The organism is Acinetobacter junii, assembly GCF_018336855.1.
GTDB lineage: Bacteria > Pseudomonadota > Gammaproteobacteria > Pseudomonadales > Moraxellaceae > Acinetobacter > Acinetobacter junii.
In genome coordinates this window covers 2,364,526-2,422,196 of the sequence record NZ_CP059558.1, presented here as the reverse complement: position 1 = coordinate 2,422,196, position 57,671 = coordinate 2,364,526, and the positions used below count along the sequence as shown (strand labels likewise).

45 protein-coding genes and 3 tRNA genes (2 of these 48 only partly in view) are annotated in these 57,671 nt (G+C 37.8%); 28 read left to right on the top strand and 20 right to left on the bottom strand.

Features of this window, described 5'->3' with window-relative positions; translation table 11 throughout:
- Together pgaC and pgaD are read left to right on the top strand one after the other, a co-directional pair.
- Positions 1-1,070: the 3' portion of a poly-beta-1,6-N-acetyl-D-glucosamine synthase gene (gene pgaC, locus H2677_RS11265; protein WP_212638569.1), read on the top strand. The gene continues 187 nt to the left of window position 1, outside the view; the window shows 1,070 of its 1,257 coding nt (coding positions 188-1,257); its start codon lies beyond the left edge, outside the window; its stop codon occupies positions 1,068-1,070.
- A gap of 32 nt (positions 1,071-1,102) precedes the next feature.
- Positions 1,103-1,519: a poly-beta-1,6-N-acetyl-D-glucosamine biosynthesis protein PgaD gene (pgaD, locus tag H2677_RS11260; protein WP_144583857.1), complete on the top strand. Its 417-nt coding sequence runs from the start codon at positions 1,103-1,105 to the stop codon at positions 1,517-1,519.
- Positions 1,520-1,651: 132 nt separating this feature from the next.
- Here the strand turns inward: pgaD and H2677_RS11255 are convergent.
- Positions 1,652-1,737, bottom strand: a tRNA-Leu gene (locus H2677_RS11255).
- A gap of 208 nt (positions 1,738-1,945) precedes the next feature.
- Between H2677_RS11255 and H2677_RS11250 the strand changes: the two genes are divergently transcribed.
- The gene (locus tag H2677_RS11250; RefSeq protein WP_212638568.1) at positions 1,946-3,706 is read left to right on the top strand and encodes an alkaline phosphatase D family protein; all 1,761 of its coding nucleotides are present in this window, start codon (positions 1,946-1,948) and stop codon (positions 3,704-3,706) included.
- A gap of 122 nt (positions 3,707-3,828) precedes the next feature.
- Here H2677_RS11250 and H2677_RS11245 read toward each other — a convergent pair.
- A tRNA-Leu gene (locus H2677_RS11245) sits at positions 3,829-3,914 on the bottom strand.
- Between the two features lie 8 nt (positions 3,915-3,922).
- A tRNA-Cys gene (locus H2677_RS11240) sits at positions 3,923-3,996 on the bottom strand.
- A gap of 152 nt (positions 3,997-4,148) precedes the next feature.
- Here H2677_RS11240 and folD point away from each other — a divergent pair.
- From folD to H2677_RS11225, 3 genes are all read left to right on the top strand, one after another.
- Positions 4,149-4,997, top strand: a complete 849-nt coding sequence (folD, locus tag H2677_RS11235) for a bifunctional methylenetetrahydrofolate dehydrogenase/methenyltetrahydrofolate cyclohydrolase FolD (protein ID WP_004956122.1) — start codon at positions 4,149-4,151, stop codon at positions 4,995-4,997.
- Positions 4,998-5,052: 55 nt separating this feature from the next.
- Positions 5,053-5,727, top strand: a complete 675-nt coding sequence (locus tag H2677_RS11230) for a class I SAM-dependent methyltransferase (protein WP_004956126.1) — start codon at positions 5,053-5,055, stop codon at positions 5,725-5,727.
- A 168-nt stretch (positions 5,728-5,895) separates the two neighbouring features.
- Positions 5,896-6,180, top strand: a complete 285-nt coding sequence (locus H2677_RS11225; protein WP_099948992.1) for a GNAT family N-acetyltransferase — start codon at positions 5,896-5,898, stop codon at positions 6,178-6,180.
- A 56-nt stretch (positions 6,181-6,236) separates the two neighbouring features.
- Here H2677_RS11225 and H2677_RS11220 read toward each other — a convergent pair whose 3' ends face one another.
- On the bottom strand, positions 6,237-6,659 hold the full coding sequence (locus H2677_RS11220; RefSeq protein ID WP_099948991.1) for a hypothetical protein: 423 nt from the start codon (positions 6,657-6,659) through the stop codon (positions 6,237-6,239).
- 264 nt (positions 6,660-6,923) lie between these two features.
- Between H2677_RS11220 and glpK the strand changes: the two genes are divergently transcribed.
- The 3 genes from glpK to glpD all read left to right on the top strand — a co-directional run bounded on the left by glpK (position 6,924) and on the right by glpD (position 11,018).
- Positions 6,924-8,438 (top strand): glycerol kinase GlpK, encoded by a 1,515-nt coding sequence (glpK, locus tag H2677_RS11215; protein WP_004912734.1) that lies wholly within the window; start codon positions 6,924-6,926, stop codon positions 8,436-8,438.
- Positions 8,439-8,484: 46 nt separating this feature from the next.
- On the top strand, positions 8,485-9,243 hold the full coding sequence (locus tag H2677_RS11210; RefSeq protein WP_004956133.1) for a DeoR family transcriptional regulator: 759 nt from the start codon (positions 8,485-8,487) through the stop codon (positions 9,241-9,243).
- Between the two features lie 254 nt (positions 9,244-9,497).
- On the top strand, positions 9,498-11,018 hold the full coding sequence (gene glpD / locus H2677_RS11205) for a glycerol-3-phosphate dehydrogenase (protein ID WP_212638567.1): 1,521 nt from the start codon (positions 9,498-9,500) through the stop codon (positions 11,016-11,018).
- An 85-nt stretch (positions 11,019-11,103) separates the two neighbouring features.
- Here glpD and H2677_RS11200 read toward each other — a convergent pair whose 3' ends face one another.
- The gene (locus H2677_RS11200; RefSeq protein WP_199955955.1) at positions 11,104-12,933 is read right to left on the bottom strand and encodes a phosphoenolpyruvate carboxykinase (GTP); all 1,830 of its coding nucleotides are present in this window, start codon (positions 12,931-12,933) and stop codon (positions 11,104-11,106) included.
- A gap of 395 nt (positions 12,934-13,328) precedes the next feature.
- On the opposite strand from H2677_RS11200, the gene H2677_RS11195 reads away from it, so the two are divergent.
- From H2677_RS11195 to H2677_RS11170, 6 genes are all read left to right on the top strand, one after another.
- Positions 13,329-14,267: a diacylglycerol/lipid kinase family protein gene (locus H2677_RS11195; RefSeq protein WP_212638566.1), complete on the top strand. Its 939-nt coding sequence runs from the start codon at positions 13,329-13,331 to the stop codon at positions 14,265-14,267.
- Positions 14,248-15,003, top strand: a complete 756-nt coding sequence (locus H2677_RS11190; RefSeq protein ID WP_212638565.1) for a metallophosphoesterase family protein — start codon at positions 14,248-14,250, stop codon at positions 15,001-15,003. The genes H2677_RS11195 and H2677_RS11190 overlap by 20 nt, the downstream gene beginning before the upstream one ends.
- Positions 15,004-15,293: 290 nt before the next feature.
- Positions 15,294-24,203: an Ig-like domain-containing protein gene (locus tag H2677_RS11185; protein ID WP_212638564.1), complete on the top strand. Its 8,910-nt coding sequence runs from the start codon at positions 15,294-15,296 to the stop codon at positions 24,201-24,203.
- 227 nt (positions 24,204-24,430) lie between these two features.
- Positions 24,431-24,721, top strand: coding sequence for a co-chaperone GroES (locus tag H2677_RS11180; protein WP_000065579.1), 291 nt, complete (start codon positions 24,431-24,433; stop codon positions 24,719-24,721).
- A 57-nt stretch (positions 24,722-24,778) separates the two neighbouring features.
- Positions 24,779-26,413 (top strand): chaperonin GroEL, encoded by a 1,635-nt coding sequence (gene groL / locus H2677_RS11175; RefSeq protein WP_004956155.1) that lies wholly within the window; start codon positions 24,779-24,781, stop codon positions 26,411-26,413.
- Positions 26,414-26,574: 161 nt separating this feature from the next.
- The gene (locus H2677_RS11170; protein WP_212638563.1) at positions 26,575-27,312 is read left to right on the top strand and encodes a porin family protein; all 738 of its coding nucleotides are present in this window, start codon (positions 26,575-26,577) and stop codon (positions 27,310-27,312) included.
- Between the two features lie 67 nt (positions 27,313-27,379).
- Here H2677_RS11170 and H2677_RS11165 read toward each other — a convergent pair whose 3' ends face one another.
- Positions 27,380-27,754 carry a diacylglycerol kinase gene (locus H2677_RS11165; RefSeq protein ID WP_212638562.1) on the bottom strand — a complete coding sequence of 125 codons (375 nt, stop codon included), beginning with the start codon at positions 27,752-27,754 and terminating at the stop codon, positions 27,380-27,382.
- 192 nt (positions 27,755-27,946) lie between these two features.
- Between H2677_RS11165 and H2677_RS11160 the strand changes: the two genes are divergently transcribed.
- Together H2677_RS11160 and epmA are read left to right on the top strand one after the other, a co-directional pair.
- A complete protein-coding gene (locus H2677_RS11160) occupies positions 27,947-29,014 on the top strand; it encodes a 4-phosphoerythronate dehydrogenase (RefSeq protein ID WP_212638561.1) in 1,068 nt (355 codons plus the stop codon).
- Positions 29,011-29,994 carry an EF-P lysine aminoacylase EpmA gene (gene epmA / locus H2677_RS11155; RefSeq protein WP_212638560.1) on the top strand — a complete coding sequence of 328 codons (984 nt, stop codon included), beginning with the start codon at positions 29,011-29,013 and terminating at the stop codon, positions 29,992-29,994. Before H2677_RS11160 ends, epmA begins: the two co-directional genes overlap by 4 nt.
- A gap of 5 nt (positions 29,995-29,999) precedes the next feature.
- On the opposite strand, the gene H2677_RS11150 is transcribed toward epmA, so the two are convergent.
- The 3 genes from H2677_RS11150 to H2677_RS11140 form a co-directional block, all read right to left on the bottom strand.
- Positions 30,000-31,127, bottom strand: coding sequence for a helix-turn-helix transcriptional regulator (locus H2677_RS11150; RefSeq protein WP_212638559.1), 1,128 nt, complete (start codon positions 31,125-31,127; stop codon positions 30,000-30,002).
- Positions 31,128-31,332: 205 nt separating this feature from the next.
- Positions 31,333-31,497: a hypothetical protein gene (locus H2677_RS11145; RefSeq protein ID WP_004912673.1), complete on the bottom strand. Its 165-nt coding sequence runs from the start codon at positions 31,495-31,497 to the stop codon at positions 31,333-31,335.
- 164 nt (positions 31,498-31,661) lie between these two features.
- Complete coding sequence (locus tag H2677_RS11140; RefSeq protein ID WP_125299604.1) at positions 31,662-32,279, bottom strand: rhomboid family intramembrane serine protease; 618 nt, start codon at positions 32,277-32,279, stop codon at positions 31,662-31,664.
- Between the two features lie 153 nt (positions 32,280-32,432).
- On the opposite strand from H2677_RS11140, the gene nfuA reads away from it, so the two are divergent.
- The gene (gene nfuA / locus H2677_RS11135) at positions 32,433-33,071 is read left to right on the top strand and encodes a Fe-S biogenesis protein NfuA (RefSeq protein ID WP_004956172.1); all 639 of its coding nucleotides are present in this window, start codon (positions 32,433-32,435) and stop codon (positions 33,069-33,071) included.
- A gap of 228 nt (positions 33,072-33,299) precedes the next feature.
- Entirely contained in the window at positions 33,300-35,309 is a 2,010-nt protein-coding gene (locus H2677_RS11130) for a ligand-gated channel protein (protein ID WP_212638558.1), read from the top strand.
- Positions 35,310-35,336: 27 nt separating this feature from the next.
- Here the strand turns inward: H2677_RS11130 and H2677_RS11125 are convergent, their stop codons facing one another.
- Positions 35,337-36,350 (bottom strand): hypothetical protein, encoded by a 1,014-nt coding sequence (locus H2677_RS11125; protein ID WP_168154187.1) that lies wholly within the window; start codon positions 36,348-36,350, stop codon positions 35,337-35,339.
- A 19-nt stretch (positions 36,351-36,369) separates the two neighbouring features.
- Complete coding sequence (locus H2677_RS11120) at positions 36,370-37,386, bottom strand: alpha/beta fold hydrolase (protein ID WP_039047393.1); 1,017 nt, start codon at positions 37,384-37,386, stop codon at positions 36,370-36,372.
- 236 nt (positions 37,387-37,622) lie between these two features.
- Here H2677_RS11120 and H2677_RS11115 point away from each other — a divergent pair, with 236 nt between their 5' ends.
- The 3 genes from H2677_RS11115 (at position 37,623) to H2677_RS11105 (ending at position 39,435) form a co-directional block, all read left to right on the top strand.
- Complete coding sequence (locus H2677_RS11115) at positions 37,623-38,237, top strand: carbonic anhydrase (RefSeq protein ID WP_004912657.1); 615 nt, start codon at positions 37,623-37,625, stop codon at positions 38,235-38,237.
- A gap of 467 nt (positions 38,238-38,704) precedes the next feature.
- On the top strand, positions 38,705-39,106 hold the full coding sequence (locus tag H2677_RS11110) for a hypothetical protein (protein WP_035336549.1): 402 nt from the start codon (positions 38,705-38,707) through the stop codon (positions 39,104-39,106).
- Positions 39,106-39,435, top strand: coding sequence for a lysozyme inhibitor LprI family protein (locus H2677_RS11105; protein ID WP_004912656.1), 330 nt, complete (start codon positions 39,106-39,108; stop codon positions 39,433-39,435). The genes H2677_RS11110 and H2677_RS11105 overlap by 1 nt, the downstream gene beginning before the upstream one ends.
- A 367-nt stretch (positions 39,436-39,802) precedes the next feature.
- Here the strand turns inward: H2677_RS11105 and H2677_RS11100 are convergent, their stop codons facing one another.
- Positions 39,803-40,426 (bottom strand): arylesterase, encoded by a 624-nt coding sequence (locus H2677_RS11100; RefSeq protein WP_212639608.1) that lies wholly within the window; start codon positions 40,424-40,426, stop codon positions 39,803-39,805.
- Positions 40,427-40,468: 42 nt separating this feature from the next.
- On the opposite strand from H2677_RS11100, the gene H2677_RS11095 reads away from it, so the two are divergent.
- Positions 40,469-41,173 (top strand): ABC transporter ATP-binding protein, encoded by a 705-nt coding sequence (locus tag H2677_RS11095; protein ID WP_004912651.1) that lies wholly within the window; start codon positions 40,469-40,471, stop codon positions 41,171-41,173.
- The gene (locus tag H2677_RS11090; RefSeq protein ID WP_212638557.1) at positions 41,170-43,656 is read left to right on the top strand and encodes an ABC transporter permease; all 2,487 of its coding nucleotides are present in this window, start codon (positions 41,170-41,172) and stop codon (positions 43,654-43,656) included. Before H2677_RS11095 ends, H2677_RS11090 begins: the two co-directional genes overlap by 4 nt.
- Here the strand turns inward: H2677_RS11090 and H2677_RS11085 are convergent.
- Positions 43,653-44,459 (bottom strand): rhomboid family intramembrane serine protease, encoded by an 807-nt coding sequence (locus H2677_RS11085; RefSeq protein ID WP_212638556.1) that lies wholly within the window; start codon positions 44,457-44,459, stop codon positions 43,653-43,655. The genes H2677_RS11090 and H2677_RS11085 overlap by 4 nt on opposite strands.
- A gap of 73 nt (positions 44,460-44,532) precedes the next feature.
- Between H2677_RS11085 and mtgA the strand changes: the two genes are divergently transcribed.
- Positions 44,533-45,207, top strand: coding sequence for a monofunctional biosynthetic peptidoglycan transglycosylase (gene mtgA, locus H2677_RS11080; RefSeq protein ID WP_004912643.1), 675 nt, complete (start codon positions 44,533-44,535; stop codon positions 45,205-45,207).
- A 110-nt stretch (positions 45,208-45,317) separates the two neighbouring features.
- Positions 45,318-47,396 carry a polyphosphate kinase 1 gene (ppk1, locus tag H2677_RS11075; RefSeq protein ID WP_004912640.1) on the top strand — a complete coding sequence of 693 codons (2,079 nt, stop codon included), beginning with the start codon at positions 45,318-45,320 and terminating at the stop codon, positions 47,394-47,396.
- 56 nt (positions 47,397-47,452) lie between these two features.
- Here the strand turns inward: ppk1 and H2677_RS11070 are convergent, their stop codons facing one another.
- The 5 genes from H2677_RS11070 to H2677_RS11050 form a co-directional block, all read right to left on the bottom strand.
- Positions 47,453-48,496, bottom strand: coding sequence for an NAD(P)H-dependent flavin oxidoreductase (locus tag H2677_RS11070; RefSeq protein WP_212638555.1), 1,044 nt, complete (start codon positions 48,494-48,496; stop codon positions 47,453-47,455).
- A gap of 279 nt (positions 48,497-48,775) precedes the next feature.
- A complete protein-coding gene (cydB, locus tag H2677_RS11065; protein WP_212638554.1) occupies positions 48,776-49,777 on the bottom strand; it encodes a cytochrome d ubiquinol oxidase subunit II in 1,002 nt (333 codons plus the stop codon).
- A 2-nt stretch (positions 49,778-49,779) separates the two neighbouring features.
- Positions 49,780-51,213 carry a cytochrome ubiquinol oxidase subunit I gene (locus tag H2677_RS11060; RefSeq protein WP_212638553.1) on the bottom strand — a complete coding sequence of 478 codons (1,434 nt, stop codon included), beginning with the start codon at positions 51,211-51,213 and terminating at the stop codon, positions 49,780-49,782.
- A gap of 146 nt (positions 51,214-51,359) precedes the next feature.
- Positions 51,360-51,791: a DUF2946 domain-containing protein gene (locus tag H2677_RS11055; RefSeq protein WP_004956199.1), complete on the bottom strand. Its 432-nt coding sequence runs from the start codon at positions 51,789-51,791 to the stop codon at positions 51,360-51,362.
- A 203-nt stretch (positions 51,792-51,994) separates the two neighbouring features.
- A complete protein-coding gene (locus H2677_RS11050) occupies positions 51,995-52,696 on the bottom strand; it encodes a VIT1/CCC1 transporter family protein (RefSeq protein WP_099948972.1) in 702 nt (233 codons plus the stop codon).
- A gap of 230 nt (positions 52,697-52,926) precedes the next feature.
- Between H2677_RS11050 and H2677_RS11045 the strand changes: the two genes are divergently transcribed.
- Together H2677_RS11045 and wecB are read left to right on the top strand one after the other, a co-directional pair.
- Positions 52,927-54,141, top strand: coding sequence for a tetratricopeptide repeat protein (locus tag H2677_RS11045; protein WP_212638552.1), 1,215 nt, complete (start codon positions 52,927-52,929; stop codon positions 54,139-54,141).
- 2 nt (positions 54,142-54,143) lie between these two features.
- Complete coding sequence (gene wecB, locus H2677_RS11040; protein ID WP_168154179.1) at positions 54,144-55,274, top strand: non-hydrolyzing UDP-N-acetylglucosamine 2-epimerase; 1,131 nt, start codon at positions 54,144-54,146, stop codon at positions 55,272-55,274.
- Between the two features lies 1 nt (position 55,275).
- On the opposite strand, the gene H2677_RS11035 is transcribed toward wecB, so the two are convergent.
- Positions 55,276-56,175: a hypothetical protein gene (locus H2677_RS11035; RefSeq protein ID WP_407929287.1), complete on the bottom strand. Its 900-nt coding sequence runs from the start codon at positions 56,173-56,175 to the stop codon at positions 55,276-55,278.
- Positions 56,153-57,671, bottom strand: partial view of a hypothetical protein gene (locus tag H2677_RS11030; protein WP_212638551.1) — the 3' portion only. Its footprint extends 320 nt past the window's final position; the window shows 1,519 of its 1,839 coding nt (coding positions 321-1,839); its start codon lies off the right edge, out of view — the gene reads right to left on this strand; its stop codon occupies positions 56,153-56,155. Before H2677_RS11030 ends, H2677_RS11035 begins: the two co-directional genes overlap by 23 nt.

Here is a 57,671-nt window from a genome sequence, read left to right as displayed (position 1 = left end):
ATGAAGGTGATAATGCTGAAGAAACCATTAGCCATGCTTTACAGCTGGATTATCCGAATTTTGAAGTGATTGCGATTAATGATGGTAGTTCAGACAATACGGGAGAGGTGCTTGATCGTCTCGCAAGTCAATATGAAAAATTACGTGTTGTACATCTAGCTCAAAATCAAGGCAAGGCAATGGGATTGCAAGCGGGTAGCTTGATGACTGATGCTGAGTTTTTGATTGGCATTGATGGTGATGCTTTACTTGATCCTCATGCAGCTAAATGGATGATGCGACATTTTCTAAAGGATGAAACGGTTGCAGCGGTCACAGGAAATCCACGTATAAGAACACGATCAACCTTACTTGGTCGAATTCAAGTGGGTGAATTCTCATCTATCGTTGGAATGATTAAAAGAGCACAGCGCACGTTTGGTCGATTATTTACGGTATCAGGGGTAATTACTGCATTTCGTAAAAGTGCCGTGCATCAAGTCGATTATTGGTCTCCAAATATGTTGACTGAAGATATTGATATTACTTGGAAGCTTCAACGAGCAGGGTGGGATGTACGCTTTGAACCGAATGCTTTGGTGTGGATTTTGATGCCAGAAACCTTTAATGGTTTGTGGAAGCAGCGTTTACGGTGGGCGATGGGCGGGGCACAGGTCTTAATCAAGAATTTGGATGTCTTCTTGAAACCCAAACTTAACTTCTTATGGCCATTAATGCTTGAATTATGCTTGACCTTGGTATGGTCATATTTGATGTTAATCATGGCTGTCATATGGCTATTACATTTTGTTATTACACTCCCAAGTCTCGCTATTGTAAGTTCGCCATTTTTGCCTTACGGAAGTGGGATTTTATTAGGGGCAACCTGTTTAATTCAGTTTGCTTTAAGCAAATGGATGGATAGTCGTTATGAACCAAACTTGGGTAAAAATTATTACTGGATGATTTGGTATCCCTTTGTATTTTGGTTAATTACGATAACTGCTACAATCGTCGCCTTTCCAAAAGTACTGCTTCGTGGACAGGAAAAACGTGCACGTTGGATTAGTCCTGATCGTGGTATTCGTTAAGTTGTAAGTCTAATCTTACAGAGTATAGTGAAATGAAAGTAAATAGCTTGATTATTGATTTACGTCGCCAACTCCCATGGCATAAACGCTATTTTTCGACCACAACAACAGCGATGATGTGGGCAGGCTGGTTATTATTATGGCGTCCATTCGTTTTAGTTTGGGTATTGATTGAAATTCAGAAAACCCATCTAGCACAGCGTTTAATGTCAGGATTTAGTAATGGTATTGAACATGGTGTAATCGCATTAATTTTTTGTGCTGTCATACTCATGTTATGGGGTTTATTGCCTTCTAAATCAGTGAGTGAAAGGCAAACTGTTGAAAAGCGAATCACAGATTATGCTCGCTATTTTGAACTATCAGAACAAGAAATATTTTCTGGTCGTCAGCAAAAGATCACAATCGTTCACCACGATGAGAATGGTAAAATCATCCGAGTGGAATAACCTTCAATTCTAATAGATTTATTAGATACCTTAGTTTCGACTGAGGTATTCTTTGTATTTTATAAATTTCAGGCATAAAAAAACCAGCTTACGCTGGATTTTTTACTGCACCAAACTTCAGTAGTTGAAGGATGGTGCCCGAGGCCAGACTCGAACTGGCACGCTTTGTGGGCGGGGGATTTTAAATCCCCTGTGTCTACCGATTTCACCACTCGGGCATGTGCGCAATAATAGTGGAGGCTTTAAATCTTGGCAAGAGTAAAATCAACTATTTGCTTTATTTTCAATCAAAACATGTTTTTAACCTATAAAAAATAATCATGTGCTATGTATTTTTCATAGTTCTTTCACAAAATTGAGATCATTTGTTCATATTAGCTGATTAGGTTTAAGCATTTAAGGTGATAAAAATAAGGTAGTACTTAAATGACTGTAAATATTTCACGACGGGAACTCATTCAAAAAAGTTTATTCGGTTTGGGTGCATTATCACTGACAGTGGGAATGACAGGTTGTAATGATAGTTCAGATAACGAAACTTCTAGTTTAAAGGTGAGTTTTGAACATGGTGTTGCGAGTGGTGATCCGTTGCAAGATCGCGTTATTTTATGGACGCGTTTAACACCAAATGAAATCAGTGCACGTTTACAAGTGACATGGGAGCTTGCATTAGATAAACAGTTTAAACAAATCATTAAAACAGACAAAGTGACTACATCAGCATCACAAGATTTTACGGTGAAAGTGGATGCAACGGGACTTCGGGCTGATACAAGTTATTATTATCGGTTTATTTTTGGAAATAAGATTTCTCCAATAGGGCAGACTAAAACGTTACCCGTAAGCACATCTAAAGTTAGTTTTGCGGTATGTTCATGCTCAAATTATCCAGCGGGATATTTTTATGTATACCGTGAAATTGCAAAGCAAAATGTAGATGTGGTGATTCATTTAGGTGACTATATTTATGAGTATGGTGCTGATGGATATGCCACTGAAGATGCTGCAAAACTTGGTCGTACTTTAGCGGCAGATAACAATAAAGAAATTATTAAATTAGATGATTACCGAAAGCGATATGCACTATATCGAAAAGATCAGGACTTACAGGCTGCACATCAACGTCATCCATTTATCGTGATTTGGGATGACCATGAGTTGACGAATGATACTTGGAAAAATGGTGCTGAAAATCATCAAGAAAATGAAGGTTCGTTCCTTGAGCGTAAGTTGGCTGCCTTACAGGCATATTTCGAATGGATGCCAATTCGTCCTGTAGATGATCAGCATGTAAAGATTTATCGCCAATTCGATTTTGGTAATCTTGTTCAATTGACTATGTTGGATACCCGTATTATTGCTCGAGATCAACAATTAGATTATGCAAATTATTTAACTGCGACAGGCATAGACGTTGCAAAGTTTCAAGCTGATCTTACTAGTCCAACGCGTACTTTGATGGGGTTTGAACAACGTGATTGGTTATTAGGCAAATTACAGCAATCAAATGCAACTTGGAATGTTTTGGGACAGCAAATTTTAATGTCTAAAATGTTTATTCCTGCTGAGTTGTTACTTTCTTTGGCTGAAATAACTTCAGGCAATCCAACAGCTGAAACACTCACAAAAATGAATACACAAATTACTGAACTGGTAACGCTAAAAGTTCGACTACAAAATAATGATCCAACACTTACTCAACAAGAGAAAGCGCGTGTACTTACGACTGCACCGTATAATTTAGACGCTTGGGATGGTTATTTCACTGAACGCGAGATTTTGTATGGCACATTAGCGCAGTTGAAAAAGAAAATCGTGGTCTTGGCGGGGGATACACACAATGCTTGGTCTTCAAATTTATACAGTAAAGATGGGGTATTCGTTGGAGTAGAGTTGGCTACCAGCTCAGTATCTTCACCAGGATTGGAAAAATACCTCAACATTCCTTTGGCGCAATTGCAACAATTTGAATTTGCATTCAAGACATTAATTGATGAATTGAATTATTGTAATTTGAATCAACGTGGATATTTGGTAGTTGAATTTGATCAGTTACGGGTACAGTCGAAGTGGATTTTTGTTGATTCTATTAAGCAGGTAAACTATTCCGTTGATGAAAGTCGACAGTACCAACTTAATTTAGATGTCAATCTATTGCCCATTCAGACAGCTCAGCAAGTTGCATAATTTTTGAAATCAAAAAAAGCCAAGTATGCAAAGCTTGGCTTTTTATAAATTATCAAATTTCAGGCATAAAAAAACCAGCTTACGCTGGATTTTTACTGCACCAAACTTCAGTAGTTGAAGGATGGTGCCCGAGGCCAGACTCGAACTGGCACGCTTTGTGGGCGGGGGATTTTAAATCCCCTGTGTCTACCGATTTCACCACTCGGGCTTTACCAATGGAGGCGGAGGTCGGAATCGAACCGGCGTACACGGAGTTGCAGTCCGCTGCATGACCACTCTGCCACCCCGCCATCTCTTGGTGATGCACATATTAGCAATCTTTAGAAAAAAAACAATAGTGTTTGCGGTGAATATGCACATAAAAACAACATCTAAAAGAATATTGGCTAAATTATCATGTATTATTTGCATTATTGATTCATACCCACTTTGGAGATGCGCTGTGGCATTGGTTTTAGACGGTCGTGCATTGGCAACACAAATCGAAGCTGATTTGTTGGTACGTGTAGAAGCATTAAAAGCAAAATCGGGTCGTACCCCAATTTTGGCAACAATTTTAGTTGGTGATGATGGTGCATCTGCAACTTATGTGCGTATGAAAGGAAATGCTTGCCGCCGTGTGGGCATGGATTCTCTAAAGGTTGAACTGCCAAAAGAAACGACAACTGAACAATTACTTGCTGAAATTGAAAAATTAAATGCAAATCCAGATGTACACGGTATTTTGCTTCAACATCCAGTACCTGAACAAATTGATGAAAGAGCATGTTTTGATGCGATTTCACTCGAAAAAGATGTGGATGGTGTGACTTGTCTTGGTTTTGGTCGTATGTCAATGGGCGAAGCCGCGTATGGTTCAGCAACTCCAGCGGGTATCATGACGATTTTAAAAGAAAACAAGATTGAAATTGCAGGTAAGCATGCCGTTGTTGTTGGTCGTTCAGCAATTTTAGGTAAACCAATGGCAATGATGCTACTACAAGCCAATGCTACCGTGACGATTTGTCATTCACGTACTCAAAACCTTCCTGAGTTAGTGAAGCAAGCCGATATTATTGTGGGTGCAGTAGGTAAGGCTGAATTAATTCAGAAAGATTGGATTAAACAAGGTGCTGTTGTCGTTGATGCTGGTTTCCATCCACGTGATGGCGGTGGTGTGGGTGATATCCAATTAGTGGGTATTGAAGATGTTGCATCAGCTTATACACCAGTCCCAGGTGGTGTAGGACCTATGACGATCACGACCTTGATTCGTCAAACAGTTGAAGCTGCTGAAAAAGCTTTAGGTTAAATATCCACTTTAAGCCCTTCTAAATAGAGGGGCTTTTTTTAAGAATTTAAGAAATATGAGCTGTACATTTCAATTTGCGAAAGCACCTGATCAATTGCTTAAAGCCTTACATGAAGTTATTCCAAACACTGATTTATTGGCACAGCAGTTACCTGAAACCCCAATTTCATTGTGGCTAATTCCTCCTGTTTTTCCAACTGATCGTTTAGATGATGAGGTAATTCGTCGTATTTGGAATGAAACCCCTTATTGGATTTTTTGCTGGGCTTCAGGGTTGGCGATGGCGCAATGGCTACTCGCTGAACCACATCATGTAAAAGATAAGGTGGTATTGGATTTTGGTGCAGGCTCAGGTGTGGTTGCAATAGCAGCAAAAATGGCTGGTGCAAAACGTGTTATTTGCTGTGATATTGACCAAGTAAGCTTGGAGTCATGTCGTGAAAATGCATTACTCAATAATGTAGAACTTGAATATCTAGATGATTTATACAAATCTGAACAGGTCGATGTTTTACTTGCTGCTGATGTACTTTATGATCAGTGTAATCGTTTCTTTTTAGATGAGTTTTTGAAGTTCGCACCTGAAGTATGGGTGGCGGATAGTCGTGTGAAAAATTTTAGCCATCCGCAATATTTGAAAATAGATGAAAGAAGTGCAACGACTTGGCCCGATTTAGATGAAGCCAAAGAATTTCGAAATGTAAGTTTTTATCGTACACATCCTCAATAGGTTCTAAATCAAGATAGGGCACTTTGTTGTGTTCTCTGTTTATCAAATAGCAACAGAGATTATTTTGAGTGGATGATAAAACAAGTCTCAACGATTCAAGTTTTGAAAGTTAATTCACTTTGATGCTTTCGTACTTGATCGTAATACAATCAAAATGAGGCTTAAATAGTGAATATTAAACAATCAGATGACACTAAACACGGGACTTTTGAGATTTTTGCTGCTGATGTAAAAGCTGGTGAGATGGCTTATACGTGGGCAGGTGATTCAATGTTAATCATTGATCATACAGATGTCGAAGATCAATTTCGTGGACAAGGAATTGGTCGTCAATTGTTGGATGCTTTGGTTGCATTTGCACGTGAACGAGAGATTAAAGTTATTCCTTTGTGTCCTTTCTCTAAATCTGTTTTTGATAAAGATCAGTCAATTCACGATGTGCTAAAAGTATAACGATTGATGAAACGTATCTGAAATTGATTCAGATACGTTTTTATGTCTTTTATGAATTAGTTGCAGTGATAGCGAACAACTTTAAGGGTAGAAGGTCGAGCTTCTAAAGCCTGACGAGTCGCATAACCTTCACTATTGTTCAGATCTGGCGAATTTGTAAGACCAAAAGTGGTACGGCTATTGCCAAGCTTAACACCATATTGTTCTTGTTGAGTTGGGTTCATGATTTCATTCACACTCAACACTGAGATTTTATAATTTTTATCAGCACCTAAAACTTGTTTACAAGCATGTTGTAATTTGCGCTCGTCAACATCACGATTGCTATGTGCTGCTAAGGTGTATGCTAGAGTCGCTGATGTTGCTGTTTTATTTTCAATTTGATAGCCAGTCACGCCATTGTATTGATGCGGACTAGTTTGACATGCTGCAATGAAAAGACTACCGCTTACAATAACGAATAAATTAGTTTTTTTCATATCAATGGTCCTGTTATTTCTGTTTTTAAGTATCGCATAAAATCAGCTTTAAGTTGTTAGGATTCTTTAAAACCTACGCTATTCATCGCATATGGGTTCAAAGTTAAAGAAAGAATTTTCGTTTTCGAACAATTTTGCATATAATCTGCCAAGTTTTTTTATTTAATACAGAAGTCATTGCTTTATTGCAGTATCGAAGCCCGTTTTTTAACGGGCATTTAATTTGTTGCTCAAATAAATAAGGCAAGTCTGGATAGGTATGTCATGATCTCTACAGATAGTCAAAAAAAATATGTGGTTGCATTTGACCAAGGTACCACGAGTTCACGCGCGATTGTGTTGGATCACGATGCAAATGTAATCACGATCGCTCAACGTGAGTTTACCCAAATCTACCCACAACCAGGTTGGGTAGAGCATGATCCGATGGAGATATGGGCAACACAAAGTGCAGTCTGGGTTGAGGCACTTGCACAGGCAAGTATTTCAAGTGATCAAATCGCAGCGATTGGAATCACCAACCAACGTGAAACTACTGTAATTTGGGATAAAAAAACAGGTAAACCTATCTACAATGCGATTGTTTGGCAAAGTCGTCAAAGCAACGAAATTTGTAATCAGCTTCGTCAAGATGGTTGGCAAGACTATATTCGTAAAGTCACAGGGCTTGTGATTGATCCGTATTTTTCTGCAACAAAAATTAAGTGGATCCTAGATCGAGTAGAAGGTAGTCGTGAGCGTGCGGAGCGTGGTGAGCTTCTTTTCGGTACGATTGATACATGGTTGATTTGGAAACTTACCAATGGGCAAGCACATGTAACTGATTATACTAATGCTTCTCGAACTATGCTTTTCAACATTGAAACTTTGGAATGGGATGATAAGTTACTCGAAGCTTTAAATATTCCGAAAGCAATGTTGCCTGAAGTACGTAGTTCTTCGGAAGTGTACGGATATACGCATACAATTAGTGGGCAAGAAGTTGGAATTCCAATTGCAGGTATTGCTGGTGATCAGCAAGCCGCATTGTTTGGACAAATGTGCGTAGAAGTTGGACAAGCTAAAAACACTTATGGTACGGGTTGCTTCCTTTTAATGAACACGGGCAAGCGAATTGTTCAGTCTGAACATGGTTTACTTACAACAATTGCATGTGGTGCAAAAGGTGAAGTGAATTATGCATTAGAAGGTGCTGTGTTTAATGGTGGTTCATGTGTGCAATGGTTGCGTGATGAATTAAAAGCGATTAATGACTCACATGATTCTGAATACTACGCAACTAAAGTAAAAGACAGCAATGGGGTCTATGTTGTACCTGCGTTTACAGGTTTAGGTGCGCCATATTGGGACCCTACAGCACGTGGTGCGATTTTGGGTATTACACGCGGTGTGAGTATTGAGCATATTATTCGAGCAACTTTAGAATCGATTGCATATCAAACACGTGATGTTTTAGATGCAATGCAACAGGATTCGGGTGAAAAATTACGCACATTACGAGTTGATGGTGGTGTAACCGCAAACAATTTCTTGATGCAATTCCAAGCTGATATTTTAGGCACTTCAGTTGAGCGACCTGCAATGAAAGAAACTACAGGTATGGGCGCTGCGTTTTTAGCTGGTTTAGCGGTCGGGTTTTGGTCTGATTTGAATGAATTAAAGAGTAGAATGACGATTGAGCGTAGTTTTACTCCTGAATGTACCCGCGATGAAACCGAAAAACTCTATAAAGGGTGGTTAAAAGCTGTTGGACGTACTCGTGATTGGGCAGAGGATTAGGGTAAAATAGCCGCCGAAGATATACAACAACACAGGATATAAGAGCATGAGCTTGATACTACGCCAACAAAAAACCCTCGAATTAGTGAGAGAACGTGGCTATATAAGTATTGAAGAGCTTGCTCAATATTTTGATGTAACACCTCAAACGATTCGTCGTGATATCAACCAGCTTGCTGATGAAGGTTTGCTGCGTCGCTATCATGGCGGAGCAGCACATGATTCAACGGTGGAAAACACGGAATATACGACTCGTGTTGGCTACATGCTTGAAGAAAAAAGAACGATTGCAGCGGCTGTAGCAGCGGCTGTTCCAGACCATGCATCTTTATTTATTAATATTGGTACAACCACCGAAGCAATCGCCCATGCACTTTTAAATCATACGGGTTTAAAAATCATTACCAACAATCTTAATGTAGCTAAGATTTTGAGTACTAAGGAAGACTTTGAGGTCTTAATTGCCAGTGGTCGTGTTCGTCCTGACGGTGGGGTTATTGGTCAAGCCACGGCTGATTTTTTTAAACAATTCAAAGCTGATTATGCGCTGATTGGTATCAGTGGTATTGAAGAAGATGGAACACTTCTTGATTTTGATTTTCAAGAAGTGTGTGTTTCTCAAGAAATTTTATCTAGTGCTAGGCAAGTGTTTTTAGCAGCCGACAGTAGTAAATTTGGTCGTAATGCCATGATCCGATTGGGATCACTCAAACAAGTTGATTGTATATTTACAGATCAGCAGCCTAATGAAGAATATATGAAAACAATCCGTGAATTGGATGTTGGTTTGATTGTCGCAAAATAAGTATTCATTTTCGAACATTGCTATGTGCTATTTGAGCTAATTGATTTAGCTCAAGATTTCTATTTTTTAGTCTAAAAACTTTCAAAAAATCTTTTTTGTTTAATACTTCAGCATTTTTCCTGTGATTTCTAAATTTACCATTTATCATTAAATGACTACTGATTGGCACTTTTATGTCTATTTTTCATTGTTTATTTTCATTTGATGTGTTTTAATTTTCATTATTGAACAATAATGAAAATTTGCGGTGACATATGCAAACTTCTCCTCTGTCAAAAGACAAAATTTATGATATCGCTGTGATTGGTGGTGGTATCAATGGTGTAGGTATCGCTGCAGATGCAGCAGGACGTGGTTTGTCTGTGTTCTTATGCGAAAAAGATGATTTAGCAAGCCATACATCTTCTGCAAGTAGCAAGCTCATTCATGGTGGATTGCGCTACCTCGAACATAAAGAATTCCGTCTCGTCCGTGAGGCATTGGCTGAGCGTGAAGTGTTATTGGCTAAAGCCCCGCATATCATTCGTCCAATGCGATTTATCATGCCGCATCGCCCACATTTACGTCCAGCATGGTTGATTCGAACAGGCCTATTTTTTTACGACCATTTAGGTAAACGTGAAAAATTATTGGGATCAAATAATGTCTATTTTAAAGATGACAGCCCACTAAATTCAGCAATTACTCGCGGTTTTGAATATTCTGATTGTGCGGTTGATGATTCACGTTTGGTTGTGTTAAATGCCATGCATGCACGTGAAAAAGGGGCAGATGTTGTTACTCGCACACGTTGTTTATCAGCTCAACGTGTAGAGGGTTATTGGGTAGTAGAACTAGAGAATGCACAAGGTTCATTTAAAATTAAAGCTAAAGCTTTAGTTAATGCTGCAGGCCCTTGGGTTGCACAGTTTATCAAACAAGATTTACAGCTTAAATCACCTTATGGCATTCGTTTGATTCAAGGTAGTCATATTGTTGTGCCAAAACTCTATGAAGGTGATAAAGCATTCATAATGCAAAATGATGACCGTCGTATTGTGTTTGCAATTCCGTATTTAGATCAATACACAATGATTGGTACAACTGACCGTGAATATCAGGGTGATCCATCAAAAGTGCAAATTACGCAAGCAGAAACAGATTATTTGCTTGAAGTGAGTAATGCACATTTCAAAAAACAGCTTACTCAAGCTGATATTATTTGGACATTTGCTGGAGTTAGACCATTATGTGACGATGAGTCCGATAATCCTTCAGCCATTACGCGAGACTATACCTTAGCTTTATCTCAAGAAACTCATGATCAGGCACCATTACTTTCTGTTTTTGGCGGTAAATTAACAACGTATCGTAAGCTGGCTGAATCTGCCATGCATCAGTTGAATCCATTTTTCCCTGAAATGAAAGAGAGTTGGACGGCATCAGAAGCTCTACCTGGTGGAGAAAATATGGCATCTGCTGAACAATTAGCAAATGAGATTCGTGCACAAATTACTGATGTTTCTGAGAGCTTAGCAAAACGTTGGGCTACTTCTTATGGTTCACGTATTTGGAATATCTTAGGCGAGTCAGTTTCAATTGATCAGCTTGGACTGAGTTTTGGACATGGTTTATTTGCTAAAGAAGTGGATTACTTGTGTCGATTTGAATGGGTAACAACTAGCGAAGATATTCTTTGGAGACGTTCTAAACTAGGATTGGTTTTTGCGCAAAATGAAATTGATCGCTTAGATTCCTATTTATCAAACAAGCCGAATCATACTGTAGCAGCTTAAATAAACTAATATAAAAAAGATCGCCGAAGCGATCTTTTTTATTATCCCTTGATCCCTCTTTATTAAAGAGAGGAAACTAAGATAATTAAGCAGATTTAACAGCTGCTAATAATTCATTTTGACGATCTTTAAGTGCTTGCGGTAAACGATCACCAAGTTTAGTAAATAACTCAGTGTGGCTTTCAAGCTCTTTGATCCATTGGTCTTTGTCTTGAGCTGTAACAGTTTCGAATTGCTCTTTAGAGAAGTCGATACCTGTCCAGTTCAATTGTTCGTAAGTTGGAACGTAACCAATAGGAGTTTCAGTTGCTTCAGCACGGCCTTCACAACGATCAATGATCCACTCAAGAACACGCATGTTTTGACCGAAACCAGGCCATACGAAGTTGCCTTCAGCATCACGACGGAACCAGTTTACGTTGAAGATTTTTGGTAATTTATTACCAGCAGCTTCTGCTTTAGCACCTACTTCTTGACCAAGTTGTAACCAGTGACCGAAGTAATCAGCCATGTTATAACCTGCGAAAGGAAGCATCGCAAATGGATCACGACGAACAATACCTTGTTGACCAACAGCAGCAGCAGTTGTTTCAGAGCCCATAGTTGCAGCTTTATAAACGCCATCAACCCAGTCAAATGCTTCAGAAACTAAAGGTACTGTGTCTGCACGACGACCACCGAAGATGAATGCAGAGATCGGTACACCTGCTGGATTTTCCCAGTCAGCGTCGATAGAAGGGCATTGACCTGCTGAAACTGTGAAACGTGCATTTGGATGTGCAGCTTTTTCACCTTCAACGTGTGGCTGACCTTTCCAGTTGGTTAAGTTTGCTGGAACTTCTTTAGAAAGACCTTCCCACCAAACTTCACCGTCTTCAGTAACAGCAACGTTGGTATAGATAACATCTTTAGTTAAAGTTGCCATACAGTTCGGGTTGGTCTTGGTATTTGTACCAGGTGCAACACCGAAGAAACCAGCTTCTGGGTTGATTGCATATAAACGACCATCTTCACCTGGTTTAATCCAAGCGATATCGTCACCTACAGTCTCAATCTTCCAACCTTCATAACCCGCTGGTGGAATTAACATTGCAAAGTTAGTTTTACCACAAGCAGAAGGGAATGCCGCTGCGATGTAGTGTTTTTCACCTTGTGGGTTTGTTACGCCCAAAATAAGCATGTGCTCAGCTAACCAGCCTTGTTCACGACCCATTGCAGATGCGATACGTAAAGCTAAGCATTTTTTACCAAGTAAAGCGTTACCACCATAACCAGAACCGTAAGACCAGATTTCACGAGTTTCTGGGTAATGCACGATATATTTTTCACTGTTACAAGGCCAAGCAACATCTTTTTGACCTTCTTTAAGTGGTGCAGCTACTGTATGTACACATGGGATGAATTCACCATCTGTACCTAACACGTCATAGACTGCTTTACCCATACGCGCCATTTTAGTCATGCTAACAGCAACGTAAGGTGAATCTGTTAATTCGATACCGATATGTGCAATGTGGCTACCTAATGGACCCATAGAGAAAGGAACCACATACATGGTACGGCCTTCCATTGAGCCATCAAATAAACCATTTAACTTTTCGCGCATTTCTGCAGGAGCAACCCAGTTATTCGTTGCACCAGCATCTTCTTGGTTTTGAGAGCAGATATAAGTGCGATCTTCAACACGAGCAACGTCAGAAGGGTCAGAATTTGCAAGGTAAGAACCAGGATGTTTTTCTTGGTTAAGTTTTTGCATGGTGCCGTTAGCGATCATCAAGTCGATCAGACGTTGATATTCTTCTTCGCTTCCGTCACACCATTCGATTTTTGCTGGTTTGGTTAGTTTTGCAATTTCTTCCACCCATGCAATAAGCTTAGGGTGACGAACGAATTCTGGTGCGTTCACTTGGGTCATGGTGATGCCTTTTTAAAGTGTGTACGACGTACAGTTCTATTCATTGGGTGACAATGAAAATAGATGAAGTAAAAAAAGTGGCTGTATTAAAGCACAAAATCGTAAAAAAAATAAGACTATCGGATCATATTCCCGATTAGTGAAAGAATATATATTTTTTCATAAGTTATTGTTTTTGATGTTTTTGGTTATGGTTTTTGTTCGCATGTGATTTTTTTATGTGTGTTATTTTTATTATAAATGCCTATTAAAAACAATAGTTTATGATTTTTAATTTTTCTTGAGAATTATTATTGATAAATTGAATAATCATCATCCGAATTTTACATAAACTAGCTTTTAATTGTTGTTTTTATAAACAAATATATTGGATATCGTCGTCAAGGCTGCAGTATATGAATCAAGAGTTACAGCCCTTATCTATTATTTATAATCAAAAGTCTGGATTTCATGCAGCTCAACAAGATGAAGTCTACGAGCGTCTGATGACATTTTGGACTCGATATGGTTTTGAGATTCAGGTGTTTGAGCTAAATGCGAGAAATGATTTTGATGCGATGATGGAAACAGTATTACTAAGACATCAGCAATCTGAAAAAACTGGTGTTATTGTGGCTGCTGGGGGAGATGGTACTCTGAATGCTGTTGCAAAAAAATTAATGCACACTGATATCCCTATGGGAATTATTCCTTTGGGAACATTTAATTATGTTGCTCGTGTTTTAGAAATTCCAATTGATATTTTTAAAGCTGCTGAAGTGATCGCGACAGGTACTTATCGAGAAGTGCATATTGCAACTTTAAATGATCAAATCTATTTAAATAATGCAAGTTTAGGTTTATATCCATTGTTTATTAAAAAAAGAGAAACATTCAATCGACTTTTTGGTCGCTTCCCCTTACATGCTTATACATCCGCTTTAGATGTTTTATTGCGTGAGCATCAATCTTTGAAATTATCGATTAGTATTGATGAAAAAAAATATCCGGTTAAAACACCTTTGATTTTTTTTGGAAATAATCAATTGCAACTCTGTGATATGAAATTAAGAATTGCAGAATGTGCTGCAAATGGAAAACTGGCTGGTGTTTTGGTAGCTAAAAATGATCGATTGAGTTTATTAAGAATGTTATTTCAGTTTGTTCAAGGAAAAATTGATCAAGCATCTGATGTTTATTCATTTTGCGCAGAACATATTCAAGTTGATTCTAAAAAGAAAAAATTAACAGTTGCACTTGATGGTGAAATAGTCGAGTTGGAAACTCCTTTAAATTTCGCAGTAAGAAAATCAGCATTAAAAGTGATGGTTCCACATGTTATTACACCTGTCTGACTTACATTTTGGAACTGAGCGTGAAGTTTGTATTCAGGCAATTCGTGATTTTTGTAAATTACACCATCCAGAAGCTGTGATTGTCAGTGGAGATTTGACGCAAAGAGCGAGATTGAAACAGTTTTTTGATTGTCGACAATTTCTCGATTCTTTAGATTTGCCCTATTTGGTTGTTCCAGGCAACCATGATATTCCTTTGTTCCACGTATGGAATCGCTTTTTTTCACCATTTGTTCGTTATCAGGCATTTTTTGGTCGATTAGAAACGATATTAGAAACATCGAATTTCTATATTGTTGGGGTGAATAGCATACGTCGCCGCTATCATACACGCGGTCATGTATCACTAGAACAAATACATGAAGTAGCTGAAAAGCTAAGAAATGCTCCGAATAATAAAACCAAGCTCGTTGTGTTTCATCAACCTTTTTATACCTTTCCTCATGATCATGGGGATAAAGATTGTCCCGTATTGGCTAAGATAGCGCTTGAACAATGGGGTAAGACAGGACTTTGGGGACTGTTACATGGACATTTGCATAAAGTCGCTATACATGATTTGAATCAGGTGTTTAATTTGGGATTTGATCATTCAATTTATGACATTCATGCTGGAACAGCTATTTCTAATCGATTGCGTTTTGGCTTGTCTAACAGTTTTAATATAATTTCAGCAAGCGGCGAAATCGAACATTATTGGTTTGATGATCAGTCTTTAAGTTTTATAAAAAAGTAAATGCTTTTTTTACGAATGTTTGAATTTTGGATATAGATAAGTTTTTTATTATTGAATAGAATGCCTACATTTATTTCTATATTGTGAGTAAGGGGTTTCTTTATTCAAATCTATTTTTAATTAAAAAAATAATAGCGAATATTTAAATTTGAAATCTATAAGGCTGTTATGGATTTTAAAAATTTAGATGATAGCGAATTATCATTATTTTAATATTTAAGATTTTCTAAAGATTTTAATCTGTAGAAATAAGAAAAAGTTTATAATCAATTCGAATATGTGGTGATAAAATGACACAAGTATCATTAATCGTAAAAGATACTCATGGTAAATTCTCTGAAAATAATAATGTGGCTATTTCACAAGGCGACTCGACTACAATCATCATAAAATCAAATGAAACTGTAAAAATCGCAATTAATCCTTCAGAAATTGCATCAGTAATCCAAGAAGGAAATAATGTTGTATTTCATCTAAAAGATGGCACAAAGGTTATTGTTGAAAATTTTTATCTCGCCGAAAATCCACAAATTATCCTCCAAAATGGTCAAAAATACTGGGAAGCTAAACTCATCTCAGAAGCGGAAGGTAAAATCTTTGTTGAATATGTAGAGCTAACTGAATTACCTCAGATGGTTTCAGATACCACTTCAATCTATTCATGGATTTTAGGTGGTTTAGCTGGGGCTGGATTAATCGCCTTAATAACAGATAAAGACCGTATAGATACTACTCCACCTGAACCTGGTGTATTGCAATTACAGAATTATACTGACACGGGCATTTCAAGCACAGACCAAATCACACAAGATAAAAGCTTTACACTTGCAGTTACAGGTCAAGAAACAGGTACAACGATACGCTACTTAGTTTCAAAAGATGCTGGACAAACTTGGCAGGAAACCACAGCGAGTCAAACGGATTTAGCCGATGGTACATATCAATTTAAAGCAGTCGTAACGGATACTGCTGGAAATAGTTCAGAAACTGCAATACAGCAAATTATCATCGATACAACAGCACCGAGTGCAGGTGTATTAAGCCTTGTTGATTTAAGTGATACCGGTATTTCAAGCACAGACCAAATCACACAAGATAAAAGCTTTGCACTTGCGGTGACAGGTCAAGAAACAGGCACAACGATACGCTACTTGGTTTCAAAAGATGCTGGACAAACTTGGCAAGAAACCATAGCGAGTCAAACTGATTTAGCCGATGGTACATATCAATTTAAAGCAGTCGTAACGGATACTGCTGGAAATAGTTCAGAAACTGTAATACAGCAAATTATCATCGATACAACAGCACCGAGTGCAGGTGTATTAAGCCTTGTTGATTTAAGTGATACCGGTATTTCAAGCACAGACCAAATCACACAAGATAAAGGTTTTACACTTGCAGTTACAGGTCAAGAAATAGGTACAACGATACGCTACTTAGTTTCAAAAGATGCAGGACAAACTTGGCAGGAAACCACAGCTAGTCAAACGGATTTAGCCGATGGTACATATCAATTTAAAGCAGTCGTAACGGATACTGCTGGAAATAGTTCAGAGACTGCAATACAGCAAATTATCATCGATACAACAGCACCGAGTGCAGGCGTTTTAAGCCTTGTGGATTTAAGTGATACTGGTATTTCAAGCACAGACCAAATCACACAAGATAAAAGCTTTACACTTGCAGTTACAGGTCAAGAAACAGGCACAACGATACGCTACTTAGTTTCAAAAGATGCAGGACAAACTTGGCAGGAAACCACAGCGAGTCAAACGGATTTAGCAGATGGTACATATCAATTTAAAGCAGTCGTAACGGATACTGCTGGAAATAGTTCAGAAACTGCACTACAACAAATCATCATCGATACAACAGCACCGAGTGCAGGTGTATTAAGCCTTGTTGATTTAAGTGATACCGGTATTTCAAGCACAGACCAAATTACACAAGATAAAAGCTTTACAGTTGCAGTGATAGGTCAAGAAGCAGGCACAACGATACGCTACTTAGTTTCAAAAGATGCAGGACAAACTTGGCAAGAAACCGCAGCGAGTCAAACTGATTTAGCTGATGGTACATATCAATTTAAAGCAGTGATAACGGATACTGCTGGAAATAGTTCAGAAACTGTAATACAGCAATTGGTGGTAGATAATATAGCTCCACCACAAGCCAATCTGGTTCTAATAAATTTTGATGATACAGGTTCTTCATTAGAAGATAAGATTAGCCTTGATAATAGTTTTAATTTATCTATTGCTAATTCAATTGTCATTGGAGCTGAAGTAGCACTTCTGGACCATTTTGAAGTTTCAATTGATGGTGGGCTGACTTGGAATGAAACTACAGTTAATCAAAATGACTTAGTGGATGGTTCTTATCTATATAAAGCGATTGTGACTGATTTAGCAGGAAATAAAACAGAATCTGCAATACAAAAAGTGATAGTAGATCGTAATTTAGAATTATCAAATGATTCTTTTAAAATTGAATCATTTACAGAAGATAATACAATCAGCTTATTAGAAAAAGAACAATTGATTCCAATCCGAATTAGTCTTAATTCTTTGCCAGAGGATATAGATCAAACTCTGACGAAAGTGATTACGATGCTTGGTGAAACTACCGTTAATTTTGTATTTGATGCTATTCAGCAGGATTGGGTTGCTGAAGTTTCTACCAACAATTTATGGTCTGATCAGCAGCAAAATAGCTTAACGATAGATATTAATATTACTGACATTGCTGGAAATACTACGTCACTCCAAAAAGTTCATACCTACCTAATAAATCACCAACCTTCAGTTCCAATTCTTTTAGAAAGCAAAAATAGTTTACTTGAAGGAGTTGTTATTTCTGGAATGGCATTTAAAGGCAGTACGATTGATTTATATAAGGCAGATGGGACTTGGCTTGCCGATACCGTTGTGGATGAAGATGGATATTTTACTATCCAAACTGAATTATCTGATCTAGATCAAGAGATATATGTGACTTCAAATTATGAAGGGTACGTAAGTGAGCCATCTTCACACAGTAAAATTACTGAAGTTCCATCATTAAATATCATTAGTATTAGCCAAAGTGGCATGATTACAGGATTAGCAACTGCCTCAAGTACTATTTATGTCAAAGATATTAATGGAAATTTAATTCAAGCATTTTCACTGAATGATTCTAATAATATTTTATTAAACTCTTTAGATGGTATCGATTTAGGATCAATACAATCATTTAGTCTGCAATTGGATCAGCAATTACCTGAAGGCACTGAAATTGTTATCACTGCTGAAAAAGATGGAACTTTAGGTTTTTCGCACATGATCACTACAGATTACACTCCAGCAGACTTTTTAGAGACGCCAAAATTTGATCAAAATGGTGACTTTCTTTCTGTTCTAGTGAGTGAACCCAATACATGGATTTTGGTAACCGCTGAATCAGGGCAAGTAATAGGTGCTGGGTATACTGACGAGAATGGATTTATCGAGGTTGAAATCTGGCAGACATTAAAAGAGGGAGAGCTAGTCACAGTTGTGACACGTGACGGCAACCATAATATAAAAGAATTAGTTATCGAAGCACCTAATTTTGCTTATGCCCCTGAAGTTCATCATATCTCACAAAATGGTCTAATGAATGGTTATGCAGAGGCTGGCAGCACAATTTATGTAAAAGATTTAGAAGGTGTGATTATTGGTGAGACCACAGTTTATAGTGAATATGAATGGCTTGATTTTGTTGAATTTAGTTTATCAGTCAATAGAACATTGAATGAGGGAGAGGAACTCTCTGTTTATTTAGTTGATTCTAAGGGTGTGACAAGTGCTGAAACACTTATTCAAGTTGATTTTACAGCACCGTTGGCTCCAGAAAATTTAAGTTTTAATGCAGATGGCGATTGGATATATGGTACGGCTGAACCATATGCAGAAATTACTGTTAAAACCAGTGAGGGATATATTCTAAACCAATGGTCTTGGTCTAATTGGGCTAATCAAGAAGGTAAGTTTGCAATTGAATTAAGTAAATTCCTAACTGATGCGGACATCATATATGTAACAGCAACTGACAGTAATGGAAATGAAAGCTCGATCGCAGAACTAGTCGCACCAGATTATGCTTTTGCTCCAATTATTGAAAATCTCTCTAACAGTGGTGTTTTCAGTGGTTATGCTGAGAATAACAGCACCTTAATTATTAAGGACATAAATGGGCTAACAATTGCTGAAACTGCAATTTTTGATGGGAATGATTGGATTGAGACCACTTATTTCAATTTTACTCTTGACCGACCATTAATTGATGGCGAAGTATTTCATCTTTCGATACAAGATGAACGAGGACAGATTAGCAAGGAAACAGTAGTTGTTGCTGATGTAAGTGCTCCCAATGTGATTGAAAATATAGTATTTAATCAAAATGGTCAGAACTTTACTGGAACTGCAGAAGTACAAAGTTACATTGAAGTATTTGATATTAATGGTAATCAAGTAGGTTGGGGCAATGTTGATGCTTTAGGTAATGTCTCTGGACATTTCTACCAAACCTATTTAAACGGGGAAGAGTTAACCTTTGTTGTAATCGACCGAGCAGGCAATCGTAGTCTTGAATATAAACAAACTGCGTTAGACGATGATGTTGCTCCAAATCCTATAGAGAACTTAATTCTAAATGAAGATGGTCAGGGCTTTACAGCAAGTATTGAGGCAGATAGTCGCGTTGAAGTCTTCGATACAGAGGGTAATCAAGTAGGCTGGGGTTATGCTGATAGTTTGGGTAATGTCTCTGGACATTTCTACCAAACCTATTTAAAGGGAGAAGAGTTAACCTTTGTTGTGATTGACCGAGCAGGTAATCGAAGCACTGAAGTTAAACAAATTGCTTTAATAGATGATATTGCACCAAATGCGATAGAAAACTTAATCCTAAATGAAGATGGTCGAAGCTTTACAGCAAGTGTGGAGGCAGACAGTCACGTTGAAGTCTTCAATACAGAGGGTAATCAAGTGGGCTGGGGCTATGCTGATAGTTTGGGTAATGTTAGCGGGTATTTGAATCAAATATTTCTCAAAGGAGAAGAGCTGACATTTGTGGTGATTGACCGAGCTGGCAATCGAAGTCCTGAAGTTAAACAAATTGCGCTAATAGATGATATTGCACCACATGCGATAGAAAACATAATTTTTAATGAAAATGGTCAGGGCTTTACAGCAAGTGTGGAGGCAGACAGTCGCGTTGAAGTCTTCAATACAGAGGGTAATCAAGTAGGCTGGGGTTATGCTGATAGTCTGGGGAATGTCTCTGGAATGTTCTATCAAACTTATTTAAACGGAGAAGAGTTAACCTTTGTTGTAATTGATCGAGCGGGTAATCGCAGTGTTGAAGTTAAACAAACTGCTCTAAATGATGATATTGCACCAAATGCGATAGAAAACATTGTATTGAATGAAAATGGTCAGAACTTTATTGGAACTGCAGAAGCAAATAGCAATATAGCAGTGTTTGATGCTGAAGGAAGCCAAGTTGGTTGGGGAAGTACTGATAGCTCAGGAAATGTCAGTGGGTATTTGAATCAAATATTTCTCAAAGGAGAAGAGCTGACATTTGTGGTGATAGACCGAGCAGGAAATCGTAGTGTTGAAGTTAAACAAACTGCGTTAAATGACGATATTGCACCGAATGCGATAGAAAACTTAATCCTAAATGAAGATGGTCGAGGCTTTACAGCAAGTGCGGAAGCAGAGAGTCGCATTGAGGTCTTCGATATTGATGGTAATTTGATAGGCTTGGGCTATGCTGATAGTTTGGGTAATGCCTCAGGAACTTTTTATCAAACTTATTTCAAGGGGCAAGAGCTAACCTTTGTTGTAATTGATCGAGCGGGTAATCGCAGTGTTGAAGTTAAACAAACAGCGTTAAATGATGATATTGCACCAAATGCGATAGAAAACATAATTTTTAATGAAGATGGACAGAACTTTACAGGAATTGCTGAAGCAGAAAGTCGTATTGAAGTCTTTGATACTAATGGCAATCAAGTAGGTTGGGGAAGTACTGATAGCTCAGGAAATGTCAGTGGGTATTTGAATCAAATATTTCTCAAAGGACAAGAATTAACATTTGTTGTGATTGATCGAGCAGGCAATCGAAGTCCTGAAGTTAAACAAACAGCGTTAAATGATGATATTGCACCGAATGCGATAGAAAACATAATTTTTAATGAAGATGGTCGAAGCTTTACATCAAGTGCGGAAATAGGAAGTCAGATTGAAATATATGATACAGATGGAAGTCAAGTAGGCTGGGGTTATGTTGATAGTTTGGGAAATGTCTCTGGATATTTCTATCAAACTTATTTAAACGGAGAAGAATTAACCTTTGTTGTAATTGACCGAGCGGGTAACCGCAGTGTTGAAGTTAAACAAACTGCGTTAGACGATGATGTTGCTCCATTAGCTGTTAAGAATCTTACTATTACATCAGAGGGTATAATTTCTGGTGAAGCAGAGCCAAATTCAACAGTTGAGATAACTGACCAATACGGTGCATTTATTGCAACTACGTATGTAGCTTATGATGGAACCTTCAGTCAATCAATCAATGTGAGCCAATATCAAAATCAAAACATTAGCTTAATTGTGAAAGATTTGGCAGGTAATCGTAGCGAAATAGTCTCTGAGCAATTACCTGAATTTACAAATTCGCCGAACCCAGCAACAGATCTCAAGCTAGATGCAGAAGGTCATGTTTTGATGGGAATAGCAACTGCGGGGATGGCTCTTATTGTTACGAAGAGCGATGGAGAGCGTATTAACGGTTGGTGGAATAATACGGTGAACGATGATGGTAGTTTTAATATCTCCTTAAATGACTATTATCTTCAAGGACAAACATTACAAGTACGTGTCTATGATCTGAATACTAATCTATATAGTTTAGTTACTGAAATTATTGCACCTTTAGACAGTATAGCTCCAATTGTAGATGAAGCCGTGATTAGTGAGGATGGTTATACGATTACAGGTCAAGTTGATTCAAAGGCAATAATAAAAGTAGTCGATGCTGATGGTGACTTAAGGGCAGAATATCAAACGGATGAAAATGGATATTTTATTCTTAGTATTTATCCACCAGTTTTGCGTGGTGAGCAATTATTCGTAACAGCAACTGATTTAGCAAAAAATATAAGTGCTCCATTTAACATCGACTTTCACGCTGATATCAATGCACCACAATCAGTTGAAAATGTTGTTGTAGCAGATAATGGCTTCTTTATTGAAGGCCATGCGGTACCAAACAGTTATCTACGTATAGTTGATGTACAAAGTAATTATATTGCGAACGGTTATGTAAATGAGTCGGGTTATTTTAATATTCAGTTCTATCCACCTCAGGCTAGTGGACAAACTCTAAGAATAGTTGTTGAGCAAAATGGATATCAAAGTGCTTACACAGAAATAATGGTACCAGTCGATACTGTTGCACCAAATGCTCCAACCGAACTTTCATTAAAAGATGGAAACCTACTTTCGGGTCAGGCGGAAGCATATTCAACTGTTAACATTTTTGATGAAAATAATAATCAAGTAGGGCAAGCGATAACAGACAGTAATGGAATTTTCTCGACTTGGTTATCGTCTCAATTTTGGCATGGTGAAACATTGACTGTAAATGTAGTCGATATCAACCAAAATGTGAGTTCAAGTGCGACAATTATTGCAACAACTGATGTCACAGCACCTGATACAGTCACACAGCTTGCAATAAATGAATGGGGATCATTGATTGGACAGGCGGAAAGCAACGCTACTGTTGAAATCACTTATTATTTTGATGATCAATTACCATCATTAACTAGCACTATGGCATGGGTTGATGGAACGTTCTCTTGCTACATATATCAAAATGCAATCTCAGTCTCTCTAACAGTTGTTGACCGTGCAGGGAATCGTAGTGAAAAAATAACTCAGAAATTAAATGATTTACCAAAAATAACTGTAGATCAGTTTAAAGGTGATGCAACTGACAATACTTATATGGTTGATCATACTAATGATTTTATTCAAGAATATACAGTTGTTGCTCATGATGTATTTCAGGATATTTGGATGGATACCAGTCACTATGAGGAGCAGTGGGTGGTCTCTGGTTACAGTAACTACTTATGGGTAGAGTCTGGTTACTACGAAGATATATGGATTGATACGAGTTACTATGAAGATGTATGGGTAGATACGAGCTTTTACCAAGATGTCTGGATAGTTGATGGTACAAGAGATGTTTACACTGATTTGAATGGATTAAATTATTACTCTAATGATGGTTCTTATGATGCCTATCTAAGTAATTATTACGATTACAATTTAAATCAATGGCAGTTGGGTTATGAGCTTTCAGGTCCATATGTTGAAGAATTAGGACATTACGAGCAGCAACTTGTACAAGATGGTTATTATGACTCTAAGTGGATTGTGCAAGGTCATTATGAGCAGCAATATGTTAATGATGGTTATTTTGAAGAGGTCTGGATAGATACGAGTGATTACCAAAATGTGTGGGTTGAAAGTGGTTATTGGGAAACTCAAATAGTTGGTGTTGATTATACAGACGTTGATCTAGGCGGACATGATAAAATTATAAGTTCAGTCAGCTATAGTTTGTCTGGATTTTATCAATTCATTAGTGATGCCGAAACTTCTGATTCATATTTGGAAAGCGGACGTTATGTTGAAAATCTAGAGTTAGTGGGTTCTGCTCATTTGTATGCAACTGGTAATGCACTGGATAATCTTTTAACAGGTAACGCTGGTAATAATGTTTTAAATGGCAAAGAAGGAAATGATACATATTTGGGCGCAGATGGTTCAGATAAAATCATTTTCCATTTACTAAATTATTATGATGCAACTGGTGGTAATGGACAGGATACAATGCTGGACTTCTATTTGGGTGATGTAAAACTGAATGCTCAAGCTGATCAAATCGATCTTAGTAATTTGTTCGTAAGTTCCGCATTAGATGAAACAACTGTTGTAGATTTTATCGATGTCAACCAAGAAAATGGCAACTCAATTATTAGTATTGATTTGGATGGAGTGGACTCAACTTATGAAAGTACTCCATTGCTTACCCTGTTGCAAACCAATACTACTCTAGATGAGCTACTCAATAATCAGCAGATTGTATTGTTCAATTAAAGAATAAAAAGAGCTGTCTCAGACAGCTCTTTTTTGTTTGATGGAGACAATTTGTTCAATCAAAATCACTTTTTATAAAAAAAACTAAAAAAGTATAAATTTTTTTATTTTTACCCTTGAAGCCTTTTTTTTTAACCCCACAAATGTGGCATATCAAATTTTTTGTTCATTGCTACTGATTAGCAATGCAAATTAATCAAAAAAGACTAAGTCTGATGGAGTTAACTATGAGCAACATTCGTCCGTTACATGATCGTGTTGTGATTCGTCGCGTAGAAGAAGAAACCAAGACTGCTGGTGGTATTTTACTTCCAGGTTCTGCTGCTGAAAAACCTTCTCAAGGTGAAGTGATCGCAGTAGGTAATGGTCAAATCACTGACAATGGTGTACGTGCTTTGGATGTTAAAGTTGGAGACAAAGTATTATTCGGTACTTATGCAGGTACAACTGTAAAAGTAAACGGTGAAGAACTCTTGATTATGAAAGAGTCAGATATCTTAGCTGTGCTTGAAGGCTAATCGACACATAACTCACATTTATTATCAGATAAAGTATTTAAAGATTCGGAGTTTAACATGTCAGCTAAAGACGTAAAATTTGGTGATTCAGCTCGCTCAAAAATGATTGCAGGTGTAAACGTACTTGCAGATGCGGTTAAAGTCACTTTAGGTCCTAAAGGTCGTAACGTTGTAATCGATCGTTCTTTCGGTGCACCTCACATCACTAAAGATGGTGTAACTGTTGCTAAAGAAATTTCTTTAAAAGACAAGTTTGAAAACATGGGTGCTCAACTTGTTCGTGAAGTTTCTTCAAAAACAAATGACATCGCGGGTGATGGTACAACGACTGCAACTGTACTTGCTCAAGCAATCTTAAATGAAGGGATCAAATCAGTAACTGCTGGTATGAACCCAATGGACTTAAAACGCGGTATTGATATTGCAGTTAAAACTGTTGTTGAGAACATCCGTGCAAATGCAAAGCCTGCTGATGATTTCAAAGCAATTGAACAAGTCGGTTCGATCTCTGCAAACTCTGATACTACTGTTGGTAAGCTTATCGCTCAAGCGATGGAAAAAGTAGGTAAAGAAGGTGTTATCACTGTAGAAGAAGGTTCTGGCTTCGAAGATGCATTAGATGTTGTAGAAGGTATGCAGTTCGACCGTGGTTATATCTCTCCATACTTCGCAAACAAACAAGATACTTTAACTGCTGAACTTGAAAATCCATTCATTCTTCTTGTTGATAAAAAAATCAGCAACATCCGTGAATTGATTTCTGTTTTAGAAGCAGTTGCTAAAACTGGTAAACCTCTTCTTATCATCGCGGAAGATGTTGAAGGCGAAGCACTTGCAACTCTTGTTGTCAACAACATGCGCGGTATTATCAAAGTATGTGCAGTTAAAGCACCAGGTTTTGGTGATCGTCGTAAAGCGATGCTTCAAGATATCGCAATCTTGACTGGCGCAACTGTAATCTCTGAAGAAGTAGGCATGTCTTTAGAACAAGCTTCTCTTCAAGATTTAGGTACTGCTCATAAAATCACAGTGTCTAAAGAAAACACAGTGATTGTTGATGGTGCTGGTAATGCTGAACAAATCGCTGAACGTGTTCAACAAATCCGTGCGCAGATCGAAGAATCTACGTCTGAATATGACAAAGAAAAACTTCAAGAACGTGTTGCTAAATTAGCAGGCGGTGTTGCGGTGATTAAAATCGGTGCTGCAACTGAAGTTGAAATGAAAGAGAAGAAAGACCGCGTAGATGACGCACTTCACGCAACTCGTGCTGCAGTTGAAGAAGGTGTTGTTGCTGGTGGTGGTGTTGCTCTAGTACGTGCTGTTAATGTGTTAGAAGGTCTAAAAGGCGCTAACGAAGATCAAACAGCAGGTATTAATATTTTGCGTCGTGCAATCGAAGCTCCACTTCGTCAAATCGTTTCAAATGCTGGTGATGAGCCATCAGTTGTAATTAACGCAGTGAAAGCAGGTGAAGGTAACTTTGGTTACAACGCTGCAACTGGTGAATACGGTGATATGTTAGAAATGGGTATCCTTGACCCAGCTAAAGTAACTCGTTCTGCACTAGAACATGCTGCTTCAGTTGCTGGTTTAATGTTGACTACAGAATGTATGATCACTGATATCCCAGAAGATAAACCAGCTGCTCCAGATATGGGCGGAATGGGCGGAATGGGTGGTATGATGTAATCACATCGTCGCTCATATTTAAAGAAAATCCCTGCCAAGGCAGGGATTTTTTTACGTTTGAAGTATAGAAAAATCACAATCAAAACGTTATTAATGATCTGACTTAAATAAATAACTTGATAAGTAAATTTTAAATAATTAAACGGTTTTAAGAGTAGAAAATGGTTCGGTTATCATTATTAATTCTTGGGTATATGGGTTTAAGCTCGCAAGCCTATGCAGATACGATAAAAGATTCATTCCAAGGTGAGACTAAGGTTTTTTTGAATATTTATGGTTTTGCGGCGGACATAAATGGAACAATAGGTTATCAAGGGATTAACTATCAGTTAGATCAACCTTTTAAAGATACCCTAGAGGCGCTTGATCAAGCTTTGATGGGACATCTGGAAGTAACCAAAGGGAAGTGGGGGATTTATACTGATATTCAATATGTAAAGACTGAAGAAGAAAAGCAAGTTTATAATTACCCAATTGCATTATCGACCACTGTAAACTTAAGTAATGCAGGAATTTATTATCGTGCATTTGAACAATTTTCTGATGGTACAGGCTGGATCATTGAACCCACTTTAGGTGTGAATTATACAGATCTAAAGGGAACCTTAGATGCTTTGGGCAAAGGTGTTGCTGTTGAAAAAGATTGGTTTGAATATTTTGGTGGGGCGCGCATACGTTACAACTCTACCTCTCCGTGGAATTTAGCAGCGCAATACACTCACGGTACTGAACAAACACAAATCGCTCAGGCTTATTTGGGATATCGTAAAGCTGTATTTTCAACCCCAGTAAATTTTAGAGTGGGTTATCGATACGTTTCACAAGACTATTCTGATGGTAATTTTAAATGGGATACCGTACAAAAAGGTCCTGTCGTTGGTCTAGGATTCGGATTTTAATTTAGAATCAAATGACTATGAGTATTGAAAAAAAATAAGAAATGCAAAAGCATTTCTTATTTACAAATCACTTTAACAGGATAATCATCCATGTTGAAAAAATGATTCCAAGAGATACAAATTGAGCAGCACTGCCCATATCTTTGGCATTTTTTGAGAGCTGATGTTTCTCCAACGATATTCGATCAACCACAGCTTCAATTGCTGAATTAAATAACTCTACAATAATAGCAAGTAAGCAAACAGCGACCATCAATGCTTGTTCAAGGGCAGAAACATCAACAAAAAAGCTAGTTGGAATTAAAACAAGATTGAGTAATAAAATTTGTCTAAAAGCGGCTTCATGGCTGAATGCGGCTTTAAACCCAGCGAGAGAATAACCCGTTGCATTCAAAATACGCTTGATACCATTTTTGCCTTTGTAGGGAGAGTAAGGCGTCATAACAGAACTTTAAGAGATAAAATATGTCGCCATTATAAAAGTAAAACTGCTTCTGAGGATTGGCAATAAGTCGCATGATCTCTGCAAAGTTGTAATGTTTCTCGCCATTTTATTGGAAACGTTGAGATTTAATTTGTCAATTTGACTGATGCTAAGGATAATAAGCCTAGATCAACAGATGGAATATCCTGCATGAAAATTATCGCAGATGAAAATTTGGCTTTTACCGATTATTTCTTTGCGGAATTTGCAGAAATACAGCATCGAGCAGGGCGAACATTGACTCATGCAGATGTTCAAAATGCTGATGCTTTATTGGTTAGATCGGTTACTAAAGTTAATCATGCCCTAATTGACCAGACTACAATTCAGTTTGTCGGTAGTGCAACGATTGGAACAGATCATCTCGATATTCAAGCGCTAGAACAACAAAACATCACGTGGACGAATGCAGCGGGTTGTAATGCTCAAGCGGTCGCAGAATATGTTATCACTGCGTTGCTGCACCTAGATATTAAATTATTAGAAAGAAATCATGAATTTACTTTAGCGATTGTTGGCTTAGGTAATGTTGGTCGTCGACTTGCAAAAATGGCCCAATTATTAGGTTGGACAGTGATTGGCTATGATCCTTTTGTACAGCTAGATGGTATTGAAAATGTATCGTTTGATGCGTTACTAGCACGTGCTGATGCCATATCCATTCATGTACCGTTAACGTCAACTGGTGATCATCCAACACAACATTTATTTAATGAAGCAACGTTTGCTCAAATGAAAGAATCCGCGATACTGATTAATAGCGCGCGTGGTCCAGTGATTCAAGAAGCAGCTTTAATGACAGATATCCAAAGGAACAATCGAAAAGTTGTATTAGATGTATTTGAGTTTGAACCTGAAATTTCGCAACAGTTACTAGATATGTTGGCTTTAGCAACACCGCATATTGCGGGTTATAGTCTTGAAGGTAAGGCCCGTGGTACACAGATGATTTATGAGGCATTTTGTCATAAATTTGATTATCCAATATCTAAACAGTTCGAAACCCAATTACCGCATGTTGAGCAATTCTTTGAACAACAAGATTTGAAAGAAGTACTCAAGCAGCATCTTAGCCAAATTTATAATATTGCTGAAGATGATCAAAAATTAAGAGCTTGTGTCATGGATGGAAAAGTTGAACAGAAAGAGTTTGATTTGCTCCGAAAGAATTATCCATTACGCCGTGAATGGGCAGCACACGGTGGACCAAAAGCATGAGCCAGACTATGAAATCTTATCAACCGACTTGTTCGCTTGAGGCAATAAAAGCCCGTGCAGAGATGTACAATAAAATTCGTCAGTTTTTTGCTGAACGAAATGTTTTAGAAGTTGAAACCCCAGTTTTGTCTCAAGCAGGGGTCACAGATGTGCATTTGGCGTCAGTACAAGTACAGCGTCATATTCATGGAAAATTAAATACTCAATATTTACAGACTTCGCCTGAGTTCCCGATGAAGCGATTGTTGGCGAGTGGTAGTGGCCCAATCTTTCAAATTTGTAAAGTCTTTCGTGATGATGAGCATGGGCGTAAACACAATAGCGAATTCACCATGTTGGAATGGTATCGACCTGCTATGGATTTGAAAGCCTTAATGCATGAGACAGCGGATCTATTGGAAATCTGTTTAGCACATCGTTTTGGTGAAATTCGTCCTATTATTTTGAGTTATAAGCATGCTTTTCAAGATCGTTTAGATATCAACCCATTACAAGCCAGCTTAAAACAACTTAAGGACACCGCACATCGTGTCGGTCTGAATCTTGATTTGGGTGATGATCGTTTGGCTTACATGGACTTATTATTTTCTCATTTTGTAGAGCCAAGTTTGGGCTTTGACAAACCTGTATTTTTGACAGATTTTCCATCTGAGATGGCATCATTAGCAAAAGTAAAACAAGATGAAGATGGGGAATGGGTTGCAGCTCGTTTTGAGGTCTATATTGAAGGCTTAGAGCTTGCTAATGCCTATGATGAACTTCTAGATGCAGAAGTATTAGCAGCACGATTTGAAGCCGATAATCAAGAACGTGCTTTACAAGGTTTACCTATGATACCTACTGATCAATATCTATTATCTGCTTTACCTCATATGCCTGAATGCTCGGGTATTGCATTGGGTATTGATCGTTTACTTATGGTTGCAATGAATAAGATGAAAATTGATCAAGTGATCGCTTTTCCTGCTGAAATTGCCTAGAGCTGTTATAGAAATTGCATTAATAATTGGATCAACTCACTTTGACGGTGAGTTTGGGTCTTTTTAAAGATGGACTGTAAATGCTTTTTGACAGTATCTGATTGAATATCTTGTGACATAGCAATTTCTTTGACCGTTTTTCCATCTAGGAGTTGTTCACAGATTCTGTGTTCTACAGGTGTAAACATAAATAGTTTTGCGCAAATTTCTTTCTGATATTTGGGTCTATGTTTTAAGCCTGAGAATGTTACTAACAAAACTGGTCGCAAACCAAAAATCTTATGCGCTTTTTCAGGAGAGAGTAAATCTAGGCTCAGGAAAAGTTGGTGATCCAACATCATAATTTTTGTTCGCTCGGCATAACTTAGATCTGGATTATTTTTATAATTTCGCTCCAATTCGATTAGATTTTGGTCGAAAATAGTTTGATTCTCACCAGTAAAAACAAAGCGTCGCTGTTTTATTTGAATTTGAGGATTTATTTCAAATAATTGTTGTGCCTCCGCATTAAGTTCTAAAATATCACCGTTAAAATTAATGATTGCAATAGCTTGCTTCATCTTTTGAATAAGTTGGGAGCCTAAGAGGGTCATTGTGGAATATTCAAAATGATGTCGATATTGCTGAATTTTTTGCTGCAAGATCGGCAAAATTTCATAAACAGGCTTCAACTCAGAACAGCTTAAGGGACCACGATCATAACTGGTCAGAAATGAAAGAATGACACATACCTTATGATCAAAAATAACTTGGATGGCAGAACAGAATCTTAGATCAAGTGGTTTTAATACTTGTTGATAAACTTGTGTTTGAGTGATCTCATCTTCTTGGAAATGTTCTTTGCAATGCATCCAACCATTCATCGGTGCAGATAGCATTTTTTTTAAACGAGGATCATCATCAATTTCAAGACGAATTTGCTTGAGTGCTGCTTGTTCAAGTTGATGCGAGTCAAGGTTTACACCATGATGAATACTAAATGAAAGTGCTTGAACTTCGAGATCAACCGCTAAGAGTTGAGATGCTTGAACATCAAAATGATGATTGAGATGCTCTAAAAAAATAACCCAGTCATCCGCATTCTGAACTTGGTTCAGGATTTCTTTAACTGCACAGCGTTGAATTAGATCCATTGAAGAAATCCCATCAAAATGAAGAGAATACGGTTCTTTATATTTTATATGGCATTTGGGTAAATGAAATCATTAAAAGTGAAGAAAGTGTGAATTTGTAGTAATTATTCGATGAAATGTGTGTTTGAATTAGTAATGATTTTCATTTGATTGCGGGAGGGGGAAATTGTCTAAACCCAACAAGTGAGTTTAGACAAAATTAAACTTAGCAGCGACCTTTTTTAGCCTGTCCAGGAGGACAGAAATCTCCATGGCCACCACCATAGGTACGATCTGGATCAACAACAACGCTACCATGAGGTGTATGCACAGCACACGCTGATAAACCTAAACAGAACAATGCGCTTAGGCACAATAATGCTTTCTTCATAACTTCATCCCAAAGTTTTGTTTATTCATTTTAGACTTTAATGTGCAATTCATTTTTCTACTAGATGAATGACGCATTTTTTTATTCAATTTCTGTATCTTGGCATACATTGTCAATAATCCCTTTTGTTATTTACAAAAGGGATTGAGTGTAAATATTTTAGTTTAGAAGGGGAGTTTTGTGAGTTGGCTGAAAAAATGTGGTAGAACCTTAGGTTCGAGTATAACGGTAACAATGACACCGTATGCTGCTCCCCATAAGTGAGCACTATGGTTGATATTGGTATTTCCACGTTTACCAGACCAAATACTGTAAGCCACATATAAAATAGCAAAAATAATCGCAGGAACTGGAATAAAGAATACGAAAATTAAATTCCACGGTTGAAATAAAATATATGCAAATAAAACGGCTGAGACTGCTCCAGAAGCGCCCAGACTCGCCCAACGGACATCATTTTTATGTTTTAAATAACTTGGCAAGATAGCAAAAATTAATCCACCAAGATAAAACAGTACAAAGCCCATATCGTAGAAGAATTCACGATAAAAGCTTTCAATGATATTACCGAAGAAAAATAGGGTAATCATGTTGAACAGTAAATGTGTTCCATCTGCATGTACAAAGCCATGGGTAATAAAACGGTCAAATTGCCCACGTTGCATCGCAGGTGGCCAAAAAATCAAACGGTTCATCACGGTTTGATTGCTAAATGCTAATAAAGAAATCGCAACGGTAATAATGATCAGAGTCACAGTGTGACCAAAGGGTAGATGTAGCATAAATGAATTAAATTGATCAGTGTCTAAGCAATAATGCCATTAAAAAGTTAATAAACAATCATCTTGCATATAATTCCTACAAAAATGGTTGATTTTTTTTTATTACCCTCCATCTTCGGTTAATATAACGACATCAGCTTGAGGATTATTGTTATGTCGACTGAGAACACCAACACTGCTGTCGCAGAAGAAATTCCAAACCTTTTGATTACTCCCTCTGCACAAGAGTATTTACGTGATCTATTAGCAAAACAAAATACTCCAGGAATTGGCGTTCGAGTTTTTGTAGAGCATCCAGGAACACCACGTGCTGAGTGTTGTATGGCTTATAGCGCGCCTGAAGAAGTGGTACCAACGGACTATAAACAGGATTATCCAGACTTTCCTGCATATGTAGATGCACCATCGATTCCTTATTTAGTTGATGCAGTCATTGATTACAATAAAGATCGTTTTGGTGGTCAGCTGACTTTCCGTGCACCTAACTCGAAAGTTCCACGTGTAGGGCCTGATGCATCAATCGAAGAGCGTATTACTTATGTATTACAATCTGAAATTAATCCAGGTTTAGAAGGTCATGGCGGTAATTGTAGCCTTGTGGAAGTACAAAATGATCCAGAACATGGTTTAACAGCCGTATTGAAGTTTGGCGGTGGTTGCCAAGGTTGTTCAGCGATTGATGTGACTTTGAAACAAGGTGTTGAAACCACTTTAAAACAGCATGTACCAGAATTACAGCGTGTTGTAGATCAAACAGATCATACTCAATCAGAAGGGGCATATTTCAAGTAATTTGAAGGGTTGCTTTCATGAATAAAAAAGAGCCTATATGAGGCTCTTTTTTTAATTTTTGAACCTTTATTTTGTTTTTAATATTGTTTCATAACAATAAAATCATGTGTATTAATGATTATTTAAATAATAATAATTATCATTTGTATTGAGTTTTACTGTTTTTTTGTTAGAATTTACATAAATTTTTAAGCAAATCTTAAGATTTGTGTCGTTTAGGTGAAAACTATGTCGAATAAAATAACCCGTAAATCTTTACTCACGCTTTCAGTGATGAGCGGAATGTTTTCCATTGCATTTGCAGCAGAAACTAAAACACAAGAGCTTAATCAATTAGAGACTATCGTGGTGACAGCGAGTGGTTTTGAACAAGACATAAAGAAAGCAGCAGCCTCGATCTCAGTACTTTCACAAGAAGAAATTAATAAAAAAGCTTATCGTGATGTCACAGATGCACTGAAAGATATTCCAGGTGTTGTCGTGACGGGGGGAGGAAGTTCTAGCGATATTAGTATACGGGGTATGGGAAGTGCCTATACCGTGATTATGGTCGATGGTAAAAAAGTAAATACCCGCTCTGTGAGACCAAATAGTGATAATTCTGGGATCGAGCAAGGTTGGTTACCCAATATTGGCGCGATTGAACGAATTGAGGTGATTCGCGGTCCAATGTCTGGTTTATATGGCTCGGATGCAATGGGCGGTGTAATTAATATTATTACTAAAAAAAATACAGCTGAATGGACAGGCTCTATTAAGCTAGATACAACACTACAAGAAAATTCAAAATCAGGTCATCTTTATCAAACCAATGCATATATCGCTGGTCCTTTAATTGCAAATCTGTTGTCGTTCAAAGCAAATGGCTTATATTCTCAGCGAGATGAAGACGAGATTTATGGAGGTTACAAGGAGCAGAAAATTCGAGCGGGTGGAGCAGCCTTGAGTCTGACCCCGAATGATCAGCATACGATTGATTTGGACTATCAGCGTTCAATTCAAAATCGTAATGGAACGGTTGGAAAAAGTATCTCTCCTGTGCAAACAGGTCGAAATCCTCCAGTAGATTCACTTACAGATTATTATCGAACAGAGTACAGCTTAACTCATCGAGGTCAGCTTGGCCCTGTTGAAACACACTCATATATTCAGCGTGAAGAAAATGAAAATCCATCACGCAATATGGAAGCCATCAATACTACTTTTAATACGATTAACAAGATTAACTTTGATCGTCATAGTTTGAGTTTTGGTGGAATGTACTTAAAAGAAGAATTAGATGATCAAGGCAATCAACTCAGTGTGGGAGGGGCAAAACCTGTCTCAAGTTTAGATCGTTATAGTTGGGCATTGTTTGCTGAAAATGCATGGCATGTTATAGATGATTTCACTCTGACTACATCATTACGTTTAGATGAAGATGAGAAGTTTGGTGATCATTGGAGTCCAAAAATCTATGGCGTTTGGGGTTTAAATGATCAGTGGGTGATTAAAGGAGGCGTGTCTACAGGATATAAAACGCCTGCACTTCGTGCGACGGTAGCAGAGTGGGGGCAAGCAACAGGTGGTGGTCAAAGTAAGGGCGTAATTGTTGGTAATCCAGACCTAAAACCTGAAAAAAGTGTTAACTATGAGGTGTCTTTCAACTGGGATAATTTAGATCATCTCACTGCTGGACTTACTATTTTTAATAGTGATTTCAAAGATAAAATTACAGAAGTTAGAACCTGTCAGGGTGAAAATGTTGGTGCCTTAGAGTGTGATTGGTTAGGTGAAAAATTCGACTTTGTCAGCTTACGTGAGAACGTGGATAAAGCCAATATGCGTGGTGCTGAACTGACGTTCGGATGGCAGGCGTTGCCTAATGTGAATGTATCAGCGAATTACACCTTTACAGATACAGAACAGAAGAGTGGTATTAATAAAGGTAAGCCTTTAAATGAAATGCCTAAGCATATGTTCAATACAACAGCGGATTGGGAAGTATCAGATCAGTTTTCTAGTTGGGCAAGAGTTAATTATCGCAGTAAAACATCTGACTATTTAAGTCGAACAGCGATGGCGAAAGGTAAGCCTGCCTATACCATGCTAGATGTTGGTGTCAATTATAAACCTACACAAAATGTCGCAATTGCCGCAGGGGTATATAATTTGCTAGATAAGGAAATAGATACAGAAACTTATAGTTATGTGTTGGATGGTCGACGTTATAATTTAGGTCTTACATATAGTTTCTAACTTTAAATGATAAAAAAAACAAGGCGCTTAGGCGCCTTGTTCATGATTGAGGATGTTCATTACTTGGTCAGAATAATAAAATTTCTCTAAATGAATACGTGCGCGTTGTCTTAAATAACCAGTGTTAATCAAACGCTTTAACACTGGTGTTAATAAAATACTTAATTCATTTTGAATCAAACTCTCATTAATATTGAGATCTCGAAGGAGTTGATCAAACGTACGCTCCTGATTGCGTGCATACCATGCGTAAACACCATCATGTACTTGTTGTTTCATATAGGGTGTCTGACGAAGATGATCCCAGATCTCATGTCCCATACCAACAGTTTGCGTCAGATCTTGAACTTCAACATAGTTTTTTAACACGGAAACAGGCATAACTTTAATTTTGTGCCAAATATTAGCTTGGAAATGATATAGCTTTTCATCATTAAAATGCTGATTGAGTACGCGCTCACTCATTTGGCTAATTTTAAGAATATTCTTCTGTAAATAATGGCCGACTGTGTCATTTAGATTAGAGTCAGTCACAGTCTCTAATACAGATTTACCCATTTTCATGAAATGACCAACGCCTGGCACACGTTTAGACATCACTGAATTATCCAAATAATCTTGAATAGAGTGTTGAATAAGTTGAGTAATTAGAGCTGAAAATGCAGGATTATTTACAATCGTTTTAATTAAGCGTTGGCGATGCCCACTTTTGCTTGCAACGTATTGGGCAATCGTATCGATCGTTAAAACAGGAATAATTTCTTCAATGGTTGTTTCATCATTTAAAGGATGAATAATTGCAAATCGAATGTGCTCGGCAATTTGTTCAACTAAAAATGAACTAGCAGGTGTATTTAAGATCTGTTTTTCAATTAAGGTATAAATTTGTTCAAAAGACCAAATATGTTGTAGTTGTTGTAAACGTATCCAATGATAGAACTGCGAGAACTCTTGTTGAATTGTTTCTGATTGCGAAAACTGTTGATCTAAAAAGTCCAGTTGAGCATCAATCAGTTGTTCTATCATTGGGTGTTTAAGCATAAAGACTCTAAATAAATGATTAAGGAGTAGGTGCAGTCACCGACTTTTGGGCTTGGGTTTTACTCAAGAACGGTAGATATTGTTGAACGACGAGCTGATCTGCTTCTAAGATCGGCATATGACCGACATTATCCAAGATGACAGGTGCTTGAGCATTTTTCAAAAGTGATTTTAACTCAGGTGCGACTTCAACATTGATAATTTTATCTTGCTTGCCCCATAAAATCAGTGTTGGTGCATCAATTGACTTAGCAAGTAAGGCAAATGAGTCTGGTGTAAATAATTTATTGAGTGCAATGATTTGGTCAACCATTTTCTGAGTTTGTTCTATTTGTCCAATCATCATCTTTTCTTGTGCTTGGGCAATTTCTTTAGGAATAAACGGAGGGTTATGCATTGCTTGCTGCATTAAGAAATTAAAGTCGCCTTTTTTACTGACGATCATACTTCTGATTTGATTTGGATCTTTCAAGTAAGGTGTATTTCCAGCTTTGTAGACACCAGCCGCATCAACTAAAAATAAACTCTTGGTTTCAAATGGATATTGACCCGCATAAAGCATCGCAATAGAGCCGCCTAGAGAGTGTCCTGCAATATGAGCAGGTCCTGTTAAGTTTGCAGCCTCAATAAAACGGCGTAATTTTTCTGTGACATTAGGTACAGAATAATCAAATTCTTTCGGAACTTGGGTTTCGCCACTGGCAGGTAAATCTGGAATGATCACATGATAGTTGCCTGTTAATGCATTCGCGACACGATTCCAGTTATCACGACTACCAGCCAAGCCATGAATAAGTACAACAATCGGTTTACCGACTTGACCACCTTCACTATAAGACCATGTAATGTCACCAACTTTAAGCGTTTTACTTTGTAACCCAGCCCAAGCACGTTCCTGTTGTAATACATTTTGGAAACTCATTTCGATTTCAGCGGCTTGAGTCATGGTTGTTGTCATGGTTGCAGCAAGACTGCAACTGAAAGCGATAGCCGTCAGTGTTTTTCGGATTGGTGTGGAAAAGCTTCTATTCATCATGTTTTTTCTGTCCTTGATTTATTTTTAAACCTTTTGATTATTGTTGAAGTTTCAAACATAGTCATTTGCATATTCAACAGATGTCTGTAAATTATTGCCAATGAAATGATTATTTTTTCCTTATTTTTCTTGATAAATCGATCACCAAATGTTTGAGAGTTTTTATTTTTGTCAGTGACAATCTATCGTCCTCACATTAAACTATTTTTTCATGTCAATCATAGATGGATTTAAGCATGCTCACCGCTCATGAAGCTCTAGAACGTTTAAAAGCTGGTAATGCTCGTTTTGTGAAAGGGGAAGCCGCCCTACAGAAGCAACTCACTCACCAAGAACGTGCTGAAATGGCAAGTGAACAAAACCCTTTTGCTATTGTTTTAGGATGTTCCGATTCTCGAGTGCCAGCGGAGATGGTTTTTGATCAAGGCTTAGGTGATTTATTCGTTATTCGTGTAGCAGGAAATATTGTTGCACCTTCTCAAGTAGGTAGCGTTGAATTTGCTGCTGAACGTTATGATTGTGCTGTTGTTGTGGTATTAGGTCATAGTCACTGTGGTGCAATTCAAGCAACGATCGATACTTTAAAGCATCCTGATCAAGCACCTTCTTCGAACTTAATGTCGATCGTAAACCGTGTACGCCCATCTGTTGAAATCTTAATGCAAACAGAATTGAAAGATGATTTGAAAAAGTTATCGGCACATGCTGTACGCTCTAATGTATTCGCTTCAGTAAATCAGTTGCGTCATGGTTCAGCAGTTCTTGAAAGTTTAATCGAGAAAGGCAAAATGATCGTGGTAGGAGCTGAATACTCTCTTGAGACAGGTGAAGTTACTTTTTTTGATTTTTAAAACATTGTAGGGAATGATGATAATTGTTTTGTTAATCCAAATGAGGTAGTGGTTTTTTCTTATTGTGTCTTTCTACGATGCAATTCAAAAGATCCTATCTTTGCCTTGATTATCATCAACCCGTGGATTTGATTTGGTGTTGTAGGGGGCAGATTTAATTTATCGGTTTCTAAATTAGTTTGTCCAACTTCCATAGAATGCTTAGTGATTTTTACTACATCCTTTCTTTATAGTTACAATCGCTACTAAATATGTTTATTATTGTTGGCTAACAGTCAGATAGTAAAATAGCCCTGATTGTCTCCGAGTATTGATATGACTTGACAGGGCTTACACCAGTCGATTGATGTAACTGTTGAAATATTACACATAATTAATGTAAATATTGATTATTAAAAATGAATTAGAATGTTGAATTGAGTGACTCAAGACTAAGGTGCCCAAGTTGCAATAGTAAACAAACAAGAGTGACGCCAAGCAAATCGAGTATTTTGGTAACACGATATTCCTTTAAAGGGTGCGGAGATTATTTCTTTATAAAAGATGAAATCCTAGGTGTTAAAGGTTGCTGTATAAGATCAATCGTAAAAATAATTGCCTTCATTATTGTTTTGATAATTGGTATATTTATCACCATAGATAGAAATAGTGAAAGCAGCCCGCCTTCAACAGGTCAAGAAAACAAATCAACCCAAGATAATAGTGATCAAACTCGAGAGATAAAGGAAGCAGTAGAAGCTGAAAGATATGAAAAAGCTGCACATGAATACATACCAACTGAAGAAGATTACAAGAACTTAGGGCAGATACAGAAGGTTTCTAAATCCGAAAATCTAACAATTGTTGAAACTACCAGAGAATCTGATTAATGAAGAAAATTTTACTACTTAGTTTATTAGTTACTTGTAGCTCGGGCTTTGCAGGTAGTTTTGAGGATATGCAGAAGTTAGACAAAGAAATTAAGAATCTTAAAAGTGAGCTTAACCTAGTTTATAAAAAAGTATATTCACAAACTGAAGCTAAGGAAGAGTTACAAGCAGCACAAAAATCATGGCTTAAGTTTAAAGAATTACAGTGCGGCGATTTTGTAGTTGCAGATACTCTGGGTAGCCCTGCAACAGTAATTTATGATTTAACTTGTCAATCAATTCTCTATAAACAACGAATCAACTTTTTAAGAGAAATGTTTAACCTATAAATGTAGCGTCTGTAAAAAATATATGTAGATTCGGTTTAAAGGATTTTTGTTAAAAGTTCTTCAAGCGTGATACTAAAATCATTGATGTCGGTTATTAGATTTTGACTAGGTGTGATTCTTTTTTTGCTTGCTGTCGTAACAGATAATTACATTTTCAAAGGATTATCTGTTGGAAAGATTATCATCTAATCTGTTGCATGACGAAAAACACCGTTTAAACCTTTAATCCCACTACACAGTTAGACTAAATGTGTTCAATTTTAGCAACACAGATTAAGGTAGATGAACGAAACAATCGTATGTATAACGCAATGCGGTGGGATTGCTAGTCCATACGTCTCTCTCCTCTACGGTAGAAATTTAATATTTATAATGCTTCTCGAATGTATGGATAAGCTGAATTTAACATGATCGGCTGCGCCTGAGCATTTGGATGAATTTGATCTTTTTGAATAAGATTTTTATTACCCGCTACACCCTCCAAAAAGAAAGGTAAAAGCTTAACTTTGTATTGCTGACTTACAACTTTATAATTTTTTTCAAACGCTGTGCTATACGCCGTTCCATAATTTGGTGGTATCTTCATACCAAACAGTAAAACTGTTGCCTTTTGTCTTTGACTGAGTTGTACCAACTGAGCAAGATTGCGTTGGATCATTTGAGGGGGTTGTCCTCGGAGTCCGTCATTACCACCTAGCTCAATCACCACAATTTCAGGCTTATAGGTTTGTAATAGCTTAGGCATTCTTGCAAGTGCACCGCTTGTTGTTTCACCGCTTACACTTGCATTGACCACTTTGTGTTTTTTCGGATACTGTTGGTCAAGCCGTTGTTGTAATAAGTTAACCCAGCCTTGTTTGACATCTATTCCATAGCCTGCACTCAGACTATCTCCCACAATCAATATGGTCTTAGCTGAAACGATTGTCGGGAATACACATATTGCAAGCGCTCCCAGTGTTTTAGAAACGAACAAGATAACTTTAGATATTTGCATAGCACTTAAAATTTGTTCTAAAGGATACGTGACATCATGCCACAACCGATTATTTCTGCTCGAAAAGTTACACAAACCATTCAAATTAATCAGCAAAATTTAACGATTTTAAAAGAAATTGATTTGGAAATTTATCAGGGAGAGCAGATTGCAATTACGGGACGTTCAGGTTCAGGAAAGTCAACATTGTTGGGGATTTTAGCGACTTTGGATCGTCCTAGTAGTGGTGAATTGACGGTTTGTGGTCAAGATGTACATCAGCTAACAGAGGAGCAGCGAGCACAAGTTCGTTTAGAAAATATTGGGTTTGTATTTCAGTCATTTCAACTTCTTCCACAGTTGAGTGCTTTAGAAAATGTCATGCTGCCGATGCGTTTACAACCAGACTTCCAATTTAAAGATGCTGAGAAAAAAGCGTTGGCATGGTTAGAGCGTGTTGGTTTGATTCGACAGGCTCATCAAACACCCAAAGTTTTATCTGGTGGTGAGCAACAGCGTGTCGCTATTGCACGTGCCTTGATTGCTGAACCTAAATTAATTTTTGCAGATGAACCCACAGGTAATTTAGATGGGCAAACTGCAGAAGAGATTGAACAATTACTTTTTGATTTAAACAAAGAGTTGGGAACAACATTGGTTCTAGTCACGCATGATCAAAACTTAGCTGAACTTTGTCAACGTCATGTCAAACTCATCGATGGTCAGATTCAGGAGATTGTTCGATCAGGAGGGGCAATATGAGTTCTATTTTAAAGCCCTTACTGATACAAAGTTTTCGAACGGGTGGTTTGTATTTACTGATTATTGCACTTTCATTGGCGATCAGCGCGACAACAGCTTTGAAATTTAGCAACACTCAAGTACAAAATGCTGTGACCTTACAAGCAGCTGAAATGCTTGGAGCTGATCTGGTGTTGTCGGATAGTCATCCGATTCAGTCCAGTTGGATAGAGCAAGCGAATAAGCTGAACTTGAAGCATTCTCCAGTCACTGTATTTGGTTCTATGGCACATACCCAAGATCAATTTGTCATGGTTAATGTCAAAGCGGTCAATGATCAATTTCCTCTACGAGGCAAGTTAGAAATTGAACCCCAAGCCAAATCAATACAACCAAATCAAGTCTGGTTAAGCCCACGGGCAGTTGATTTACTCAAAGTTAAATTAGGTGAACAAGTTGCAATTGCAGATGGAACATTTACTTTCACAGGCGTGATTGAACATGATTCAAATCAAGAGTTAGGTTTCTCTGGATTTTCACCAACAGTTATTATTCATCAGGCGGATATTGCGAAGACAAATGCTATACAAGTAGGGAGTCGGATTGAATATCGTTTATTGATGGCGGGTCAGCTAGAACAAGTAAATGCATTCAAAACGATTTATAAGCAGCAAACTCATCAAGAGGATGAAACCTCTCCGAATGCAAATTCATCTGTAGAAAATTCAGAGCAAACTTCACTTCGATTGCGTGATGCTAGTCAGTCCAATACACGATTAATGAAACCAATCGAGAATTTGGATACATTCCTACAGCTCGCCAATTTACTTACTATTTTGCTTTGTGGGATTGCGATTGCTCTAACTAGTCAACGTTATGTACAACAAAACCAAGATCATATTGCTTTGATGCGGTGTTTGGGTTCAAGTAAGAAACATATATTGATTGCTTATTTAGGCTTGTTAGCCTTGGTAAGTGCTATTTCCATCGTATTAGGAAGCCTGATTGGCATCGCATTAGGCTATGGATTATTGCAATTGATGTTGCAGCTCATTCCGCAACTACAAGTTAGTTTTGCTGTATTTGATATCCTGATGGCATTACCGATTGCTATTTTCACCAGTGTAATGGTTTTGATTGGTTTTATACTGCCGAGTATTTGGGAGTTATTAAATACGCCACCAATACGCGTAATTCGTCAACAAGAACGTTCACGCAAATCCTATGTAGCCATGTTTGCTATCGGCACGATCAGTTTAATGATTTTTAGTTTAGTTCTTAGTGATAATTTACAACTAAGCCTAATGGTTCTCGCTGCCATTCTTGTGCTATGTGGGGTCTTATATGCTGGTATTTGGTTGCTTCTCAAGCTGATCAAACAATTAAAGCACCCATTATCTGCCTATGTTCGGATACCGCATCAAACTGCATTACAAATTACGGCACTTGCATTGGGGTTAAGCTTAATTACGGTACTAAGTGTATTGAGAACAGACTTACTTGAGCGTTGGCAACAACAACTTCCAGAGGGAACACCTAATCAATTTGTGTATGGTCTGCCCCCATTTGACATGCCTTTGTTGAAACAATCGTTGGAACAGAATCATTGGAGTTCAACGCCATTGTATCCAAATATTCGAGGTCGATTGATTTCAAAAAATGGTGTAGCTTTCTCTCCAGAATTGATCAAAGAAAATAACTCATTACGTCGTGAATTAAATCTTACGCAGTCCTCTGAGTACCCTAAAGATAATGTGATTACTCAAGGACGTTCAGCATTTACTCAAACTGGGCAAGTTTCTGTTGAAGAAAAATTGGCGAGTGAACTTGGAATCAAGATTGGCGATCAACTGAGCTTTAGTCTGCCTGAAGGAAGCTTGAATGCAACCGTGATTAATTTACGCTCCGTAGAATGGGAAAGTTTTAGCCCCAATTTCTTTTTCATTTTTTCACCTAAAACGATGGATGAAAATGCTGGAAGTTATTTAGGTAGTTTTTATGTTCCGCCAACTGATCAGGCAAAAATGGTTGAGTTGATTCAGCAATTTTCAAATACTGTTTTTATTGATGTTGGACGTGTTCTAGATGAAGTGAAACGTTTGATGACGGTGTTGGTTCAGATCGTGACAGTACTTGCAATGTTGGTTGGTTTGTCAGGCATTTTAGTCTTGATTGCGTGCTTAAATGTATTGATGGATGAACGTCGTCGAGAAGTAGCATTGTTAAGATCATTTGGAATCGCTAAGAATCGATTAAAACGCATGTTGAGTTTAGAAATCGGTTTTATAGGATTAGTCTCAGGTGTTGTGGCGTGTCTTTTTGCTGAGGTGATCAGTGCTATCGCCAGCTACAAAATGCAAATGGCTATTCAATGGCATCCAGAAATTTGGATTATTCTTCCTTTGACGATGATGGTGGTATGTACATTGATAGGTCGTTATCGCTTAAGCTATCTCTGTGATATACCACCTTTGCAAAGTTTAAGAGAAATTAATCAGTCTTAAAAACTGATCTGATTTTGGCGCAGAATCTCAGTCCACAAAGGAGTGAGTTCTGTGCTGAGTCGGGTGCAATACCAATAAAAGATGCTTAAAGTCGAGACTGCAACAAGCAGTGCTATAAATTGGAATACACCCGTTCGTTGTGTTTTTTGAGACAGATACCATAAGCCCGCTAACAAACCACCCATCAACATGCCACCGATATGTGCGGCATTGTTGATGCCAGATACGGTGAAACCAAATACAAGGTTGATTGCCATAATCATCAGTAATGATTTTTTATCTAGAATAAAACGTTGATTTGCGAGTTGAGGCAATAATGAAATTACGGTCAATGAAGCACCGAGTCCCATAACAGCACCTGATGCACCTGCACTAATACGAGGTAATAAAGCAGGATCAAAGTTTTGTAGCAAATCATATGCATCTCGAATCGAGAGATAACTCGATAATACACTTCCCATTAAACCAGCAAGAAAATACATACCTATATAATAGGAACGACCAAATAGTTGTTCAGCTACACTGCCAAAAATATAAAGCGCCCACATATTTAGCATCAGATGGATGAGTCCAAAATGGAAAAACATGCTAGTGAATAGGCGCTCAGGCTGAGATAAGAATGTAAGTGGTGTAAAATCTGCACCCCAAGCAATTGCATCTAGAGGTGAAGGGTCGGTAATATTCACACCTGAAAGAATTTGCCAACCAAATAAACTGACATTGACGGCAATAAGTAATGCGGTAAACCACCATGTATGGATTCTCAACTTTTGATTGATTTGTGGTGGTGTCATGTCAGTCATATGTGTCTAAGCTAGTCATCAATATAAAAAACAGCTTAGCATGAATTCGTTGCCCTAGGAGTGATGCACTTTAATGAAAGCCTTTTTAGCACGTGCAGTAATGTTGATTATTGGAGTGATACTCCTCATCCAACTTTGGATCTTTGCAAGTTTAGTTTGGTGGAGAACCAATCCAGTTGAAACCACAATGTTTATGCGCTTGGACTATTGGTCTGATATGAAGCCAATTCAGCAAGATTGGCGAGATTATGATGAGATTAGTGACAACTTTAAGCACGCGATTCTTGCAGCCGAAGATGCGAAGTTTGTACATCATCATGGATTCGATTGGGCAGGTATCCAACATGCTTTAGAACGTAATAATGAGAAGGGTGAAGTGGTTGCAGGTGGATCAACGATTTCGCAACAATTGGCAAAAAACCTATTTTTATACAACCAACGTTCGTTTATTCGCAAAGGACAGGAAGCAGTTGCAACTTGGATGATGGAGCGGATGTGGTCAAAGCGCCGAATTTTAGAGGTATATATGAACTCTGTAGAATTTGGTGAAAATATTTATGGGGTTGAAGCTGCAACACAATATTATTATGGGAAAAGTTCAAAAAGCTTAACACGTGAACAAGCCGCATTTTTAGCAGCGTTGTTACCAAATCCTAAGTATTATCAAGATCATCGTAATGACCGTAAGTTGCAATATCGCAAACGCGTCATATTGAGATATATGAATGGAACACAGCTTCCAGAATAATCCGATCGATTAAAAAAGCTCAATATTTTTGGGCTTTTTTACCAAATTGACATAAATTTGCAGCATACTTAAATTATCAGTAGATGAATGCATAAATAACAAGGTTCAGTATGAATACGGCAGTGACGACAACAACGCCAATAGAATATAGTTACAACGATCGTTATATTAATCGCGAATTATCCATCCTCGATTTCCATTTACGTGTCTTGGAACAGGCTGTCGACCCACTTCATCCGTTATTGGAACGTATGAATTTCTTACTGATCTTTTCCCGCAATTTAGATGAGTTTTTTGAAATTCGTGTTGCAGGCATGATGGAGCAGTTAACTCTGGGCAATGAAAGTCGCACACCAGATGGCTTAACTCCAAAGCAAGTTTTAGATCAAATCTCTGTGACTGCTCATGCTGCAATTGAACGACAATATCGAATTCTAAACGAGCAAATCTTGCCTAAGTTGCGTGAAGAAGACATTTGTTTCCTACGCCGTGGTGAGTTGACACCTGCACAGTCAGCATGGATTAAAAAGTATTTTCAAGAGCAAGTCGCTCCTGTGTTAACGCCAATTAGTCTTGATCCAGCGCATCCATTTCCTCGTTTAGTGAATAAAAGTCTTAACTTTATCGTGACCTTGGAAGGTAAAGATGCTTTTGGTCGTCAAATTGATCTAGCTGTCGTACCTGCACCGCGCTCATTACCGCGTGTGGTTCGTTTACCTGATGAACTGACAGGTGGAAAAGAACATCATGTCATGCTATCTGCGATTATTCATGAGCATGTATCTGATTTATTCCCTGGTATGACAGCGACGGGTTGTTATCAGTTCCGTGTAACACGTAATGCCGATTTAGCACTTAATGAAGATGTTGAAGACTTAGCGAAAGCCTTAAAAGGTGAGTTAAGTTCTCGTCGTTTTGGTCGTGCTGTACGTTTAGAAGTAACTCATAATTGTCCAAAACACATCTATGAATATTTGTTAGATGAATTTGATCTAAATGAAGAACAACTTTATCGTGTAGACGGTCCTGTAAATTTGGCGCGTTTGTTGTCTAATTTTAAACGTCCACATTTACGATATGATTCCCACACACCAATTATTCCAAAAGCATTCAAGAAATCCGAAAGTGTGTTTTCTGCGATGCAAAAGCAAGATATTTTGCTGCATCATCCATTCGAATCTTTTGCACCTGTAATTCAATTATTACGTGAAGCAGCACGTGATCCACAAGTGCTTGCAATTAAGCAGACTTTATATCGAAGTGGTGCTGATTCTGAAATTGTTCAGGTACTTGCTGAAGCTGCACGGAATGGTAAAGAAGTCACAGCAGTAATTGAATTGCGTGCTCGTTTTGATGAAGAGTCAAACATCGAGGTTGCAAACGTTTTGCAAGAAGCGGGTGCGGTCGTTGTATACGGCATCGTAGGCTACAAAACACATGCCAAAATGATCTTAGTTGTGCGTCGTGAGAATAATAAACTAGTCCGTTATGTTCATTTAGGGACAGGTAATTACCATGCAACCAATGCCCGTATCTATACGGACTATGGTTTGATGACGACAGACAAAGATTTATGTGAAGACGTACATCGCATATTCCAAGAGTTAACTGGCATGGGCAAAATGGCGAAGCCGAAGAAGCTCTTGCATGCTCCATTTACTTTACATGCTCAATTGATTAACTATATTGATGATGAAATTGCTAATGCAAAAGCAGGTAAGCCAGCTCAAATCATTGTCAAAGTAAATGCTTTAACTGAAGTTCAATTGATCAATAAATTGTATGAGGCATCTCAAGCTGGTGTTCAGATTGACTTAATTATTCGTTCGATTTGCTGTTTACGTCCAGGTTTACCGAACTTGTCAGAAAATATACGTGTCCGTTCGATCGTTGGACGTTTCTTAGAACATACCCGTGTTTATTACTTTAGCAATAATGGAAATCCACGTATTTATTGTTCAAGTGCAGACTGGATGGATCGTAATTTATTCAACCGTGTTGAAGCTTGTTTCCCAATTGAAGACCCTGCATTGAAAAAACGTATTTATCAACAAGGTCTGCTTAACTATTTGAAAGATAACCAGCAAGCATGGTTATTGCAAGGTGATGGTGTTTGGGAGCGCGCTAAACCTGCGGAAGGTGAGGAGCTACATAATGCTCAACACACATTGTTAGACTTGATTAAATAAGCATTAAAAAACCGATCTTTAATAGATCGGTTTTTTAATTCTGCCTTGATCAGTACTTAATATGATTTCATTTCTAAAACCAATTGGTTAATGAGATCAGCTGCTTCAAGTTCACGAATTTGTGCAACGTTACTGCCTGCCCAAAATGCATTGTAGCCAAATTCTTGTTGTTTGTTGGCAATAGCCATCAGTTGTTTGGTTAGATCATAAGTGTATGGGTAGGCTGGAACTTTTGGTCGCTGTGGTGAGTCAATTTCTGTATGCCATGTGCCCAATAAGCCACGTGCAGGGCGACCAGATAAACTCGCACTGATCTGAGTGATTTTTTGACTAAACAATGCTTTTCGATAAGCCGCATTTGCACTTGAACTTTTACATTGAACAAATGCGGTTCCAAGTTGAACAGCTACAGCTCCCGCTTTCAGCATCTGCTTAGCTTGATCACCATTCATAATACCGCCTGCAGCAATCACAGGTATTTTGCAATGTTTTGAAATTAAGCTCACCAAATCAAAAGTTTTAATAGCTGCATCAAATTCTTGATTAAAAATACCGCGATGTCCTCCAGCTTCTATACCTTGAGCGATGATCAAATCTATACCAGCAGCTTCAATGGCTTGGGCTTCAATTAAATTTGTTGCAGAAACCATGGTGATAATGCCTGCTTGTTTTAGTGCAGAAATTTGATGAGCTTTGGGAATGCCGAAATGGAAACTGACAGCTTTGGGTTGGGTTTGTAAAACAATATCCAAATAATCATCGCTGTCTAAAAAGCTAGGATATATACAATTCAGTTGTTGGGGTGGTTGTGCATCAAATTTTTCAAAATGAGGGCGTAGGTAGTTGATCCATTGTTGTGATACATCTTGATCAAGCTGTTCAGATTGATGACAAAAGAAGTTCAGCTGAAAAGGTTTATCAGTTAATGATTGAGTTTTAATAATCTGTTCTTTAGCTGCTTCAGGTGTGTTTGCACCTAACCCAAGAGCACCAAGAGCGCCTTGGTTAGACACCTCCGCTGCAAGTTCAGGTGTGGAAACACCAGCCATTGGTGAAATAAAAATGGGATGTTTAATTTCTAATAATTCTAAAATAGTCATATTCTTTACCTACATCATTTTTATTCAACATAGCTTAAATGCTTAAAAAATGGCAAATAATAATGGCTATTTCTTTAAAGAATGATCAAAACTTATGTTATTTAAATAGATATAAAGATGCTTGGCTAACTGTGTAGCCAAACATCAAAACATTGGATTAAGAATAAGCCAGCATGAGCAAAGCCTTAAATATGCCTGCGATCAAAGCTAGACCTAAAAAGCCAACAAACCAAAGCCCAATAAACCATTTTACTTGTGAAGATTTCATTTGATTTAACCTCAATGATAGCCTTGGTCACCAACACGAACTTTATCTCTAAAAATCCAGTAACCCCAAAAGGTGTATGCCAAAATGATCGGAATCATCACGACAGCACCAATTAATGCAAACATTTGACTATTTCGTGGCGCAGCAGCTTCCCAAATCGTAACTGATGGGGGAATGATGTTGGGCCATAAAGTAATCACAAAGCCTGAGTAGGCGAGGAACATCAGCACTAGTGTGTAGAGAAAAGGCTTATGTTCATTTCGGTTTAGGCAAGCTCGCCAAGTTAATACGGTAAAAATAATCACCAAGATTGGAACAGGGCTAAAATAAATCAGTTGTGGCACAGTAAACCATTTCGCTGCAATTGCAGGTTGGCTATAAGGTGTATATAAACTGACAGCAGCAAAAATAATGAATAAAGCAATAATTAATTTTGGCATCAGCTCATACATTTTCTCTTGTAGACCATCATCAGTTTTCAAAATTAACCAACCACAGCCTAATGCAGCATACATCACGACCACACCTATGCCTGTAAACATAGAAAATGGGGTAAACCAGTCAAAACTACCACCAACGAATATTCCATTTTCAGTTTTTAAGCCCTGAATATATGCACCTAAAATCATTCCTTGGAGAAAACTAGCAATCGTGGAACCTCCGATGAATGCAAAGTCCCAGAGTGCTTTGGTACGATTGGCCTTGAATCTAAACTCAAAAGCGACACCCCTAAAAATAAGGGCAATCACCATGAGCGTAATCGGCATATATAAGGCAGAAAGCACAGTGGCATAAACGATTGGGAAGGCAGCAAAAAGACCTGCTCCTCCTAATACCATCCATGTTTCATTGCCATCCCAAACAGGTGCAACCGTATTCATCATGACATCACGTTCTTGTTTATCCTGAATAAAGGGAAACAAAATACCGATGCCAAGATCAAAACCATCTAGAACAACATATATCAAAACACCTAATGCAATAATCATTGCCCAGATCAGTGAAATATCCATGCTTATTCTCCTTTCTCATGATCATTGGATTCAAGACGTTCATCTACTGCACTGAGTGGGCGCATTGGTGTTTTAAAATGCCCAACACCACCTTGTTCCTCTATCGGTGTATGAATAAATTGTGGTCCTTTGTGCATGAGTTTGAAGATGTAATAGATGCCTGTACCAAATACAACAGTATAAACAATGACAAAAATAATCAGGGTAATACCGACTTGATCAGCTGATACGCTAGACAGCGCATCTTTGGTTCGTAACACACCATAAACAACCCATGGTTGGCGACCTAGCTCGGTCGTAAACCATCCTGCTAACAATGCGATATAGCCTGTAGGTCCCATGATTAATGCAAATTTATGGAACCACTTTTTCTCGAATAACTGTTGCTTCTTGCGAAGTAAAAAACCAATCAAAGCGAGTAGAACCATGAGTGTGCCGAGACCCACCATGATACGGAAACTCCAAAATACCAAAGTCGAATTTGGACGATCTTCTGGTGCAAACTCTTTAAGACCTTTAACTTGACCATCTAGACTGTGAGTTAAAATGAGACTACCTAGATAAGGAATCCCAACTGCATATTTGGTCGTTTCAGCTTGCATATCAGGGATACCAAATAAATACAGAGGCATCGCTTCATCTACATTGGTTTCCCAATGTCCTTCCATTGCAGCTAATTTTGCTGGTTGATGCTTTAAAGTATTTAGACCGTGATGATCTCCAATCAAAACTTGTGCAGGTGCAGCAAATAGAATCATCCACATAGCCATAGAAAATGATTTTTTAATTAAAGCATCCCGACGACCACGTAATAGATGCCAAGCAGCAGTTGCTGCAACAACCAAAGCTGAAACTAGAAAAGCTGCAACAGCCATATGTGCAAATCGGTAAGGGAAGGAAGGATTAAATACGATGGCAAACCAATCAGTCGGCACAATAATGCCATTTTCTATTGCAAAACCTTGAGGTGTTTGCATCCAACTATTTGAAGATAAGATCCAAAACATTGAAATACATGTACCTACAGCAACCATAAATGTAGCAAAAAAGTGTGCCTTTTCACTGACACGCCCCCAGCCAAATAGCATGACGCCGAGAAAGCCTGCCTCTAGGAAAAAGGCAGAAAGCACCTCATAGGTTAACAGTGGGCCAGTTACACTGCCCGCAATCCGAGAAAATTCACTCCAGTTAGTGCCAAACTGATAGCTCATGACTACCCCAGAAACGACACCCATACCAAAAGTGACAGCGAAAATTTTTAACCAATATTTATATAAATCTTGATAAATTGGATTGTGACTTCTAAGCCATTTCCACTCTAGTACAGCGAGAAAACAAGCGAGACCAATCGAGGTTGCAGGAAAAATAATATGAAAGGAAACTGTAAAAGCGAACTGGATTCGTGCCAGTTCTAATGCTGTTAAGCCTAAATCCATGATGAATCCTCCATTTCGCTGATAAAAATATTTTGATTAACAGAGTGAAAGAGTGCTTTTTTAAGGCTGTGTGTAACACGCTCTTGCTGAAAATCAGCAAAAGAAAAATGATTAAGCATAGATAAACTCACATTCTCAATAATTGATTAAATAAATGAATACATTGAGAACGTGGAGGGCGGGGCTCGACCTTGAGGGATGAGAAATAGACGTTGTAGTGAAAAGAAGAAACCAATAAATACTTGATACAAATGCAAGTATCGGACTTGTACACGCACGAATACTTCTTTAATCCCAAGTGTGGGTGGAGCAACTAAGTGTCCATAAAAGAAACAAAAAGGACATTGGTGATTAAGATCGTGATGGTGCTGATCAGAATGAGAATCTGCTTGAGGCTGATCTAGATGTAAACTGTGGTGATCAGTGTGTAAAACCTGTTCCGAATGTAGATGTAATTTTTGTTTTATTTGGGTAGACAGAAGCAAAACAGTCTCACATGCAGGGGAAATTTGATATTCCTCTGGCAATAAAGGCTGTAAAAAAACAGCGATCTGTAATGCTATTGTTGCAAAAGCCAACAATATCCCAAGTCGATGTATCAAGACACTTCTCTACATTGGACATCTCAAACCAGAAAGTTAGTTTTTGATTAATTCAGACCATCAAACTAGGCTTTCTGCTATATGTCATCATACACCTAATTTTGAAAAAAATCTTAATGATGCTTGGGATATATTATTAATTTGTAGTTTGATTGATTGGTCAAAATAAAATGGCTATCTTACAAGGGCTGCACATTAAATAATGAGCCTACCCAACTAGAAAATGCCATTGCAATCACGCCCCAAATCACTATTCTTAGGCTCCCTTTAAGCATCGATGTGCGTGCAAAATAACTAGATAAAGCACCTAGAACTGCCAAAGACAGAACACCCGTAATTAAAACAGTTTTTGATACCCATTCATTTGAACTTAATAAAATAGCGAGCATGGGGAGTGCTGCACCACATGAAAATGATGCGGCGGAAGATAATGCTGCTTGAAGGGGATTTGCTGCTGTATTTTCGTGAATTCCAATTTCATCGCGAGCATGTGCGCCAAGTGCATCATGTGCAGTTAATTGAGTTGCAACCTCATGTGCAAGTTCAGGATTTAAACCCCGTGAGATATAGATTTCAGTCAGTTCTTTTAATTCAGCATGAGGGTTTTTCTCAAGTTCTTTAGCTTCTCTTCGAAGATCAGATGTTTCTATATCTTCTTGTGACTTAACCGAAATATATTCTCCTGCAGCCATAGATGTAGCACCTGAGATTAATCCTGCGATACAGGTAATCAATAAAGTATGAGAACTAACACCGCTTGCAGCTACCCCCATAACTAAACTAGTGACGGAGATGATTCCATCATTCGCCCCAAGAACTGCGGCACGCAGCCACCCTGAACGTTGCATAACATGAAGTTCTGAATGATGTGAATGTGACATAGGCTTACTCTTAATTAATCAATATTGTTCAAAATATTAAAGTCATTTATCTGTGATTATTGCTAAATTTTTCAATGATTCATCAACTTATCATACTTATAAAATAACTTATTTTAACGATACCGTGATGTTCTCTTGGTTATAATATGTGAATAATTTGACATTTTAATGCTTTGATTCTTCTTTAAATAAAAGATTGATCTTGAGTTTCTTTAGAGTTGAGATAATAGATGAACAATTCCAAGAAAAAGCCCATAATTTTTACATTACTTCTGATTGGTTCGGTGTTGCCAATACAACATATCTTTGCAGCTACAACTCAGTATGTTCAAGAGGGGGATGCAGATTATAAGCCTGGTAATCCGATTTATGATCGTTGGGATCGTTTTTATCAACTTGAGCAGAGTCAACCTGAGCAGGCTGAAAAAATCCTGATGGAATTAAGTGAACTCACACCCAATGATGCGAAAGTCTGGAAAAGTTTAACTTACCTTCAGATTCGGCTGAATAAACAAAATGAAGCATTACTTAGTGTGCAAAAAGCATCTCAGCTTTTGCCTCAAGAGGATCAACTCAAGTTACAAGAAGCGTATTTGCTGAATCAACTCAAACGTGACAACGATGCTTTACCCATTTTTAAAAGTTTAACTCAATCATCTGATATAGAGATCGCAACTAAAGCTCAAGAGGCAGTTAAGAATTTGAGTGGACCTCAAGTGAAGCCTATTTTCAAAGATATTTATTTTGCTCCATCTTACGAATCTCGTTACGATGATTTTATATTTCCTTTAAAAATGCGTTATGGGAAAAACTTACAAAATGGTCGTGCTCAAATCTATGGTTTCTTGAATCTGAATCGAGATACTAAATCTAAAGGTGGTATACGTCCTGAGATTATTGATGAAAATGCTGTAACGGTTGGAGTTGGAGCAAATTATCAACCGTGGATTTCACTACCCATTCGTGCATATGTAGAAGTAGGTGGTAGTTATGATCTAATTGATCGTAATCGTGATAAATTCCGTGAAAGTGTTGTTGGTGGTGTAACGGGATATCAAGAATGGTATGCAAATCCCGCACTGGAGCAGAGGACTGTTTGGAATGATTATTTCACGGATTTATATGGGAATGTTGCGAGTTATTCTCGTGAAGATTACAACGTGATAGCTGATTTTAGACTGAGATCTGGTTTGAATGTTTATCGTGGTGAGTTAGGTACAGTACAAGCTTATGGAAAGTTGCATACTTTAGCTGATTCTAAAGGTGAGAATTACAATAATTTATTTGAATATGGTGCAGGCGTTGCATGGCAACCATTTAATTACCTTCCAGTAAAATTACGAGTTGAACGTTTATATGGGCATTATTTTAAAGATGCATTCGCAGATGGTACAGAAAACTATAACAACACCCGTACTGAACTTGTTTTCTATAAGGATTTCTAATAATGAAAAAATTAATCTCAATTGTTTTTGGTACGCGTCCTGAATTAATTAAATTGGCGCCTGTAATTTTAAAAGCTCAGCAAGATTCACGTTTTGATGTAGAAGTGATATTCACAGGACAGCATGATGAACTCGTCCGTGATGCAATTGACTTTTTTCAAATTAAAATCACACATCGGCTAAAAATGATGAATGCTGGTCAAAGTTTGAATCAACTGCTTATTCAAGGTCTCACTCAGCTCGAAACGATATTGACTGATGGAAAACAGCGTCATGCAGTCATAATCCAAGGTGATACGAGTACCGTATTAGCAGCTGGATTGGTAGCATTTTCCATGAGAATACCTGTTGCTCATGTTGAAGCAGGATTGCGATCTTTTGATCTTGATCATCCATTTCCTGAAGAAGGTAATCGTCAACTAGTCTCCCGCATTACAAAATGGCATTTTGCTCCCACTGAGCAATCAAAGCAAAATTTATTGCAAGAACATATACCTGCTAAAGACATTACAGTTACAGGTAATACTGTGGTTGATGCAGTTTATTTGGGGCGCGCGTTAATTCATCAAGATGCAGCAGAACTAAACTATTTAAAACAACATCAGCTCAATTTTTCAGAAAAAGATCGTGTGGTTTTGATTACTGCTCATCGACGTGAAAATTTTGGTGAAGGTATAATGAATATTTGCCATGCAGTTGAACATATTGCTACTAAATTTAAGGATGTTCATTTTGTATGGCCTGTTCATTTAAATCCTGCTGTACATGATGTTGTACATGCTAAATTTAGTGATCATCCACAAATACATTTAGTTAAACCACTTGATTATCCAAGTTTACTTGCTGTTATTGATAAAGCTGAGTTTATTTTGACGGATTCAGGTGGATTACAAGAAGAAAGTCCATCATTTCATAAACCTGTTTTGATTTTACGTGGCACCACTGAAAGACCTGAAGTGGTTGAGGTAGGAGCAGGTATTTTAGTTGGAACAGATCAAGAAAAAATTATTCAAGAATCTGAGAAATTGTTAACGGATGCTGAACATTACCGAAAAATGGCAGAGGCACCAAATCCATTTGGTGACGGTAAAGCTTCATTAAGAATTTTGGATCAAATTGCTTTAGACGAATGATTTAGGCTGTGGTCTGTGGTGAAGATGAGTTGTAATGTAACTTATACCACAGCGCTACGGCATATACAGTCCAACGATTCATATAGTGAGGACCATCAAAAATATAAACTCTTTGGCCTTCATAGGCTTTCAATTGTTCAATGATTTCCCAAGGATAGGCAGCACGAAATTGTCCATATTTCGCAGGTCGAAATGCCTCTAAGACAATAATAATATTTTCTTTGCCAAACTCATTTTGCAATTTAACCAGTAACTCTTTAGCTTCTTGTGGATTACGTGTTCCAACGCCAACACCATCTTGGAAAAATACCCCTGTTTGTTCTGGTAGCCAGCTTTTTAACCAAACATCTAAATATTTAGATGTTTGTTCACCGCTGTAAATACTAATCCAACGAGGAGTAGGGAGTTGTTTGACTGCTTGAGCAAGTGCATCAACATGTAGCCAAGTTGGATCGGCTTCGACTGGAAAATAGTAACCTTTTAATAATGTTTTATCCGAGTTTTGAACAATTTGAATTGAGTCTTGAGCAAGGGATTGTATATTCGAGCGTGCAACGGTTTCATTGTATTCTCCAGCGAGCCCAAGAATAATATTCTTTGCCCAAGGTTCTTGTTGGAGTTCATTTAGATCAAATTGGTTCTCCCATTTCGGAAAACCAATATCATGTGATAGCCAAGATTTAGATTGCACAACTGACCATTGGGGAACAAAAGTTGTTACACCGAGTAACTCCCAATTCCCATGTGGTGGAGATGTTGCTAAGTCAGGTTGCCAAAACATGCCTTCAATATGAGGGGCGGATGCTGTAGATTCCGCCACATTCATGCAACCTGTAAAGATCATTGCAACAGCAAATAAAATGCTTAAATGCATCGGTTTAATCATTATGTTTTTTAGCATTTCGATTTTTTCGCCAGTACCAAAAGAAGATAGCCAATATAAGTAGTGTTGAGATCACAAGCACAACAATAAAAAATGAAGATTGCTGAACGAGAGGCGCTTTCTGATTTCCTACAATAATTTTTTGTAGTACATGAATTTGACCATTTTCAGAAACAAAAAGTTTGCTTACGTTATTTGGAATACTATGTTGGATTTTGCCCCATAAACGCATAAAACTTTGTGCGCCTTGGGCTGAGTCCGTAATGATATAAAAGCGGTTTTTTTCAAAACTTACGATAAAGCCTTTTTGCGCAGCTGGTTGATAAATTGAGTCTTGGTGCATCAAAACTTGCTGGCGGTAAATATTAGGATTGACTTGAATGTTGATGAGTTCTGGTTGAGTTGAGCTGTAGCGAACAATATCAAGAGGCACAGGTGCAGCTGTCATCAACATATTTTTTGCAACTTGACTGGTGATAATCGCCATACCTAAGGCACCAGAATTACGGTCTATTGCAATGGTTGGATTACTAGCGAAGGTCATGGAAAGTGCAGAAACACCATTCTTAATTTTATGAGGCAGTTGAATGTTAGATTTATTTGCATCTATCCAAAGTGATCCATGAGCATTCGGTAAGCATTGAGCATTTGCAATAATTGAGTTTTCAAGACGAAGATTAAAATTAGTATCTTTGGAGATTGTTTTTGCGAAGAAGTTGAATTGTCGATTGACAGGATCAGAATCAAGTTCAGCCGTTTTTAAACTTCCAGCTAATCCATTATCAATCCAAGCCGTTATATTGGAACCTTCAAGTAAACCACTTTGTACTCGTAATGCAATTTGTCCCTGTAAAATGTCCGTAGGTTGCCATACAGCAGGGAAATCTAAATATAAATTCTTTTCTGCTTGATTGAGTCGAAAATCTTCAATTCCTAAATCTGCTAAGGTTTTTATATTTTTTAATTCTGCCCACTTCGGTGCAGAAAGTTGAATTGGTAGTGCAGTTGCAGAAGTATCAAGTTGTGTTAAATAACTAGGATTGATTAAACCGTGAATTGCTGCGATTAATTCTTCAGGTTTATGGTAAGTGATTTGTAAGATTGGGAGTTCATTTGCTGCTGATATTTGTGCATAAGCACCACCTTTAAGCGGTGTAGAGGAATATATTGTTTCAATCACAAAATTAGCTGTTTGATTAGCAGGAGCGCTTTGTTCAAACCAACGAATCGGTGTGACCGATGACCATGAACTGGTCAAACGAGCTAACATTGATGATTCAATGATCTGATCAGGGTTAAATTTTAATACCCCAACGAATGGGGCGGATCGTACAATTTGAGGGTTAAATAGTGCGTCTGGCAAATCCTTTAGACGATATATAGGGCGATGACGCGTGTACTCAATTTTTGAGTTACTTAGATATGTTACCTGATCTACATCTTCAGAACAGAACGTAACTCGATTGGCGGCAGGAGAAGTTGGTGGAGAATACTGCTGTAAAATAAAATCTAAA

Bases quoted from the DNA above. Each gene is read 5' to 3' on its own strand.
- pgaD (WP_144583857.1), top strand. From the start codon at position 1,103: ATGAAAGTAAATAGCTTGATTATTGATTTACGTCGCCAACTCCCATGG.
- H2677_RS11250 (WP_212638568.1), top strand. From the start codon at position 1,946: ATGACTGTAAATATTTCACGACGGGAACTCATTCAAAAAAGTTTATTC.
- H2677_RS11230 (WP_004956126.1), top strand. From the start codon at position 5,053: ATGAGCTGTACATTTCAATTTGCGAAAGCACCTGATCAATTGCTTAAA.
- H2677_RS11220 (WP_099948991.1), bottom strand. From the start codon at position 6,659: ATGAAAAAAACTAATTTATTCGTTATTGTAAGCGGTAGTCTTTTCATT.
- glpK (WP_004912734.1), top strand. From the start codon at position 6,924: ATGATCTCTACAGATAGTCAAAAAAAATATGTGGTTGCATTTGACCAA.
- H2677_RS11210 (WP_004956133.1), top strand. From the start codon at position 8,485: ATGAGCTTGATACTACGCCAACAAAAAACCCTCGAATTAGTGAGAGAA.
- glpD (WP_212638567.1), top strand. From the start codon at position 9,498: ATGCAAACTTCTCCTCTGTCAAAAGACAAAATTTATGATATCGCTGTG.
- H2677_RS11200 (WP_199955955.1), bottom strand. From the start codon at position 12,933: ATGACCCAAGTGAACGCACCAGAATTCGTTCGTCACCCTAAGCTTATT.
- H2677_RS11195 (WP_212638566.1), top strand. From the start codon at position 13,329: ATGAATCAAGAGTTACAGCCCTTATCTATTATTTATAATCAAAAGTCT.
- H2677_RS11190 (WP_212638565.1), top strand. From the start codon at position 14,248: ATGTTATTACACCTGTCTGACTTACATTTTGGAACTGAGCGTGAAGTT.
- H2677_RS11185 (WP_212638564.1), top strand. From the start codon at position 15,294: ATGACACAAGTATCATTAATCGTAAAAGATACTCATGGTAAATTCTCT.
- H2677_RS11180 (WP_000065579.1), top strand. From the start codon at position 24,431: ATGAGCAACATTCGTCCGTTACATGATCGTGTTGTGATTCGTCGCGTA.
- groL (WP_004956155.1), top strand. From the start codon at position 24,779: ATGTCAGCTAAAGACGTAAAATTTGGTGATTCAGCTCGCTCAAAAATG.
- H2677_RS11170 (WP_212638563.1), top strand. From the start codon at position 26,575: ATGGTTCGGTTATCATTATTAATTCTTGGGTATATGGGTTTAAGCTCG.
- H2677_RS11165 (WP_212638562.1), bottom strand. From the start codon at position 27,754: ATGACGCCTTACTCTCCCTACAAAGGCAAAAATGGTATCAAGCGTATT.
- H2677_RS11160 (WP_212638561.1), top strand. From the start codon at position 27,947: ATGAAAATTATCGCAGATGAAAATTTGGCTTTTACCGATTATTTCTTT.
- epmA (WP_212638560.1), top strand. From the start codon at position 29,011: ATGAGCCAGACTATGAAATCTTATCAACCGACTTGTTCGCTTGAGGCA.
- H2677_RS11150 (WP_212638559.1), bottom strand. From the start codon at position 31,127: ATGGATCTAATTCAACGCTGTGCAGTTAAAGAAATCCTGAACCAAGTT.
- H2677_RS11145 (WP_004912673.1), bottom strand. From the start codon at position 31,497: ATGAAGAAAGCATTATTGTGCCTAAGCGCATTGTTCTGTTTAGGTTTA.
- H2677_RS11140 (WP_125299604.1), bottom strand. From the start codon at position 32,279: ATGCTACATCTACCCTTTGGTCACACTGTGACTCTGATCATTATTACC.
- nfuA (WP_004956172.1), top strand. From the start codon at position 32,433: ATGTCGACTGAGAACACCAACACTGCTGTCGCAGAAGAAATTCCAAAC.
- H2677_RS11130 (WP_212638558.1), top strand. From the start codon at position 33,300: ATGTCGAATAAAATAACCCGTAAATCTTTACTCACGCTTTCAGTGATG.
- H2677_RS11125 (WP_168154187.1), bottom strand. From the start codon at position 36,350: ATGCTTAAACACCCAATGATAGAACAACTGATTGATGCTCAACTGGAC.
- H2677_RS11120 (WP_039047393.1), bottom strand. From the start codon at position 37,386: ATGATGAATAGAAGCTTTTCCACACCAATCCGAAAAACACTGACGGCT.
- H2677_RS11115 (WP_004912657.1), top strand. From the start codon at position 37,623: ATGCTCACCGCTCATGAAGCTCTAGAACGTTTAAAAGCTGGTAATGCT.
- H2677_RS11105 (WP_004912656.1), top strand. From the start codon at position 39,106: ATGAAGAAAATTTTACTACTTAGTTTATTAGTTACTTGTAGCTCGGGC.
- H2677_RS11095 (WP_004912651.1), top strand. From the start codon at position 40,469: ATGCCACAACCGATTATTTCTGCTCGAAAAGTTACACAAACCATTCAA.
- H2677_RS11090 (WP_212638557.1), top strand. From the start codon at position 41,170: ATGAGTTCTATTTTAAAGCCCTTACTGATACAAAGTTTTCGAACGGGT.
- H2677_RS11085 (WP_212638556.1), bottom strand. From the start codon at position 44,459: ATGACTGACATGACACCACCACAAATCAATCAAAAGTTGAGAATCCAT.
- mtgA (WP_004912643.1), top strand. From the start codon at position 44,533: ATGAAAGCCTTTTTAGCACGTGCAGTAATGTTGATTATTGGAGTGATA.
- ppk1 (WP_004912640.1), top strand. From the start codon at position 45,318: ATGAATACGGCAGTGACGACAACAACGCCAATAGAATATAGTTACAAC.
- H2677_RS11070 (WP_212638555.1), bottom strand. From the start codon at position 48,496: ATGACTATTTTAGAATTATTAGAAATTAAACATCCCATTTTTATTTCA.
- cydB (WP_212638554.1), bottom strand. From the start codon at position 49,777: ATGGATATTTCACTGATCTGGGCAATGATTATTGCATTAGGTGTTTTG.
- H2677_RS11060 (WP_212638553.1), bottom strand. From the start codon at position 51,213: ATGGATTTAGGCTTAACAGCATTAGAACTGGCACGAATCCAGTTCGCT.
- H2677_RS11050 (WP_099948972.1), bottom strand. From the start codon at position 52,696: ATGTCACATTCACATCATTCAGAACTTCATGTTATGCAACGTTCAGGG.
- H2677_RS11045 (WP_212638552.1), top strand. From the start codon at position 52,927: ATGAACAATTCCAAGAAAAAGCCCATAATTTTTACATTACTTCTGATT.
- wecB (WP_168154179.1), top strand. From the start codon at position 54,144: ATGAAAAAATTAATCTCAATTGTTTTTGGTACGCGTCCTGAATTAATT.
- H2677_RS11035 (WP_407929287.1), bottom strand. From the start codon at position 56,175: ATGCTAAAAAACATAATGATTAAACCGATGCATTTAAGCATTTTATTT.